Origin of the sequence: Pantoea sp. JZ29 (assembly GCF_035190385.1) — a bacterium.
GTDB classification, from domain to species: Bacteria; Pseudomonadota; Gammaproteobacteria; order Enterobacterales; family Enterobacteriaceae; genus Pantoea; species Pantoea stewartii.
In genome coordinates this window covers 1151978-1209648 of sequence record NZ_CP045241.1, presented here as the reverse complement: position 1 = coordinate 1209648, position 57671 = coordinate 1151978, and the positions used below count along the sequence as shown (strand labels likewise).

At 55.5% G+C, this 57671-nt stretch carries 52 protein-coding genes (2 of these 52 running past the window's edge); 17 read left to right on the top strand and 35 right to left on the bottom strand.

Annotation, left to right across the window (positions count from 1 at the left end):
* Nucleotides 1–90, bottom strand: partial view of a 4-hydroxy-tetrahydrodipicolinate synthase gene (dapA, locus tag GC090_RS05775; RefSeq protein WP_033740842.1) — the start only. 789 nt of this gene lie to the left of the window's left edge; only the first 90 of its 879 coding nucleotides appear in the window; the start codon lies at nt 88–90; its stop codon lies beyond the left edge, outside the window.
* A gap of 110 nt (nt 91–200) precedes the next feature.
* On the opposite strand from dapA, the gene GC090_RS05770 reads away from it, so the two are divergent.
* Both GC090_RS05770 and bcp read left to right on the top strand, forming a co-directional pair.
* Complete coding sequence (locus GC090_RS05770; RefSeq protein ID WP_416381877.1) at nt 201–815, top strand: glycine cleavage system transcriptional repressor; 615 nt, start codon at nt 201–203, stop codon at nt 813–815.
* Between the two features lie 144 nt (nt 816–959).
* On the top strand, nt 960–1427 hold the full coding sequence (bcp, locus tag GC090_RS05765) for a thioredoxin-dependent thiol peroxidase (RefSeq protein ID WP_006120436.1): 468 nt from the start codon (nt 960–962) through the stop codon (nt 1425–1427).
* 37 nt (nt 1428–1464) lie between these two features.
* On the opposite strand, the gene GC090_RS05760 is transcribed toward bcp, so the two are convergent.
* From GC090_RS05760 to GC090_RS05750, 3 genes are all read right to left on the bottom strand, one after another.
* On the bottom strand, nt 1465–2535 hold the full coding sequence (locus GC090_RS05760; protein ID WP_006120437.1) for an AI-2E family transporter: 1071 nt from the start codon (nt 2533–2535) through the stop codon (nt 1465–1467).
* Between the two features lie 197 nt (nt 2536–2732).
* On the bottom strand, nt 2733–4688 hold the full coding sequence (locus tag GC090_RS05755; protein WP_324021523.1) for a glycoside hydrolase family 127 protein: 1956 nt from the start codon (nt 4686–4688) through the stop codon (nt 2733–2735).
* Nucleotides 4689–4698: 10 nt separating this feature from the next.
* Nucleotides 4699–6099 (bottom strand): MFS transporter, encoded by a 1401-nt coding sequence (locus GC090_RS05750; RefSeq protein WP_263757693.1) that lies wholly within the window; start codon nt 6097–6099, stop codon nt 4699–4701.
* Between the two features lie 248 nt (nt 6100–6347).
* On the opposite strand from GC090_RS05750, the gene GC090_RS05745 reads away from it, so the two are divergent.
* Nucleotides 6348–7169 (top strand): helix-turn-helix domain-containing protein, encoded by an 822-nt coding sequence (locus GC090_RS05745; protein ID WP_039339919.1) that lies wholly within the window; start codon nt 6348–6350, stop codon nt 7167–7169.
* A 67-nt stretch (nt 7170–7236) separates the two neighbouring features.
* Here the strand turns inward: GC090_RS05745 and GC090_RS05740 are convergent, their stop codons facing one another.
* From GC090_RS05740 to GC090_RS05705, 8 genes are all read right to left on the bottom strand, one after another.
* The gene (locus tag GC090_RS05740; protein ID WP_033740847.1) at nt 7237–8802 is read right to left on the bottom strand and encodes a sensor domain-containing diguanylate cyclase; all 1566 of its coding nucleotides are present in this window, start codon (nt 8800–8802) and stop codon (nt 7237–7239) included.
* A 154-nt stretch (nt 8803–8956) separates the two neighbouring features.
* Nucleotides 8957–9787 (bottom strand): phosphodiesterase, encoded by an 831-nt coding sequence (locus GC090_RS05735; RefSeq protein WP_054687314.1) that lies wholly within the window; start codon nt 9785–9787, stop codon nt 8957–8959.
* 11 nt (nt 9788–9798) lie between these two features.
* Complete coding sequence (locus GC090_RS05730; protein WP_033740849.1) at nt 9799–10785, bottom strand: ABC transporter ATP-binding protein; 987 nt, start codon at nt 10783–10785, stop codon at nt 9799–9801.
* The gene (locus GC090_RS05725) at nt 10782–11597 is read right to left on the bottom strand and encodes an ABC transporter permease (RefSeq protein ID WP_324021076.1); all 816 of its coding nucleotides are present in this window, start codon (nt 11595–11597) and stop codon (nt 10782–10784) included. The genes GC090_RS05730 and GC090_RS05725 overlap by 4 nt, the downstream gene beginning before the upstream one ends.
* Nucleotides 11594–12475 (bottom strand): ABC transporter permease, encoded by an 882-nt coding sequence (locus tag GC090_RS05720; RefSeq protein WP_033740851.1) that lies wholly within the window; start codon nt 12473–12475, stop codon nt 11594–11596. The genes GC090_RS05725 and GC090_RS05720 overlap by 4 nt, the downstream gene beginning before the upstream one ends.
* Entirely contained in the window at nt 12475–13497 is a 1023-nt protein-coding gene (locus GC090_RS05715; protein WP_039339928.1) for an ABC transporter substrate-binding protein, read from the bottom strand. Before GC090_RS05715 ends, GC090_RS05720 begins: the two co-directional genes overlap by 1 nt.
* Nucleotides 13481–14506 carry a substrate-binding domain-containing protein gene (locus GC090_RS05710; protein WP_324021074.1) on the bottom strand — a complete coding sequence of 342 codons (1026 nt, stop codon included), beginning with the start codon at nt 14504–14506 and terminating at the stop codon, nt 13481–13483. The genes GC090_RS05715 and GC090_RS05710 overlap by 17 nt, the downstream gene beginning before the upstream one ends.
* A gap of 124 nt (nt 14507–14630) precedes the next feature.
* Nucleotides 14631–15236: a DsrE family protein gene (locus tag GC090_RS05705; protein ID WP_006120453.1), complete on the bottom strand. Its 606-nt coding sequence runs from the start codon at nt 15234–15236 to the stop codon at nt 14631–14633.
* Nucleotides 15237–15981: 745 nt separating this feature from the next.
* Here GC090_RS05705 and GC090_RS05700 point away from each other — a divergent pair.
* Complete coding sequence (locus GC090_RS05700; RefSeq protein WP_033740854.1) at nt 15982–17445, top strand: beta-barrel assembly-enhancing protease; 1464 nt, start codon at nt 15982–15984, stop codon at nt 17443–17445.
* A 5-nt stretch (nt 17446–17450) separates the two neighbouring features.
* Nucleotides 17451–17798 carry an arsenate reductase (glutaredoxin) gene (gene arsC / locus GC090_RS05695; RefSeq protein ID WP_006120455.1) on the top strand — a complete coding sequence of 116 codons (348 nt, stop codon included), beginning with the start codon at nt 17451–17453 and terminating at the stop codon, nt 17796–17798.
* Here the strand turns inward: arsC and hda are convergent.
* From hda to upp, 3 genes are all read right to left on the bottom strand, one after another.
* Nucleotides 17795–18502, bottom strand: coding sequence for a DnaA inactivator Hda (gene hda / locus GC090_RS05690; RefSeq protein WP_033740991.1), 708 nt, complete (start codon nt 18500–18502; stop codon nt 17795–17797). The two genes, arsC and hda, sit on opposite strands and share 4 nt — an antisense overlap.
* 94 nt (nt 18503–18596) lie before the next feature.
* Nucleotides 18597–19886, bottom strand: coding sequence for a uracil permease (gene uraA / locus GC090_RS05685; protein ID WP_324021072.1), 1290 nt, complete (start codon nt 19884–19886; stop codon nt 18597–18599).
* Nucleotides 19887–20042: 156 nt separating this feature from the next.
* On the bottom strand, nt 20043–20669 hold the full coding sequence (gene upp / locus GC090_RS05680; RefSeq protein WP_013026702.1) for a uracil phosphoribosyltransferase: 627 nt from the start codon (nt 20667–20669) through the stop codon (nt 20043–20045).
* 219 nt (nt 20670–20888) lie between these two features.
* Between upp and purM the strand changes: the two genes are divergently transcribed.
* Together purM and purN are read left to right on the top strand one after the other, a co-directional pair.
* Nucleotides 20889–21929, top strand: a complete 1041-nt coding sequence (gene purM / locus GC090_RS05675; RefSeq protein ID WP_324021068.1) for a phosphoribosylformylglycinamidine cyclo-ligase — start codon at nt 20889–20891, stop codon at nt 21927–21929.
* Nucleotides 21926–22564: a phosphoribosylglycinamide formyltransferase gene (gene purN / locus GC090_RS05670; protein WP_006120462.1), complete on the top strand. Its 639-nt coding sequence runs from the start codon at nt 21926–21928 to the stop codon at nt 22562–22564. Before purM ends, purN begins: the two co-directional genes overlap by 4 nt.
* A 28-nt stretch (nt 22565–22592) precedes the next feature.
* Here the strand turns inward: purN and pstB are convergent, their stop codons facing one another.
* The 3 genes from pstB to GC090_RS05655 are packed head-to-tail and all read right to left on the bottom strand — an operon-like array spanning nt 22593 to nt 27100.
* Nucleotides 22593–23360 carry a phosphate ABC transporter ATP-binding protein PstB gene (pstB, locus tag GC090_RS05665; RefSeq protein ID WP_033740860.1) on the bottom strand — a complete coding sequence of 256 codons (768 nt, stop codon included), beginning with the start codon at nt 23358–23360 and terminating at the stop codon, nt 22593–22595.
* Nucleotides 23361–23372: 12 nt separating this feature from the next.
* Nucleotides 23373–25007, bottom strand: coding sequence for a phosphate ABC transporter permease PstA (gene pstA, locus GC090_RS05660; RefSeq protein WP_110268126.1), 1635 nt, complete (start codon nt 25005–25007; stop codon nt 23373–23375).
* Entirely contained in the window at nt 25004–27100 is a 2097-nt protein-coding gene (locus tag GC090_RS05655) for an ABC transporter permease subunit (RefSeq protein ID WP_324021065.1), read from the bottom strand. The genes pstA and GC090_RS05655 overlap by 4 nt, the downstream gene beginning before the upstream one ends.
* 154 nt (nt 27101–27254) lie before the next feature.
* Here GC090_RS05655 and ppk1 point away from each other — a divergent pair, with 154 nt between their 5' ends.
* The 5 genes from ppk1 (at nt 27255) to mgtE (ending at nt 33326) form a co-directional block, all read left to right on the top strand.
* The gene (gene ppk1 / locus GC090_RS05650) at nt 27255–29315 is read left to right on the top strand and encodes a polyphosphate kinase 1 (protein WP_006120467.1); all 2061 of its coding nucleotides are present in this window, start codon (nt 27255–27257) and stop codon (nt 29313–29315) included.
* A gap of 5 nt (nt 29316–29320) precedes the next feature.
* The gene (gene ppx, locus GC090_RS05645; RefSeq protein ID WP_033740864.1) at nt 29321–30844 is read left to right on the top strand and encodes an exopolyphosphatase; all 1524 of its coding nucleotides are present in this window, start codon (nt 29321–29323) and stop codon (nt 30842–30844) included.
* 41 nt (nt 30845–30885) lie between these two features.
* On the top strand, nt 30886–31485 hold the full coding sequence (tehB, locus tag GC090_RS05640; RefSeq protein ID WP_039340157.1) for a tellurite resistance methyltransferase TehB: 600 nt from the start codon (nt 30886–30888) through the stop codon (nt 31483–31485).
* 97 nt (nt 31486–31582) lie between these two features.
* Nucleotides 31583–31768 (top strand): YfgG family protein, encoded by a 186-nt coding sequence (locus GC090_RS05635; RefSeq protein ID WP_006120471.1) that lies wholly within the window; start codon nt 31583–31585, stop codon nt 31766–31768.
* 124 nt (nt 31769–31892) lie between these two features.
* The gene (gene mgtE, locus GC090_RS05630; RefSeq protein ID WP_033740865.1) at nt 31893–33326 is read left to right on the top strand and encodes a magnesium transporter; all 1434 of its coding nucleotides are present in this window, start codon (nt 31893–31895) and stop codon (nt 33324–33326) included.
* Here the strand turns inward: mgtE and GC090_RS05625 are convergent.
* Both GC090_RS05625 and GC090_RS05620 read right to left on the bottom strand, forming a co-directional pair.
* Nucleotides 33323–33832, bottom strand: a complete 510-nt coding sequence (locus tag GC090_RS05625) for a helix-turn-helix transcriptional regulator (RefSeq protein WP_058701212.1) — start codon at nt 33830–33832, stop codon at nt 33323–33325. The genes mgtE and GC090_RS05625 overlap by 4 nt on opposite strands.
* A gap of 1 nt (nt 33833) precedes the next feature.
* The gene (locus GC090_RS05620; protein ID WP_133745432.1) at nt 33834–34097 is read right to left on the bottom strand and encodes a hypothetical protein; all 264 of its coding nucleotides are present in this window, start codon (nt 34095–34097) and stop codon (nt 33834–33836) included.
* A 187-nt stretch (nt 34098–34284) separates the two neighbouring features.
* Between GC090_RS05620 and GC090_RS05615 the strand changes: the two genes are divergently transcribed.
* Nucleotides 34285–34464, top strand: coding sequence for a GDFGVC terminal motif YodC-like protein (locus tag GC090_RS05615; protein WP_033740871.1), 180 nt, complete (start codon nt 34285–34287; stop codon nt 34462–34464).
* 98 nt (nt 34465–34562) lie between these two features.
* Here GC090_RS05615 and GC090_RS05610 read toward each other — a convergent pair whose 3' ends face one another.
* On the bottom strand, nt 34563–35336 hold the full coding sequence (locus GC090_RS05610) for a DUF3750 domain-containing protein (RefSeq protein WP_054633337.1): 774 nt from the start codon (nt 35334–35336) through the stop codon (nt 34563–34565).
* Nucleotides 35337–35422: 86 nt separating this feature from the next.
* Nucleotides 35423–35737, bottom strand: a complete 315-nt coding sequence (locus tag GC090_RS05605; RefSeq protein WP_152607481.1) for a hypothetical protein — start codon at nt 35735–35737, stop codon at nt 35423–35425.
* A gap of 491 nt (nt 35738–36228) precedes the next feature.
* On the opposite strand from GC090_RS05605, the gene GC090_RS05600 reads away from it, so the two are divergent.
* Nucleotides 36229–37248 (top strand): alpha/beta hydrolase, encoded by a 1020-nt coding sequence (locus GC090_RS05600; protein WP_324021061.1) that lies wholly within the window; start codon nt 36229–36231, stop codon nt 37246–37248.
* Between the two features lie 264 nt (nt 37249–37512).
* On the opposite strand, the gene guaA is transcribed toward GC090_RS05600, so the two are convergent.
* Together guaA and guaB are read right to left on the bottom strand one after the other, a co-directional pair.
* Entirely contained in the window at nt 37513–39093 is a 1581-nt protein-coding gene (guaA, locus tag GC090_RS05595; protein ID WP_185199105.1) for a glutamine-hydrolyzing GMP synthase, read from the bottom strand.
* Between the two features lie 72 nt (nt 39094–39165).
* The gene (guaB, locus tag GC090_RS05590) at nt 39166–40632 is read right to left on the bottom strand and encodes an IMP dehydrogenase (RefSeq protein WP_033740877.1); all 1467 of its coding nucleotides are present in this window, start codon (nt 40630–40632) and stop codon (nt 39166–39168) included.
* 168 nt (nt 40633–40800) lie between these two features.
* Between guaB and xseA the strand changes: the two genes are divergently transcribed.
* From xseA to GC090_RS05575, 3 genes are read left to right on the top strand one after another with little or no spacing between them, the layout of a single operon-like run.
* Nucleotides 40801–42174, top strand: coding sequence for an exodeoxyribonuclease VII large subunit (xseA, locus tag GC090_RS05585; RefSeq protein WP_033740995.1), 1374 nt, complete (start codon nt 40801–40803; stop codon nt 42172–42174).
* A 40-nt stretch (nt 42175–42214) separates the two neighbouring features.
* Entirely contained in the window at nt 42215–43228 is a 1014-nt protein-coding gene (locus GC090_RS05580; protein WP_033740879.1) for a M4 family metallopeptidase, read from the top strand.
* A complete protein-coding gene (locus GC090_RS05575) occupies nt 43225–43557 on the top strand; it encodes a protealysin inhibitor emfourin (RefSeq protein ID WP_033740881.1) in 333 nt (110 codons plus the stop codon). Before GC090_RS05580 ends, GC090_RS05575 begins: the two co-directional genes overlap by 4 nt.
* A gap of 138 nt (nt 43558–43695) precedes the next feature.
* On the opposite strand, the gene GC090_RS05570 is transcribed toward GC090_RS05575, so the two are convergent.
* From GC090_RS05570 to pbpC, 11 genes are all read right to left on the bottom strand, one after another.
* On the bottom strand, nt 43696–46137 hold the full coding sequence (locus GC090_RS05570; protein WP_282498067.1) for a glucose/quinate/shikimate family membrane-bound PQQ-dependent dehydrogenase: 2442 nt from the start codon (nt 46135–46137) through the stop codon (nt 43696–43698).
* Nucleotides 46138–46731: 594 nt separating this feature from the next.
* Nucleotides 46732–48216: a ribosome biogenesis GTPase Der gene (gene der / locus GC090_RS05565; RefSeq protein ID WP_006120621.1), complete on the bottom strand. Its 1485-nt coding sequence runs from the start codon at nt 48214–48216 to the stop codon at nt 46732–46734.
* 174 nt (nt 48217–48390) lie between these two features.
* Nucleotides 48391–49572 carry an outer membrane protein assembly factor BamB gene (gene bamB, locus GC090_RS05560; protein ID WP_324021058.1) on the bottom strand — a complete coding sequence of 394 codons (1182 nt, stop codon included), beginning with the start codon at nt 49570–49572 and terminating at the stop codon, nt 48391–48393.
* 19 nt (nt 49573–49591) lie between these two features.
* Complete coding sequence (locus tag GC090_RS05555) at nt 49592–50209, bottom strand: YfgM family protein (protein ID WP_324021056.1); 618 nt, start codon at nt 50207–50209, stop codon at nt 49592–49594.
* 38 nt (nt 50210–50247) lie between these two features.
* Nucleotides 50248–51522, bottom strand: a complete 1275-nt coding sequence (gene hisS / locus GC090_RS05550; protein ID WP_006120624.1) for a histidine--tRNA ligase — start codon at nt 51520–51522, stop codon at nt 50248–50250.
* 105 nt (nt 51523–51627) lie between these two features.
* Entirely contained in the window at nt 51628–52749 is a 1122-nt protein-coding gene (gene ispG, locus GC090_RS05545) for a flavodoxin-dependent (E)-4-hydroxy-3-methylbut-2-enyl-diphosphate synthase (protein ID WP_033740886.1), read from the bottom strand.
* A 39-nt stretch (nt 52750–52788) separates the two neighbouring features.
* Nucleotides 52789–53805, bottom strand: a complete 1017-nt coding sequence (rodZ, locus tag GC090_RS05540; RefSeq protein WP_039339986.1) for a cytoskeleton protein RodZ — start codon at nt 53803–53805, stop codon at nt 52789–52791.
* On the bottom strand, nt 53795–54526 hold the full coding sequence (gene pilW / locus GC090_RS05535; protein WP_033740890.1) for a type IV pilus biogenesis/stability protein PilW: 732 nt from the start codon (nt 54524–54526) through the stop codon (nt 53795–53797). Before pilW ends, rodZ begins: the two co-directional genes overlap by 11 nt.
* An 81-nt stretch (nt 54527–54607) precedes the next feature.
* Nucleotides 54608–55777 carry a dual-specificity RNA methyltransferase RlmN gene (locus GC090_RS05530; RefSeq protein WP_033740892.1) on the bottom strand — a complete coding sequence of 390 codons (1170 nt, stop codon included), beginning with the start codon at nt 55775–55777 and terminating at the stop codon, nt 54608–54610.
* Nucleotides 55778–55951: 174 nt separating this feature from the next.
* Complete coding sequence (gene ndk, locus GC090_RS05525) at nt 55952–56383, bottom strand: nucleoside-diphosphate kinase (protein ID WP_003848684.1); 432 nt, start codon at nt 56381–56383, stop codon at nt 55952–55954.
* A 176-nt stretch (nt 56384–56559) separates the two neighbouring features.
* On the bottom strand, nt 56560–57671 hold the 3' end of the coding sequence (pbpC, locus tag GC090_RS05520) for a peptidoglycan glycosyltransferase PbpC (protein WP_324021052.1). It continues 1213 nt past the right edge of the window; 1112 of the gene's 2325 nt are visible here — the last part of the coding sequence; its start codon lies beyond the right edge, outside the window — the gene reads right to left on this strand; it ends in the stop codon at nt 56560–56562.

Sequence of the window (57671 nt, the reverse complement as noted above, 5' to 3'; positions counted from 1 at the left end):
GTAATCAATCAGTTTTTTCAAACTCGCACGGCAGACATTACCTTTGTCATCCATCGGCGTAACGAGTGCAACAATACTTCCCGTAAACATTGGCGATCCCCTCGACAAACAAGTGCTTCATGGTACGGTTTACACTTAGGGAAAAGCAAGCAAGCTCCGCTATTCCCGCGCTTGTCAGCAGTTTTTTTTATGTTTACCTTATGGTTATTAGCAAATGCACAGGGAATCCTATTTTGTCGCAATCTCAACCCCATCACTTGGTGATCACCGCTCTGGGTGTTGACCGTCCGGGTATCGTTAATACGATTACTCGCCACGTCAGCAGTTGCGGTTGCAACATCGAAGACAGTCGCCTTGCCATGCTTGGGGATGAATTCACGTTCATTATGCTGCTGTCCGGCAGCTGGAACGCGATCACGCTGATTGAGTCCACGCTCCCGCTCAAAGGCGCAGAGCTGGAACTGCTGATCGTGATGAAGCGTACGCACGCTACCGCACGCCCACCGATGCCCGACACGGCCTTTATCCAGGTCGAGGTGGCTGACTCACCGCATATCATTGAGCGCTTTACGGATCTCACCGATAAGAACCAGATGAACATTGCGGAACTGGTTTCACGTATTCAGCCTGCTCAACACGGCAAGCCCGCCACACTCTATATTCAGATGACGGCACACAGCCCGACGCGCAGCGACGGCCCGGCATTTGAACTGGCGTTTAATGCGTTATGTCAGGAACTGAATGCACAGGGTTCGTTACGGCTTTACAGTCTGAGCGATGCGGACACCCACGAACTGGTTGTACCCGGCAGGTAAAGACGAGCGCCTCGCAGACTGTTCTGCTACGTTAAAAGTACGGTCAGGTGAGGAAACCGTCTGAAATTGATAATTTTCCATTTGGCTGTTTCTCGCCTCATGGTGTATTAACCACAGCATGAACCGAAAAAATGGAGAGATGTGATGAATCCACTGAAAGCCGGTGATACCGCACCGAAATTTAGCTTGCCCGATCAGGATGGCGAACAAGTGAATTTAGCCGACTTCCAGGGTCAGCGCGTTCTGGTCTACTTTTACCCTAAAGCCATGACGCCAGGCTGTACTGTTCAGGCATGTGGTCTGCGTGACAACATGGATGAGCTAAAAAAGGCGGGCGTTGAAGTCCTGGGAATCAGTACGGATAAACCGGAAAAGCTGTCACGTTTTGCAGAAAAAGAGCTGCTTAACTTCACGCTGCTGTCGGACGAAGATCACCAGGTATGCCAGCAGTTTGGCGTCTGGGGTGAAAAAACCTTTATGGGTAAAACCTACGACGGCATCCACCGCATCAGTTTCCTGGTCGATGCCAACGGCAAGATTGAAAAAGTGTTCGACGATTTCAAAACGTCCAATCACCACGACATCGTGATGGACTATCTTAAGTCTGCATGAGCCTCTCAGGGCGCGGTGAAAACCGCGCCCTGATTGTTTACCGACTCAGCGTTTCGTCAAGCGTGGCATCCGGCCAGGCGTGCACCACCGCCTTCACCAGCGTGGCGAGCGGAATCGCAAAAAATACGCCCCAGAAGCCCCATAACCCACCAAAGATCACCACGGATAATATAATCACCAGCGGATGCAAATTAACCGCTTCGGAGAACAACACCGGAACTAACACATTGCCGTCCAGCGCCTGGATGACCAGATAGACGGTCAGCAATGTCCAGAATTCCGTGCCCAGCCCCCACTGAAACAGGGCGACGCCAATGACCGGTATCGTTACCAGCATGGCCCCAATATAGGGAATCAGGACCGATATGCCCACCAGCACCGCCAGCAGCAGAGAGTAGTTGAGACCGAGATACAGAAACGCCAGCCAGCTGGCGATGCCGACGACGATCATCTCCAGCACCTTGCCACGAATATAGTTGGTGATTTGCTGATTCATTTCCTGCCACACCTCGGCGGCCAGACCACGGTTTCGCGGCAGAACACGTCGCACGGCGTTCAGCATCTGGTCTTTGTCTTTCAGCAGAAAGAACACCATCAGGGGCACCAGCACCAGATAAATCATCAGCGTCATCAACCCGACCAGCGAGGCCAGTGAGTATTTCACCAGTGAGTCACCCACGCCGCTCAGACGACCACGCAGGTTCTCGACAATCACATCAATAATGCCGGCATCGACCAGCGCCGGGAAACGTCGGGGCAAACCGGCCGCGTAGAGATAGAGCTTGTTGAGCATGTTAGGCAGATCCCGCGTCAGGTTAATGCCCTGCTGCCACGCCACAGGCGCGACGATCAGCACTAACACCAGCAGGATGCCGGCAAACAGCACCAACACAATGCTGGTGGCCCAGCTGCGCGTGCAGCCAATACGTTGCAGGCGCACGGTTGGCCACTCAAGCAGATAAGCAAGAACCACGGCCACCAGCAACGGTGCCAGCAGGCCACTCAGGAAGAACAGAATGCAAAATCCCGCCAGCAGAATCACCAGCAGGCCAATCGCCTGTGGGTCGCTAAAACGGCGTTTGTACCATTGAATCAATAAAGCCAGCATGCCGTTGGGTCCATGACGTCATAAGGGGCCACGATTGTACCGGATATTTGGGGGCTGAAAAGGCGCGAAAACCACGCTGACGAAAAATCCTCGCCGCTGGCGGCAGACCGTTGAACACCGCAGACGCTACGAATCAGATCGCGCCTGCGGCAATTCAGACCGGGCACCGGGCCCGGCTGCTGGCAGAGATGACGCCGTTATGCCTCATTCACCCAGATACGCATCTCCCCTTCTCCGCGATTGGCCCAACAGAACCAGGGAATAAAGGTTAAGGTCTGGGGTTGCGCCAGCGCAGGTGCCTGATCGTAATGCCACAGCAGCTGTTGCTCAGGTTCACCCGCCGCTTTTCTGATCCCTTCCGCCTGAATCAGCACCTTGTGCGCAAAGACCCCCTTCCCTGCAAAGGTACGGAATGTCGCCGACGCAGGCAGCCACAGATTATGTAACTGCTCGCCGTTATCCGCCTGTTCCAGGCAATAGATCAAGGGCCCGCGCTGAACGGCCACCTTGCCCGCCACATGGCGCACCAGCGGATTGCCGTAAACCCGGCGCACCGGCATGGGCAGGGTTAACGTTACCGTATCGCCTTCCTGCCAGTGACGGGTCAGATACAGGTAACCTTTGCACGCCGCCTCGTTCACTTCCGTCCCGTTACAGGTTATCTGCGGCGACGTACACCAGTCGGGCAGGCGCAAGGCCAGCGTATGGTTCACAGGCTGGGTGGAATCGATGGTGATCGTGACGGTTTCCTGCCAGGGAAGATTACCGCTGATCCTCAGGCCCAACGTTTCATTGCCAACCGGGATCTCGACCCGGTTACCAATATAGAGATTGATAAACAGCGCATCCTCGCGCGGCGTATAAATATAGTGGCCGAGAGAGGTCAGCAAACGGGCGATATTGGGTGGGCAGCAGGCACAGCCGAACCAGCGCTGACGAACCGGTTTCACATGATCGTAAATATGATTAAAAGGCAGGCTTTTCGGATGGACTTCCAGCGGATTGACGTAAAAGAAATGTTTTCCGTCCAGCGCCATACCACCCAGTACTGTGTTATACAGGGCGCGCTCCATGACATCGGCGTACTGGCTGTCCGCCTCCATTTCCAGCATGCGACGGGCAAACATCATCAGCCCAATCGAGGCACAGCTTTCGGCATAAACCGTATCGTTCGGTAAGTCGTAATCGCTACTGAACGCTTCACCGCTGCTCTGCGAACCGATGCCGCCGGTAATATAGAGCTGTCGCTGCGCCATGTTGTGCCACAGACGCAGACAGTCCTGTCGTTTCGATTCATCCTGGCTCAGCCGTGCGAGGTGCGCGACACCGGTCATCAGATAGACAAAGCGCACGGCGTGCCCCACCGCCTGCTGCTGTTCCGCAAGAGGTTGGTGCGCCTGGCTGTAAGCCTTGTCCTTGATCATCCACGCGGGCCCATAGGTGTGCCAGTACGACGTCTGACCACGCTTCTGGTACTCATCATCATAGAAGTGCGGCTGCGTTCCCCGCTGCGTGACAAAATAGTCGGCCAGCGCCATGTAGCGCGGCTCCTGGGTCACGTCATACAGCCGCATCAGCGCCAGTTCGATCTCCGGGTGACCAGGATAACCGTGCAGCTGCTGCTCGCCGGGGCCAAACACGCTGTCGATGTGATCGGCGAGTTTGCACACCACCGCCAGCAGTCGTCGTTTGCCGGTGGCCTGAAAAAACGCTACGCCCGCCTCAATCATATGTCCGGCGCAGTAGAGCTCATGACACTCGGCCAGATTCGTCCAGCGATCCTGCGGGGCTTTTACCGTAAAGTAGGTGTTGAGATAGCCATCCTCACATTGCGCCGCCGCGACCAGCTCTATGACCTCATCGGCGGTCTTCTCCAGCTCAGCATCCGGCTTCTGGCACAGTGACCAGGCCACGGCTTCCAGCCACTTTGCCACGTCGCTGTCCTGGAACACCATCCCATAGAATTCGCCCGTCTGCTGGCCCGCCGCAATGCGGAAATTAGCTATGGCATGGCTCGGTTCGGCGTCGTCAACACGATCGTTAAGCGCGGCCCATTGATAAGGGATCACCACGTCCCGCACCAGGTGCTGATACTGACCAAGAAACGGATCGTGAATCTGGAGCTTATGCAGATCGACTTCATTTACAGACATCATGCTCTCCTTAAGACTGGACATGGCGAATACGCAGGTCATGCGAAATCTGCGTCATCATCGGGTTAGTCAGCTTGCAGGCACGGACGGCAAAGGCCAGCAGCAGGTGAAAGAGGGCCGGTAACAGCGTTTCCATGGCGGTAATCGCATGCAGCGAAGCCGGGGTTTGATTGCCTGTGCCCGGTTTATAGGCCACCGCAATAAACAGCAGGCTGATGATGACGGCACTGGATGCCCATGCCAGCTTGATAAAGAACAGGTTAAAGGCGAAATTCATCCCCGATGAACGGACGCCGTTTTTCCACTCGCCATAGTCATCGGCAAAGGCCATCAGGGCGAAGTGCAGCGGCAGGGTAAACCCAAGAATGACACCATTACTCAGAATGACCACCAGCCAGAGACTCTGCCACGCCGACCCAACCGGCAGAAACCACATGCACAGCGCCACCGCCGCCAGCACGATATTGGTCCAGAAGTAAAGCCGGACGGTATCAATGCGTCTGGAAAGCGGATTCACGATGAACGAGCCCAAAATAGAGGCTAAGGTCACCATGGTAAAAAACAGGGAGGTATAGGCCGTGCTTCCCTGAAGGACATAGGTAATGAAGTACATGTAGCCGCCGCCGCGGATGTTGAAGACGTTAATCAGCAAAAAAGACATCAGCAGCATCAGTAACAACTGATCGTTTTTGCGTAACCCGGCCAGATGTTCCCGCAGGGTGAACTTGCCCAACGTATCCAGCGGTACGCGCTCCCGCACCCAAAAGAAACAGCACAGAAACATCACCACCGCCAGTCCGCACAGGATCCCGACCCCTGCGCGATAGCCGAGCACCGCGTTTCCTTTTCCCAGTTCAGCGACCAGCCACGGCAGCCCTACTGAGACCAGAAAGCCAGCCACACCACACAATACAAAGCGCCAGGACTGACAGGACAACACTTCCGAGTGGCGCGTCGTCATGGTGTTAATCAGCGCGCAATAGGGCACATTGATGGCGGTATAGCTGAGTGAGAGCAGCAGATAGGTCGCAAAGGCCCAGACCAGTTTCATGTCCATGCTAAGCGCGGGCGCGGTGAAAGTCAGCGTGCCAATAATCCCGACAGGCAGGGCTATCCACAGTTGCCAGGGACGAAAGCGGCCCCATCGGCTGTGCGTGCGGTCCGCTATCACGCCCATCACCGGATCTGATATCGCATCAAAAATGCGCAGCACCATAAACAGCGTACCGACCAGCGCTGGCGTTAAGCCAAACACATCGGTATAGAAAAAGGTTAGAAAATTCGTTATCAGGCAGGTAATGACGGTGCCACCGGCGTCACCCAGTCCGTAGCCGATTTTTTCACGCAGGGACAGTATCTGCTGTGTGTTTGACTGCGCCAGTGTGTTCTGTTCAAGTGTCGTAGACGTCATAAAGTCTTCCTCATGCAGGACAGAGAGGGTTGCCCGCTTTATAACGGGCTTATCGGTGTTTTGGCGCCTTACCCGATGTATTCTGTCAGGAATCGGCTAACCCACAAGAGAACGAAAAAGTATAAAAAAGGGAGGATTCCGACCTGAGCGTTAAACTGTGAGCTTGATCAGACACGGCGGCTATTTTTAGTTAATAATCAGGGAGAAGAGTCTAAAAAACGCTATCAGCAGCGGGAAAAGGCATCATGATGTTCGACTTATCCATCGCGTTTCCGGTTCGGGTGCAAAACGGCGGTCTGTTTATTTCGCGCGGGACAGGGTCACATCCGGCGCGCAGACTGACCTCCTGGGAAATTATTTTCGTTGAGCGTGGGCAACTCACTATCCGTGAGGACGACGTGCTGTTTCGCGTGACGGCGGGAGAAAGTTTACTGCTCAGGCCCGGGCACTGGCATGTGGGAGAAGGCGTATTTCCGCCTGATCTGAAATTTTACTGGCTGCATTTCGACTGGTTGAAACATCCTGTACCGCAGACAACGTTACACCAGAGCCTGCTGCACCTTCCTCAACATACGCGCGTAGGCGATCCGGCTTATGTCATTGCCCTGTTCCGGCAGTTTCTCAGTGAACAGCAGAATATTCACCGTAGCGTGGCGCTGGAGTGTATTTTACTGCTTATCCTGCAGCAGCTCACCGTCCCGGCTATGCAAGAGAACACCGTTGACAGCCCCGGTGCCGATCTGGCCTGGAAGGCGAATCAGCTGATTCGCACGCAGTATCATTTGCCCCTGTCCACCTCGGGTCTGGCGAAAACGCTGCACTGTAATGCAGATTACCTTGGGCGGGTTTACCGGCGCGTTTTCCGCTTAACGCTGACGGAAGCCATTCACCGCCAGCGTATCGTCATGGCAGAAAAATTGCTGACCGGGGATTCCCTCTCGTTAACCGATGTGGCGCGTCAGTGTGGCTTTAATGATGTCGGATACTTTCGCCAGATTTTTCGCAAGCTAACGGGCTTAACGCCCGCCAGCTGGAAGCGACGCTACTGCCGGGAACATATCAATTCCTGAGCGCAGCCCTGCTGCATCGGGCATCGTTTCTGCCTTCAGACGATGAAAAGGGTGCGCCGCTTTCGCGCTATTTCGCGACGACAGTGCAGTTACGTCCTGCGTTTTTGGCCTGATAGAGCGCATCGTCGGCACGCTTCAGACTGGTTTCCAGCGGCACGCGGCGTGCACTCCATTCGGCCACGCCAATCGAGAGCGTGATATTGCCGACATTTTCCACCGCCTCGCCTGCGATGCTCAGACGTATGCGCTCAGCGATGGCCTCGGCGTCGGCCAGACTGGTATCCGGTAACAGCATCAGGAACTCTTCCCCGCCGTTACGGCTGACAATATCCTGCTTTCTGGCGCTTTGCTGGAGCGTTCTGGCCACCTGCTGGATCACCCGGTCGCCGACGTCATGGCCCCAGTTATCGTTAACGTTTTTGAAATGATCGATATCCAGTGCCAGCACGGCAAAAGGCTGTTGCAGTGTCTGGAAATAATCGAGCACGGCATTCAGGCCACGTCGGTTGAGGAGCTGAGTCAGCGGATCGGTTTGTGCCTCAGAACTCAGACGGCCAATCTTATCCTGCACCAGCCCGATACCGGTCAGCAGGGCACGTTTCACCTGCGCCGCCTCAAAATACCAGGCATGAATGCCGCCGATATCGTTGGTGGCGCTCTGACCATCAATCTTGCTGGCTTTGCGGGCCAGTTGCCAGAGCGGCATAGCGATCATCCGGGCCAGAATCACTGCCACCAGCAAGGTCAGAAGCGCGAAGGGAACCGAGTGTTTCAGGACTTTAAGTATCAGACCCGACAGCGGTTGCAGCGTCGCGTCTACCGGTTTTAGCGCCACGACCATCCAGCCCGTGGTCGGAACGATGGCATAGCCCGCCAGCCGGGTGGGTTTGTCGGTTTCTGTTAACACCAGTGAACCGTTATCTTTTTCCTGCCGTTCACGGTCGCTCAACAGCGGCGGTATGGTTTTGCCAACCAGTTGCCGGTTCTGGTGATAGAGCACCTGATTATTGCTGTCGAGCACAAAGACGCTGGTGCCGTCCCGGTAAAACTGTTCACCCAGCAGGGCATTCAGAATGCTTTTCTTTTTCAGGTAAATGGTGCCGCCGACATAACCGAGATAGTGTCCCTGACTGTTCCAGATGGGCCATGAGACAAAGATAAGCAGGTTATTGGCGGCGGAAACCGTGGGCTTGCTGATCATGGGCTGCCGGGTTTGCAGCGCTTCACGTGACGCATCACTGGTCAGATGCATGCCGGTCAGGGTCAGCGACTCCGGCGAGATGGCCCGCACCGTACCGTTTTCATCCACGACGGCCACCGAGTTAAAACTGTCCGTCTGCTCGCGCAGGCGATTCACTTCCGTTTTTAACAGTTCTTCGTTATCGAAATCCTTTCCCAGTACATTGGCACTAAAGTGCAACTGTGACTGCGCCAGACGAAAAAAAACCTCACTGGTCGAGGCCAGCTTAGCCGCGTAGGCGCGGTTGGCTTCCAGCGTACTGTCGATCAGCACCATGCGCTGCACGCGCCATGTGGCATATAAATTATTGGCCAGGGTGATAACGATGCTGATGATGACCAGCAGCGCAATAAGCGTGCGTAAGTCAGCTCTTGGACGGAAATTCATTAACATGGCGTTGACGCCACAGTGCGAAAATTCATTGTGCTGTGCCTGGCTCTGTTGTTTTTATCATATCGCGGTTCTACAGCCTGTAAGTCTACACGCTGTAGGACATTTTGAGCAGGCTTAAGCACAGTACAGTTCAAAAAATCGCCCTGACGCGCATTTAATCGATTAAACCGTTTTCGTCATAGAAGGGCCAGGGGCCGTCGTAGTCGCCGATTGCGCACTGGTGGGTGGTCATGCCCTGCTCCCGTTGCCAGCGATGCAGCAAAAACCCCGCCGGTTCCAGCACAAAATTGGCCGGGCCATCCGGTTGCAGATCCAGCGCAACCTGGTGAGAAACGCCAGGCGCAATACAGGCCAGCGTGCCGGCAAACCGCGTCTGAACAGCCCGATGTACATGCCCACACAGCACCCGTTCAACCTGGGGATGGCGGGCAATAATCGCCGCCAGAGCTTCGGGCTGACGTAATCGCTGGCGGTCCATATGATCAATACCGCAGACAAACGGCGGATGGTGCAGCATCACCAATGTGGGCATGTCTGGTGACGCAGTGAGTGCGTCATCCAGCCAGCGAAGCTGCCGATCATCAAGTTCACCCCATGGCTGGTGCGGCACGCTGGAATCCAGCGCCAGTAGCTGGACGTCCCTGACGATAAGCCGCCAGTTGAGCGTCGGGCCCTGTTGCAGATAAGTGTGATCGGGAAACGCGGCCCGCAGGGCCTGGCGGTCGTCATGATTACCTGCCATCAGGTAAAAGGGCCGTTCCAGCCCCTCCAGCGCCTGGCGCAGCGTCTGGTACTCTGCGGCGGTGCCGAAATCCACCAGGTCACCGGTAATCACGACCACGTCAGGACGCGGTTGCAGTGCATTCAGCGTGGCGATGGCCCGCAGTAACGCCGTGTGCGTATCGACTTTCTTATAAGACAAACGCCCCTGCGCTTTAATATGTAAGTCACTGATCTGTGCGATCAGCGTAGGATTAGCGGACACTCTTTCACTCCTTAAGCGGTAAATTCCAGCGCGGCCTGCCCGGCCAGTGACCAGCTGATACGCTGCCCGGCATGCCAGTTTTCGCGCGCGTGACGCTCGACCTGGATGGGCTTATCCAGGCCAATATCGATCTGCAGGCGTTGAGAGGCACCGAGAAAGGTGCTGGCGACGATACAGCCGTGTCGGGCATAGCGCCCCGCTTCTGCCAGCAGGACATCCTCTGGACGACAGAATCTCACCGGCTGCCCCTGCTCATCGGTTTCAATGCAGTTAATCGCGCCCACGAAGTCCGCCACAAAGCGCGAAGCCGGACGCTGATAAATGGCCTGCGGCGTCGCAATCTGGACCAGGCGGCCCTGCTCCATGACCGCAATGCGGTCGCCCAGTGCCATGGCTTCCTGCTGATCGTGCGTCACATAGACGGCGGTAATCGCCAGCTTTTTCAGCAGATCGCCGATGTCTGCGCGCAGGCGTTCGCGCAGTTTGGCGTCCAGCGCCGCCAGCGGCTCATCAAAGAGCAACACTTTAGGCCGGGCCGCCAGGGCTCTTGCCAGCGCAACGCGCTGCTTCTGACCACCAGAGAGTTTATCGATATGGCGCTGGGCCAGTGCAGTCAGATCGACCAGTTCCAGCATCTCCTGGACTCGTGCCTCGCGTTCGGCACGCGGGATGCCCTGCACTTTCAGGCCGTAGGCCACGTTTTGCGCCACGTTGAGATTGGGAAACAGCGCATAGTTTTGGAACACCATCCCGACGTTACGTTTTTCAATCGGCAAATCGGTCACGTTGCGATCGTCAAACCAGACTTCACCCGGCGCATCGGTACGCTCCAGGCCACTGATAATGCGCAACGTCGTGGTTTTGCCACAGCCCGATGGCCCCAGCAGCACCAGGGTTTCGCCAGCGTGCACGCTGAGATCCAGAGGATGCAGCGCCTGGTGATGCGCAAAACGGCGCGCGCAGCCGCGCAACGTAACGTTAACAGCATCGTTATTCATGCCTTTTCCTCGCTGAGTGGCTGACGTGACTGACGTTCAAGCCAGTGATTACAGGCGTTAAGCATCAGCAGCAGGGGTAAAATCATTAAAATGAAGATTAAGGTGTACGCCGAGCCGACTTCCAGCCGCATGGAGGCATAGCTGTCGGCCAGGCCCACAGGCAGCGTTTTGGTCAGCGGTGTATGTAACATCCAGGTAATATTGAATTCGCCGACCGACAGCGTTGTCACCATAAAAGCCCCGGCAAGAATGCCGTTACGGCAGTTGGGAACCACCACGGTGAAAAAACGCTGCCAGAAGCCTGCCCCCAGGCTGGCGGCTGCCTCTTCCAGTCGGGGCAACTGGATAGCCTGCATCACGGCCAGAACCGGGCGAATCATAAACGGCAGCGTGAACAGCACATGGCCAATCAGGATAAAGACCCAACTGTCGCGCAGGCCGGAAAACTGGCCGTACAGCAGGATAATCCCCAGCGCCGTCGCCAGGCCCGGTAGCGCCACGGGCAGCATCAGGCACTCTTCAATACGTGACGACCAGCGCGACGGCGACTTGAGTAATCCCCAGGCGGCGGGCACGCCGACAACCATCGTGACAAGCAAACAGCTCATCGCGATCATCAGCGACAGCCAAAACGTGTCACTGTACATGTCCCACACCTGTTCAACCCACTTCAACGTCAGCCCGCTACGCAGGCCGACAAAGTCGTTTTGCGTGACGCCCGCCAGCATGGATAACACCACCGGCACAATCATGAACAGGGCGGTCAGCGTCGTGATCGCGATTTGCAGCCAGAACAGTCCACGCCGTTTCATGAGGTCTTCTCCTCCCGGGATTGGGTCAGTACACGTGCCAGCATCAATCCCAGCCAGGCCACCGCGCCCATGACCACCGACAGCGCCGCCGCCGTGGCGAAGTTGGCATAGTTAGTAAACTCGCCGTAAATCGTGAGCGGCAGCACGCTCAGGTCGGTGCCCAGCGTAAAGGCGGTGCCGAATGCGCCCATACTGGTGGCAAAACACAGTGCACCGCTGGAGAGCAGTGCCGGCTTCAGGCCCGGCACAATCACGTCACAAATAATGCGCCACTGGCTGGCGCCCAATGAGCGGGCGGCCTCCTCCAGCGAACGATCCAGTTTTTCACTGGCGGCGACCAGCGTGACAATGGCGCGGGGCAGTGAAAAGTAGAGATAGCCAATAAACAGCCCCGTGAGCGAGTAGGCCAGCGTCCAGCGTTCATGAACCAGTTGCATACTGATCTGCGCCAGCACGCCCTGCCGTCCCGCCAGCATCACCACTAAAAACCCGACCACCACACCCGGGAACGCCAGGGGGAACGTGAGCAACGCCAGTAAGGTGCCGCGCCCGGCGAAGCGCTGGCGAGCCAGAAAACAGCCCACCACGCTGGCAATCGCGAGCGTGACCAGTGTGACCGCCAGCGACAACAGGACGGTGTTAAACAGGCTTTGCAGATACTGGGGCTGGGTAATCACTGTCCAGTAACCACTGTGCCGGGTGCTGCGATCCGGCGTCATGCCCATCTGTAATAAACGGGCAAAAGGCAACAGCCAGAAGGCGGCAAAAAACAGTAAGGCCGGCAGCAGCATCCATGGCCAGTTGGCCCCCTGCTCACGTCGGCGAGACCGGTGGCGCGAGGCCACCGGTAAACCGCTGCGGGCATTCGACAAGGCCATTACCGAATCTCACTCAAATAACGGGCAGAGAAGGCTTTCTGTGCATCAGCCATCTGCTGGTAGTCAACAGTATGGGCGCGCGCGTAATCGCTGTCGGGCAGGAAGCGCTTTTTAGCCTCTGCGGACATCGCAGAAGGCCGCACCGGGCGCAGATAGGCGTTAGCCCAAATCGCCTGCCCTTTATCCGACAGCACGTAGTCCATCACTTTCTTGCCATTGGCAGCATGCGGGGCGTTTTTTACCAGACTGATGACGTAAGGCACCGTCACCGTGCCTTCCTGAGGAATGACAAAGACGACGTTGGCGTGATCTTTATACTTCGCGCGATAGGCATTGAAGTCGTAATCCAGCAAAATCGGGATTTCGCCAGAGATAAGGCGGGCATAGGCGGTTTGTTTAGGCACAATCGGCTTGTTGGCCTGCAGCTTTTTGAACCACGTCAGCGCGGGGGTAAAATCCTGCATCGTGCCCCCTTTCGCCTGGTTCACCGCCACGGCGGCGACATAACCGACAAACGCACTGGCGGGATCCAGATAACCCACCATGCCTTTGTATTCTGGCTTCAGCAGGTCGTCCCAGGACGTCGGCACCGGCGCGCCGCCCAGGGCATCGACGTTAACCATAAACCCCATGGTGCCAGAGTGCAGCGCGACCCACTTACCCTGTGGGTCTTTCATCCCTGCCGGAACCTGATCCCAGTTGGCAGGTTTGTAGTCGGTCACCACGCCCGCCTGTGCCGCCTGAATCCCAAAACTGACACCGTAATACACCACATCGGCGACGGGGTTATTTTTTTCGGCGACGAGCTGCGCCAGGGCCTGGCCGGAGTTTTTATTATCCTGCGGCACGACAATACCGGTGTCTTTTTTGATCGCCTGGAGCTGTGTCGCCCAGTCCGCCCATTCCGGTGGGCAGTTATAGCAAATCGCATTCTCCTCGGCCTGCGCCAGCGGGCTGGATAATGCACAGGCGGTAAGCAACGCCGCGCTGGCAAACAGCGCAATTTTATTGTGTGTAGACATGATGTTTTCCTGATGTTGAAGAATGAAAAATTGCTGCGATGCTCTCGCCTGAACGCAGGTGGTGGTCCAGTAAGCGCGAAGCCTCAGCAGACGAGTCGAGAAGCATATCGATGGCGCAGGCACCCAACCGCTCGCTGGGCTGCACCACGCTGGCCAGTGAAGGCGAAAGCTGTTCACCGATGGCAATACCATCGAAGCCCATAACAGACAGCTGTTGCGGTACGTTAATGCCTGCACGCGCGGCCGCCCCCATCAGGCTGATGGCCAGGAGGTCGTTACTGCAAATTACGGCGGTCAGCGGATCGCTGCCCGTCATCAACGGTAAAAAGGGATCGAACAGGGCGTGAATGTGGCTGGGCATATCAACCAGCGCGCTGGGCGTAAAGCCTGCCTGCTGCATCGCATCGCAATAGCCGAGGTAGCGCTGACGTGCACGGTCAGACTGCAACATCGGCCCTGCCGCCATGACAATATGCCGATGGCCCAGCGCGATCAGGTGCGCAGTGGCTTCTGCCATTGCCCGGCGGTTATCCACACAGACGCTGCGCCAGGCGGTGTTCTGCGGCATGTTATGCGCCAGAACGAAAGGCATGCGGGCTTCAGCCAGGGTGGGTAATACGGCGCTGCTGTCAGCATCTGACACGGTCAGGACCATCCCTGCAACGCGCTGACGCAGCATGTGTTCAACGATCGCCGCCTCACGTTCTGGCTGATAATCCGTTGTCGCGACCAGCAGGCCATAACCCGCCAGCCGGGCCTGGTGCTCCATCGCCTGAAGCTGTAACGCAAACACCGGGTTACTGAGTGATGGCAGCAGTACGCCCAGAGTGGTCGAACTCTGCATACGGAGCTGGCGCGCAATATGGTTGGGGCGAAAACCCAGTGCTTCCGAGGCATCCAGCACCTTTTTCAGCGTGCCAGGTTTAAGCAGATGGGGATCGGAAAAGGCACGTGCGGCGGTGGCGCGCGAAACCCCAGCCCGTTCAGCCACACGAATTAAGTCACTCATTTCACCCTCGTCAGTCGCCAATGAGATCGATCTCATTGGCGCTTACACTAAAGGCGTTTTATGACATGCACATCGCGGAAAGATGACGTTAAGGTGACAGCGGCGCGCGCCGCCATCGCGAGACTTACAGCATCAAAAAGGCATAACCCTGGTTTTGCAGCGTGGCAACGGTGGTGCCGCTGGAGATCGTGTGGGTGACGCGCGTATCAATCCAGTCACGCTCGAAATGGTGAAACGCCACTGACTGATCGCAAATGGACACTTTCACGCCCGCCTTTTCCAGTGCGCTAATTAACTGGAGGTTAGGATTATCCACCCCGTATGCTTTATGAAACTGTTCATTATTCAGTGCGGCGGGAACGGCATCACTGTTAATTGACACGACGAAATTCAGTTTATCTAACGGTACACCTGCGGCGTAATAGAGATTCGTGACGCGTGCCACGCGCTCCAGCCCCAGATTAGGCCGACGAATATCGCCTTCACTGCGATTAATTTGAAAAACAATTTTATTACTGAGATCCGCTACCGTGCCGGGTTTATACGCGGGTGTATCCACATAATGTATTTTTCCATAGCCCTGAATGGCCGGAGTGCTCCAGTAATCACTGGGTTCTGTTTTACTGGCAAATTTACCGCTGACCTTGTCGACTAATACTGGCAACTGCATAACATTCCCGCCAATAAATCCCGCTACCGCCGCTACCACAATAAAGGCTGCTGGTCGCATCACTCACTCTCCTGCTGTTTAAATCTGATGTATACCGTGCTACCGCAACGTCGGCGGCTCCTGAAGATGACGGCGGCTTATCTATATCACAGTGGTACAACGCGGAGAGCAGCTGAAATTCTTAATAGCATTTTGTCGGGACGGCCATAAAATAAAAACGGAGCGTGATAAAAAGTATTTTTTATCGACCGTGTTTTTTCTTTCTTATTTAAGATGGTTCATAAAGCGTGTCACGGTTCGTGATTGGATAACGCGATTTCCTGGCGCTTCCTTGCCAGCCATAAATAGCCTGTCGGCAATAAAGGCATTTTCACCATCAATATTTTTAATTTACCTTTCTGATAATCGTTACGGTACAGGGCCTTTTTTTCAGAGAATACCTGGAAAAATGGCCAGTATGTTCAGTTTTTTTGTTGCTTTTCAGCGCGTCCGCCGTGTGGCTACCCGGCCCGCATGTCAGTCCGCGTGTATCTTTGTATTCGGCCCTTGCGTTTATGCCAACGTTGTCGGCCATTTTCATCCGGACAGGCTGTTATTCAGGCGCTTTTCAGATCATTGTACCGTCAAATTTTTTCGTCAGGTTTGAAGCATTATCACAATCCTGCCGCGCAGTGGGCGCGATAACGTCATTTCATTCTTCATGCCCTGTGGTTAAGATACGCAGAACGCCTCGCTATTCGTGGGTAAAACAGAACATATTAGCGGCTTACCTGTCCCATTCAGGGATTCATTACAGGATTCAGGCATGTTGAACCGGTTAAAAAAAACGCTGATTGCTGCGCTACTCCCTGCACTCACGTTATCCTGTCCGCTGACCTCGCAGGCGGATATCAGCGACTCCCTGCCGGATATGGGCACGACCGCAGGCTCTACGCTGTCGATTAATCAGGAGTTGCAGATGGGGGATTTCTATGTGCGGCAACTACGTGCCAGCGCCCCGCTGATTAACGATCCCCTGCTAAATCAGTACATCAATCAGCTCGGTCAACGGCTGGTTTCTCACGCGGACGCGGTTAAAACGCCTTTCCACTTTTTCCTGATTCAAAATGATGAACTTAACGCCTTTGCGTTTTTTGGTGGCAATGTGGTGTTGCACGCCGCGCTATTCCGCTTCACCGATACTGAAAGCCAGCTGGCCTCGGTGATGGCGCACGAGATCTCCCACGTGACGCAGCGCCATCTGGCGCGGGCGATGGAAGATCAAAAGCGCAATGCCCCGCTGACCTGGGTAGGGGCTTTGGGATCGATCCTGCTGGCGATGGCCAGCCCACAGGCGGGCATGGCCGCCTTAACCGGTACACTGGCGGGTACCCAGCAGGGCATCATCAGTTTTACGCAGAATAACGAACAGGAAGCCGACCGCATTGGTATTCAGGTTTTGCAGCGCGCGGGCTTTAACCCGCAGGCCATGCCGGACTTTCTGCAAAAACTGGCCGATCAGAGCCGGTTTTCTTCCAAACCGCCGGAAATCCTGCTGACTCACCCCTTACCAGACAGCCGTCTCGCCGATGCGCGCAACCGGGCAAACCAGATGCGCGCGGTGGTAGTCCAGTCTTCTCAGGACTTTTATCTGGCAAAGGTGCGCACGTTGGGCATGTATCCGACCGGCCGTAATCAACTGACCGATGAGTTACTGAACCAGTATGCCAACGGTAATGCACGCGAGCAGCTGGCTTCCCGGTACGGCAAGGCGGTGCAGTTTTTGCAGGCCAAAAACTATGGCGAAGCCAAAAGGATTGTGACGCCACTTTTGGCTAAGCAGCCTGAAAACGTCTGGCTGCTTGACCTGATGACGGATATTGATATCGGCCTGAATCAGCCACAGCAGGCCATTGCACTGTTGACCGCGACGCAGGCGGCTAAAACCAGCCCGGTCGTTCAGCTCAACCTGGCGAACGCTTATGTTGAAGCGAAGCAACCCGCCAATGCCAGCCGCATTCTGAACCGCTATACATGGACACACAAAGATGACACCAACGGATGGGATTTGCTGGCTCAGGCTTCAGCACAGCAGGGCCATACCGACGAAGAGCTGTTTGCCCGTGCCGAAAGTCTGGCCTTAAATGGTCAGATCGCTCAGGCCATCAGTGCCCTGAGCCAGGCCAGTGCCCAGGTGCCGCTGGGGAGCCTGAAACAGGCGCGTTATGATGCGCGCATCGATCAGTTGCGCCAGTTGCAGCAACGCTTTAAGCAATATCAGAAAGGATAAGCAGTATGGTGACGCTTTATCATAATCCCCGTTGCAGTAAGAGTCGGGAAACCCTGGCACTGCTGGAGCAGCGTGGCATCCAGCCGGTGATTGTGCGCTATCTGGAGACGCCGCCCGACAAAGCGACGTTGCAGATTCTGCTGCAGAAACTGGGCATGGAGAGCGCGCGTCAGTTGATGCGCCGCAACGAACCGACCTATACCGCCCTGGCGCTGGATCAGGCAGCGTTAAGCGAAAGCGCTTTGCTGGACGCGATGGTGGAAAATCCCATTCTGATTGAGCGGCCCATTGTGATCAATGGCGATCGGGCCCGCTTAGGCCGTCCGCCCGAGGCGGTACTGGCGATTCTTTAAAGTCCAAGCGTTTCTTTAACAAACGGGATCGTCAGTTTGCGTTGCGCACTGATAGAGGCGCTATCCAGACGATCCAGCGTATCAAACAGCGTGCGCATCTCCCGATCCAGCCGCTTCAGTAAAAACCGGCCGACGTCTTCAGGCAGTTCGAACCCACGCAGTCCGGCGCGAAGCTGTAAAGCCTGTAACTTATCTTCATCGGAGAGCGGCTGCAGACGGTAGATTTGCCCCCAGTCGAGCCGTGATGCCAGATCGGGTAAGTGCAGGTTCAACTGACGCGGTGGGCGATCGCCGGTAATAAAGAGCCGGGTATTGCCGGTTTCCAGGATGCGGTTATAGAGATTAAAAATCGCCATTTCCCAGGCTTCTTCTCCCGCGATGCATTCGATATTGTCGATGCAAACCAGCGGCAGTTGTTCCATGCCGTCCAGCACCTCTGGAACAAACCAGGTGCGCTTATCCAGCGGTACATAGCCCACGGCTTCACCACGCGCGGACATTTCAGCGCAGGCAGCATGCAGCAGATGGCTGCGCCCTCCTCCTTCGCGCGACCAGAAGTAGAGATAGCTGCCATGTTGTTGGCTTAGCGCCCCCTTGATCGCAGCGATCAGCGAGGGGTTTTCCCCCGGCCAGAAGCTGGCAAAGGTTTCGTTGTCAGGTAGATAGAGTGGCAATGACAATTGTGCCGGCGTGTTCAGAAGCACCTCAGCAAGCGAACAGGCAAAAATCGGGGGCAGTCTATCATAGTTTTTGCGAAGAGATGAATCGGGCGTCCCTGCCCGCGTCTTCAGGCCTTCATCATGACGATGTGTCGCGTGTCTCTTCTGCATCAAGCACCACTTCTTCCGGGCGCAGCAGGTAAATGACGCGGAAAATCAACGCCAGCGCAACGCCAACCAGCGTCGCCAGCGCCATCCCTTTCAGCTCGGCGGCACCGATATGCACTTTCGCGCCGCTGACGCCAATGATCAGGATCACGGAGGTCAGAATCAGGTTTTGCGCTTTGTTGTAGTCCACTTTGGATTCGATCAGGACACGAATACCGGAGGCACCGATGACGCCGTAGAGCAGCAAGGAGACGCCGCCCATGACCGGCACCGGGATCGCTTGTATAGCCGCTGCCAGTTTGCCCACGCAGGAGAGCAAAATCGCGAAAATGGCCGCGCCGCCAATCACCCAGGTGCTGTAAACGCGGGTAATGGCCATTACGCCAATGTTTTCACCATAGGTGGTGTTTGGCGTGGATCCAAAGAAACCCGAAATGACGGTCGATAAACCGTTGGCGAACATGGAACGATGCAGGCCGGGATCACGGACCAGATCACGCTTAACAATATTGGCCGTGACCACCAGGTGGCCCACGTGTTCGGCGATCACCACCAGCGCGGCGGGCAGGATCGTTAACATCGCCACCCATTCAAAACGCGGCGTATAAAACGTCGGTAATGCAAACCACGGCGCATTTTCCACGCCGCGCCAGTCCACAATGCCCATAAAAGCGGAAAGCGCGTAGCCCACCAGCACGCCGATCAAAATCGGGATAATGGCCATAAAGCCACGAAATAACACCGAGCCAAAAACGGTGACGGCCAGGGTGACCAGCGAAATCAGCACGGTTGTCCCGTCAGGCGCATGACCTTCAGCAGGGAGCAGGCCCGCCATGTTTGCTGCGACGCCCGCCAGCTCCAGACCAATGACCGCCACGATAGCGCCCATTGCAGCAGGCGGAAACATCACATCCAGCCAGCCGGTACCGGCTTTTTTGACGATCAACGCGACCAGACAGAACAGCACGCCGCAGAGAATAAATCCCCCCAGCGCCACTTCGTAACCCAGCGGCAGCAGGAGTAAAACAGGTGAAATAAAGGCAAAACTGGATCCCAGATAAGCGGGGATCTTGCCTTTACAGATAAACAGATACAGCAGCGTCCCGACACCGTTAAACAGCAGTACCGTAGCCGGGTTGATATGAAAGAGGATGGGTACCAGCACCGTTGCGCCGAACATGGCGAACAGATGTTGCAGGCTGAGCGGAATCGTTTGCAGTAATGGCGGCCGTTCGCTAACGCCGATAGCGCGACGAGTCATTAAAAGTCCCCTTGAGTTGATAGTCTGTTTTTGGTCAAAAAAAAGCCGACTCTCTGGTCGGCTGATGAAGGTTATTGGCTGTTGCGAAAAAAAGCGGCTCGGCCTGCGCCTGCAGGCTGACAGCAAGGTGCTGCATGAAGCCGCCTGAACAGGTCACTATTTGGTGCCGAAAATCTTATCGCCCGCGTCACCCAGGCCCGGAATGATGTAACCCTTGTCGTTCAGGCCCTGGTCCACGGAGGCGGTGTACAGCTCCACGTCCGGGTGCGCTTTCTCCAGTGCGGCAATGCCTTCTGGCGCAGCGACCAGCACCAGCACTTTAATGCTGCTGCAGCCGGCTTTTTTCAGGAGATCGATAGTGGCGATCATGGAGCCGCCCGTCGCCAGCATCGGATCGACCACCAGCGCCAGGCGCTCTTCAATGTTGGACACCAGCTTCTGGAAATAAGGTACAGGCTCCAGCGTTTCTTCGTCACGGTACACGCCTACCACGCTGATGCGCGCGCTGGGCACGTGCTCCAGTACGCCTTCCATCATGCCCAGGCCGGCACGCAGGATGGGCACAACGGTGATTTTTTTGCCTTTAATTTGATCAACCTGAACCGGGCCATTCCAGCCCTCAATGGTGACCTTTTCGGTTTCCAGATCGGCCGTGGCTTCATAGGTCAGCAGACTGCCCACTTCAGAGGCCAGCTCACGGAAACGCTTCGTACTGATATCATGCTCACGCATCAGGCCCAGTTTATGTTTGACCAGCGGGTGTTTAACTTCCACGATCTTCATTGTTGTTCTCCCGGAGTGAGTTGAGCTAAAAAAAAATCGCGGGATTATACCGCCTTTTTAACATCGCGCCACATGTGCTTGCGCAATCCACCGCATAAAATAAGGATTGATGAAAATTGTCGGGGACGCAATCTGAGACTCGCAAACGTTTGCCTGCGCTGATAGAATTGCCGCGCTTTATATTAAACCACCAACCGCAACTCGCGTGGGGACCTCGCAGTGACCGATAAGACCTCTCTCAGCTACAAAGACGCCGGTGTTGATATTGATGCTGGTAACGCTCTGGTTGACCGTATTAAAGGCGTAGTGAAAAAGACGCGTCGCCCGGAAGTCATGGGTGGACTAGGCGGCTTCGGTGCGCTTTGTGCGCTGCCGCAAAAATACCGTGAGCCTGTGCTGGTCTCCGGCACCGATGGCGTGGGCACCAAGCTGCGTCTGGCGATGGATCTCAAACGTCACGATGCCATTGGTATCGATCTGGTTGCTATGTGTGTTAACGACCTGGTGGTACAGGGCGCGGAGCCTCTCTTCTTCCTGGATTACTACGCGACCGGCAAGCTGGATGTGGAAACCGCATCGGCGGTCATCACCGGTATCGCCGAAGGTTGTCTGCAGTCAGGCTGTGCGCTGGTGGGCGGCGAAACCGCTGAAATGCCGGGCATGTATCATGGCGAAGATTACGATGTCGCGGGCTTTTGCGTCGGTGTGGTTGAAAAGTCAGAAATCATTGACGGTAGCAAGGTTCAGGACGGTGATGTGCTGATCGCCCTGGGCTCAAGCGGCCCGCACTCGAATGGCTATTCCCTGGTGCGTAAGATTCTGGAAGTCAGCGGCACCGATCCGTTGGTTGAGCACCTGGAAGGCAAACCGCTGGCCGATCACTTACTGGCGCCGACGCGCATTTACGTCAAAAACATCCTCAGCCTGATTGAGCAGGTGGATGTGCACGCGATTGCTCACCTCACCGGTGGCGGTTTCTGGGAAAACATTCCGCGTGTCCTGCCCGACAATACTCAGGCGGTGATTGACGAGAAAAGCTGGCAGTGGCCTGCCGTGTTCGGCTGGATGCAGCAGGCGGGCAATGTCAGTCGTCATGAGATGTATCGCACCTTCAACTGCGGCGTGGGCATGATCATCGCGCTGAGCCCGGCTGACGCGGATAAGGCCGTTGACCTGATGCGTGCTGCCGGGGAAAACGCATGGAAAATTGGTGTGATTAACGCCTCAGACTCGGAAGAGCGTGTGGTTATTCATTCATGAAAAAGCTGGTTGTACTGATTTCGGGTAACGGAAGTAACCTTCAGTCCATCCTCGACGCCTGTGCAAACGGGCGTATTCACGGCAGCGTCGCTGCCGTGTTCAGTAACAAAGCCTCCGCCTATGGTTTAGTTCGCGCGCAGGAGGCCGGGATCCCGGCAAAAGCGCTGGATGCACGTGACTTTAACGATCGCGACAGTTTTGATCGGCAGCTGATGCGTGAGATCGATGCGTATGCACCGGATCTGGTGGTGCTGGCGGGTTATATGCGCATTCTGAGTCCGGGCTTCGTGGCGCATTACTCTGACCGTCTGCTGAACATTCATCCGTCGCTGCTGCCGAAATATCCCGGTCTGCATACGCACCGCCAGGCGCTGGAAAACGGCGATAAGGAGCACGGTACGTCCGTGCACTTCGTGACCGATGAACTGGATGGTGGCCCGGTCATTTTGCAGGCCAGGGTGCCGGTGTTTGCTGAAGACAGCGAGGCCGAGATTACCGAACGCGTGCAGCATCAGGAACATGCCATCTACCCACTGGTAATTAACTGGTTTACCGAAGGTCGACTGACCATGCGTGAGGGAAAAGCCTGGCTGGATGGTCATCCCTTACCCGCTCAGGGCTACGCCCACGATTAATGCTCAGGGAGCCAGGCTCCCTGCCCTTTCAACCGTAACGCCCGGTGATGTAATCTTCCGTCCGGCGCACCTGTGGTGTGGTGAAAATCCTGTCTGTGGTATCAAACTCCACCAGCGATCCCTGATGCATAAAGGCTGTGTAATCCGACACGCGTGAAGCCTGCTGCATGTTGTGGGTGACCAGCACCAGCGTGAAATGCTGCCTGAGCGTACTCATCAGTTCTTCGATCACCAGGGTAGAAATCGGGTCCAGCGCGGATGTTGGCTCATCAAGTAACAGGACGTCCGGCTCAATCGCAATAGCGCGGGCGATAACCAGCCTTTGTTGTTGCCCCGTGGAAAGCGTCAGCGCATTCTGTGCCAGCTGATCTTTCACCTCGCCCCACAGCGCCGCCGCCCGGAGTGCCCGTTCACAGGCTTCATTCAGTACGCGCTTATCGCGCACCCCTTGCAGCCGCAGTCCGTACACCACATTTTCGTAAACCGATTTGGGAAACGGATTGGGCCGCTGAAACACCATCCCGACCCGGCGACGCAGCGCAGAGACATCCTGAGCAGGTCGCATAATCGACTGCTGATCCAGCAGAATGTCCCCTTCAATGCGGCAGCGATCAATCACGTCGTTCATACGATTAAAGCAGCGCAGCAGCGTTGATTTGCCGCAGCCGGACGGGCCAATCAATGCGGTGATGCGATTTTTGGGCAGTTGCAGCGAGACATCCTGAAGCACCTGGCGCTCACCGTACCAGAGCGACAGATGATCAACGGTTAGCGCAATATCAGTTTCGGGCATCATAGTCATCGTCAGTTATTGAGTCATCAGGCGATAGCGTTCACGCAGGCGGTGACGCAGGCCCATAGCTAACAGGTTCAGCAACAGAATAATGAGCACCAGAAGCAGCGCCGTGGCGAAAACCAGCGGCCGGTCGGCTTCGGTATTAGGGCTCTGAAAGGCGAGATCATAGATCTGAAAGCCCAGATGCATAAATTTTCTGTCGAGGTGCAGGTAGGGGAACACCGCATCTACCGGCAGTTCCGGCACCATTTTAACCACGCCCACCAGCATCAGAGGCGCGGTCTCGCCTGCGGCACGTGCCACGGCCAGAATCAGTCCGGTTAACATGGCCGGAACGGCCATAGGCAATACCACGTTCCAGAGCGTTTCGGCCTGGGTCGCCCCCAGCGCCAGCGAGCCCTGCCGAAGACTGTCGGGAATACGGGAAAGCCCTTCTTCCGTCGCGACAATCACCACCGGCAAGGTCAGCAGGGCCAGTGTCAGCGACGCCCACAGCAAACCGGGCGTACCAAATGTCGGGGCGGGCAAGGTGCTGCTGTAAAACAGCTGGTCCACCGTGCCGCCCACCAGCCAGACAAAAAAGCCCAGCCCAAATACGCCATAAACAATCGAGGGCACGCCCGCCAGGTTGACCACGGCGATGCGTACCAGACGGGTCAACGCGTTGCGTTCCGCATATTCATGTAGCCACAGCGCCGCGATAACGCCCAGCGGCATCACAACTACAGACATCAGCAGCACCATGAGCACCGTGCCAAATATCGCCGGAAACACGCCAAACTCGCTTTCCCCTTCGGCAGGCGAATCGCTAATAAAGCGCCACACCTGCTGGCAGAAATGCCCCATTTTTTGCGTCAGGCTCATCGCATTGGGTTGCCAGGCTTCCACAATCTGCGACAGAGGGATGCGGTGATCAGTGCCGTTCACATCGCGCAGAATCAGCGCATCACGCTGGCTTTCCGCTTGCAGACTGTTCAGCCTGTCATTGAGCTGAAGAAGGCGGCGTTGCAGCGCCGCCTGGTTGGCCTCGTATTCTGACTGCGCCTGCAAATCGAACTGCTTTGCCGCGCGCTGATGCTCAGCCTGATCGTCCAACTGGTCCAGTTGTTCATTCAACCGGGCAATATCGACCCGACGCATCTCGCTGGCCTGCTGCTCAATAAGCTTTACCTGTTCAAGGCGCTGTTGCAGAAGCGCCATAATGTCTTTTGCCGTAAGAACATCATTCTCTTCCCGCAGGCCGACAAACCAGCCATAGGCATTCCCCTGACTGCGGCGCTGCAGCACCATCACGTCGTCCGGCTGGCTGACAATCGGTGCCTGCTGACTCAGCACCGCCCGAAAGTCAGGCGCGGCCCAGTCCCGGTTGCCGGTCTTAATCAGATAGCGATGTACGTCGCCCGGTTTGCCGTCTGACGCGGCGGCAGGCGCCGGATAATGCGATTGCCGCTCAAGCGTTTCGCCCAGTACACGGGTTTTGCTGCCATCAGGCAGTGTGAACTGATAGAGATCGACGGGATGGGGCCAGAACGCGCGCAGCCCCTGCCATCCCAGCAGCGCGATCAACAGGGTAAAGGCCAGTAAACAGACCGTCACGGCACCCGCCGTAAGCCAACGCCAGCGATCGTTTTGTCGTATCGCTTTCATGCCTGCTCCTTATACTGGCTAAAACGCAGGCGCAGACGCTGGCGGATAAGCTCGGCAACCGTATTGATCATCAACGTGAAGACCAGCAGCACCAGCGCACTTAAAAACAGAATCCGGTAATGTGCGCTGCCAACGGCCGCCTCAGGCATTTCAATCGCGATATTGGCTGACAGCGTGCGCAGGCCACTGAACAGGCCGCCTTCAGTTTGCGGCGTGTTCCCGGTGGCCATTAAGAGAATCATGGTTTCGCCTACGGCCCGTCCGAAACCAATCATCAGCGCGGCAAAAATGCCGGCCGACGCTCCCGGCAGCACGACCCGCGTCAGGGTTTGCCACGGCGTGGCGCCCAGCGCCAGTGAGCCCTGCCCCAGCGACGCCGGAACGCTGAACAGCGCATCTTCCGCCAGCGTAAAAATCATCGGCACCAGCGCAAACCCCATCGCCAGCGCCGCTATCAGCAGATTACGCTGCGCGTAATGCGGCAGCCAGTCACCGGCATCCGGCACGATAAGCGTGGGTAGCCAGAGCGTTAACGCCGCGACAATAAGCAGCACGGGCAGCAGCAGGATAACCTCATGGCCCGGCTGCCGCCAGCGGGCCGGTAAGCGGCGGGCCAGAATACCGCAGCCAAGCAGACTGCCCGCCAGCGTGACCGGCAGCAACAGAATTCCTGTTAATGCCTGACCGACATGGGGCGCTAACCATAATCCGGCAATCAGCCCAATCACCACACTGGGCAGCGCCCCCATCATCTCTATCGCAGGCTTCACCCAACGACGTAAACCCGGTGCCATAAACCAGGCGGTGTACATCGCAGCAGCCAGGGCAAGCGGCGTGGCAAAAAGCAGCGCCATACTGGCCGCTTTCAGCGTGCCCACCACCATCGGAATTAAACTGAACTTCGCCTGATAGCTGTCTCCGGCATTGGTGGACTGCCAGACCCAGTCGGCTTTGGGATAGTTTTCATACCAGATTTTTTGCCAGAAGTTACGCCAGGTCACATCCGGCCAGGGATTGGTCAGTTTAAGGGTTTCCCAACCTGACGATCGCTCCAGCAACAGGCTGTCACCCTGCGGCGAAAACTGCGCCTGCAGGATGCCGGGTGCTAACTGGTGTTGCAGAATGGGCCCATCCTGTTTGCTGGCAAAGACCTTAAGCAGGCCGGTTTGATCAAAGGTAGCGAAAACCCGGCGCTGCGCCTCACTGACGATCAGACCCTGTCCGGGGCTGTGTGCAAACGTGCGGATGGCGTGCAGGCGCAGGCCGTTATCGCCAGCAATGGAAAACCACTGCGTAATACCGTGACTGTCCTGAATTAACAGCGTTTGGCCTCCGGCCAGTAACTGCATATGTTGGGGCGCTTCCGGCAGCATCTGCGTTTCCCGCAGCCAGGCCCGCCCGTCATCGATTTGCCAGACCCGCAGCAGGCGGCCTTCGGTGGTGTACAGCAGGTCGCCTTTAGGCGAAAGCACCAGATGCGCAGGCTGCAGACCCGGCAGTTGGATGAGCGCAGCCTGGCGGTTAGTTTCCAGCGTTAACAGACTGACGCCCGCGTCAGTGAGCGCTGCAATCCGCCATTGATCGGGACGAAGTGTGGCGACAGCCATTTCTTTTACGTCGCCCTGGGGCAGACGAAAGCCGCTATCGCCCAACGGAAAATGCCACTCGCCTTCGCCTTTGCTTATCACCGGCTGCAACAGGGTTAAACTGCCCTGTGCGTTGAGCAGCACCGTATTGCCATCGGCGCTCGTTACCACCTGTTGCGGCGCGGGCGTCAGCATCAGCGCGGGCTCAGGCGGTTGGCCATTCAGCGGTATAAATCGTGCCTTGCCATCACGACTGATACGCCAGCCAACGCTGCCTTTATTACCAATGGCCAGTGCGGGCGATGCATCCCAGAGCCGCTGATGACTGAGACTGTGCACACCCGGTGCGCTAAACAACGGCAGGACCACCCAGAGCAACCAAAAGAACAGCAGCATCATCAGTAACAGAATAGCGCCCCCGCAGCACGTGACGAGGCGCCGCGTGTAACGGTCAATAGCACGACGTCGGCGATCGCTAAACTGGACGGGAATATGGTTTACGCTCATGCGGCCCTGATTATGCGGCGAAAATGAGTCGCTATGTTGCCCGTAGCGGCTTGATAAGACAACTTTTGCTGTTGGACAAGCCTGCCATACTCTCGCCATAATGCTGATGGATACTGTAGCGTCGTCAGTCCTGCAACCGTCATACGGAGTGAGAATGGGTCAGGTAAAGCTTTATATTGAAAAAGAAATGAGCTGGTTGTGCTTTAACGAACGTGTTTTGCAGGAAGCGGCAGACAAAAGTAATCCGCTGATTGAACGTATGCGTTTCTTAGGTATTTACTCAAATAACCTCGACGAATTTTACAAGGTCCGGTTTGCCGACCTGAAACGACGCATCCTGATTGGCGAAGAGCAAGGCTCCGCCAGTACACCGCGCCACCTGTTGAAGAAGATTCAGCAGCGCGTACTGAAATCGGATCAGGAATTTGATGCGCTCTACAACGACCTGTTGCTGGAAATGGCGCGCAATCAAATCTTTCTGATTAACGAACGTCAGCTTTCACCTAATCAGCAAAGCTGGCTGCGTCACTACTTTAAGCATGAACTGCGTCAGCACATCACGCCGATCCTGATTACCCATGAAACCGACCTGACGGAGTTTCTGAAAGACGATTACACCTATCTGGCGGTCGAGATCATTCGCGGCAGCGATATTCAGTACGCGTTGCTGGAAATCCCGTCAGACAAGGTCCCGCGTTTTATTAACCTGCCTGCGGAGCCGCCGCGCCGCCGCAAGCCGATGATCCTGTTAGATAATATCCTGCGCTACTGCCTGGATGATATTTTCAAAGGTTTCTACGATTACGACACGCTGAACGCCTATTCAATGAAAATGACGCGTGATGCGGAGTACGATCTGGTCACCGAAATGGAGTCCAGCCTGCTGGAACTGATGTCCTCCAGCCTGAAACAGCGTCTGACGGCAGAACCTGTGCGTTTTGTCTATCAGCGCGATATGCCAGATTCTATGGTGGCGCTGCTGTGCGACAAGCTGTCGATTTCCAACTACGACTCCGTGCTGGCAGGCGGACGCTATCACAACTTCAAAGACTTTATCGGGTTTCCTAACGTCGGGAAAAACAACCTGATTAACCGTCCGATGCCGCAGATTCGCCACATTGGTTTTGACGGCTTCCGCAACGGTTTTGACGCCATTCGTAATCGCGACGTCCTGCTTTATTATCCGTATCACACATTCGAGCATGTGCTGGAACTGCTACGCCAGGCATCATTCGACCCCAGCGTGCTGGCGATTAAAATTAATATTTACCGCGTCGCCAAGCATTCCCGCATCATGGATGCGATGATTCACGCCGCCTATAACGGTAAGAAAGTGACGGTGGTCGTCGAACTTCAGGCGCGTTTCGATGAAGAAGCCAATATTTACTGGGCTAAGCGCCTGACAGAAGCCGGTGTTCACGTTATTTTCTCGGCGCCTGGCCTGAAAATTCACGCCAAACTGTTTCTGATTTCCCGCCGCGAAGGCGAAGAAATCGTGCGCTATGCCCACATCGGCACCGGTAACTTTAATGAGAAAACCGCGCGTCTGTACACGGACTACTCGCTGCTGACCGCTGATGCGCGGATCACCAATGAAGTGCGCCGGGTCTTTAACTTTATCGAAAACCCGTACCGCCCGGTGACGTTTGATCACCTGATGGTTTCTCCGCAAAACTCACGTCGGATGCTGTATGATTTGATCGATAACGAGATTGCGAATGCCCAACAAAAGCGCCCCAGTGGCATAACTCTTAAAATTAACAACCTGGTGGACAAAGGGCTGGTAGACAGGCTTTATACGGCCTCCAGCGTTGGCGTAAATGTTAATTTACTGGTTCGTGGGATGTGCTCATTGATTCCGGACTTGCCTGGGATCAGTGAAAATATTCGTGTGATCAGTATCGTTGATCGCTTCCTGGAACATGACCGCGTTTATATCTTTGAAAACGGTGGAGACAAGAAAGTGTTTCTCTCCTCGGCTGACTGGATGACGCGTAACATTGATTACCGTATCGAAGTGGCCGTGGCTATCCTGGATCCACAAATAAAGCAGCGCATTCTGGACATCATTGCCATTCAGCTCAGCGACACGGTTAAAGCGCGCGTCGTGGATAAAGAGCTGAGTAACCAATACGTTCAGCGCGGCAATCGTCGTAAGGTGCGGTCGCAAATGGCGATTTACGAATACATTAAGAAGCTGGAACAACCTGAATAACGCCTATGCCAATATCCCAAAAAAGTACGCCGAAACCTCAAGAGTTTGCGGCCATCGATCTCGGTTCAAACAGTTTCCACATGGTCATTGCCCGTGTGGTGGATGGGGCTTTGCAGGTATTGGGGCGACTGAAGCAGCGCGTGCATCTTGCTGATGGCCTGGATGCCAAAAATTACCTGAGCGAAGACGCCATGGAGCGCGGTCTGAACTGCCTTGCACTGTTTGCCGAACGCCTGCAGGGCTTTAATGCCAGCAACGTGACGATTGTCGGCACACATACGCTGCGTCAGGCGGTTAACGCTGAGACGTTTTTACAGCGCGCGGCAGAGGTCATTCCTTATCCAATAGAGGTGATTTCCGGTCACGAAGAAGCGCGCCTGATCTTTATGGGCGTCGAACATACGCAACCGGAAAAAGGACGCAAGCTGGTGATTGATATCGGTGGCGGCTCGACAGAGCTCGTCATCGGTGAAGATTTTGAGCCTCAGTTGGTCGAAAGCCGCCGCATGGGCTGCGTCAGCTTTGCCCAGCTTTACTTCCCTGGCGGCGAAATCAGCGTTGAAAACTTCCGTCGCGCCCGGCTGGCCGCCACGCAGAAGCTGGAAACCCTGGCGTGGCAATATCGTCTGCACGGCTGGCAATATGCCCTTGGTGCTTCCGGCACCATCAAAGCGGCCTGCGAAGTGCTGCTGGCGATGGGCGAGAAAGAGAAGCTGATTACGCCAGAGCGACTGACAAAGCTTTATGATGAAGTGATCAAGCATAAATCGTTCGCTGCGCTGAGTCTGCCAGGCCTGTCTGAAGAGCGCAAAAGCGTATTTGTTCCGGGGCTGGCGATTCTTTGCGGCGTGTTTGATGCGCTGGCGATTCGTGAACTGACCCTGAGCGATGGCGCGCTGCGTGAAGGCGTACTTTATGAGATGGAAGGCCGTTTCCGCCATCGGGATATTCGCAGCCGCACCGCTCAGAGCCTGGCGAATCACTATGCCATCGACAGCGACCAGGCGCGTCGAGTGCTGGAAACCACCGAGCAGCTCTATCTGCAATGGCGCGACCAGAATCCCAAACTCGCGAATCCTCAGCTGGCGGCGCTGTTGAAATGGGCGGCGATGCTGCACGAAGTCGGCTTGACGATCAACCACAGCGGTATGCAACGCCACTCAGCCTATATTTTGCAGAACACCAACCTGCCGGGGTTCAACCAGGATCAGCAGATGCTGCTGGCAGCACTGGTCAGATTCCACCGTAAAGCCGTCAAAGTGGATGAACTGCCTCGCGTCACGCTGTTTAAGAAAAAACAGTTTCTGCCGCTGATATTCCTGCTGCGCCTTGGCACCTTACTGAACAACCAGCGCCAGGCGACTACACGTCCTGACGCGTTAACGCTGACCTGTGATGAGGGCCACTGGACGCTTACCTTCCCGGCGGGCTATTTCAGTCAAAATAACCTGGTCCAGCTCGATCTGGAGCGTGAGCAAAACTACTGGAATGAGGTCACCGGCTGGAAGCTGATTCTGGCAGAAGCCTGATTGTGCGGGCATTTGCTGCCCGCATTACCGAACGGATAATCATGACATTGCGAACCGATAACTATTTTGCAGAAACCTATGGCTTAACCCCTGTGCACTCGGAGGTGGCCGAGGCGCTGCCTAAACTGACACCCGGAAAAGCGCTTGATCTGGGGTGCGGAAGTGGACGTAATACGCTGTTCCTTAACCAACATGGTTTTGACGTGACGGCCTGGGATCACAATCCCGCCAGTCTGGAACGGCTCAATCAGATCATCGCCGCCGAAGGGCTGACCGGCATTCATACGGCGCTGCAGGATTTAAATCAGGTGCGTTTTAACGGGGCCTGGCAGGTGGTCATCTCGACGGTGGTCATGATGTTTTTGCAACCGGCCACCATTCCCCAGCTCATCGCGGATATGCAAGCCTGTACCGTGAAAAACGGCTTTAACCTGATTGTGGCCGCGATGAATACCGAGGATGCGCCCTGTCCGTCTGACTTCCCTTTCGCGTTTAAGTCCGGTGAGTTAAGCCATTACTACCGCAACTGGCACATTGTGAAATACAACGAAAACTGGGGACAGCTACATCGCAAAGATGAAAACGGCAACCGCATTAACTGCCGTTTTGCGACCCTGCTGGCCCAGAAAGCCAGCTATTGACCCGTTGTATTTTTTTTAAACAGCGGTTGATTTACCCGGGCGACTGTGACTAAATATTGCTGTCGCCCGGTCTGGGTTATTACAGGAATTTCTTTGCGTGAACAGCGCCCTTTCTCCCCGAAGACGTAAAAAAAGCGTCAGTATGACGCGGGTTGTTTTACTCATCAGTTTTATCATTCTGTTTAGCCGTCTCGTCTTTATCCTACCCGCGGCCTTCGAGCATCATCAGCAAAAGCAAACTGAATCCGCGCCTGCTATCCCGACGCTTTCCAGCAGTCGTTAATCCCTTACAGGCTTTTCGCTGACACATCCGCGCGCATTCCCGCCTGCGGGACGATTTTTTGCCTCCCTTTTTCAGTCAAAACGCTACACTTCGTGCAGGTGCTTTCAGACTAAAGGGATGCAATGTGTCTGCCTCACACACTCAACGTTTAAATGAAATTCGTCATCGTATTCTGACGCTGCTGCTCAATGAGCAGGGTCTCAGCGAGACACTACGGAATAAAGCCGGTCATCTCTCGCCTGAGCAGCAACGTGAAAATGTGATACATCGGGAAATTCTGCAACAAGACATCGACCAGCTCCATGCGGCTGACCTGGCCGACATCCTTGAAGCGTTGCCTGAAGAAGCCCGCCTGGCGCTCTGGAGCCTGGTGCCGCCGGAAAAACGCGGCCATGTGCTGGTTGAAGCGTCAGAAACCGTCTGGGACAGCCTGACCGACGAGATGAGCGACCGCGATATTCTCCAGGCTATCGCGCCGCTGGATATTGACGACCAGGCCTGGCTGGTGCGCTATCTGCCGCGCGGCCTCACCGGGCGCTTACTGACCTCTCTGGAGCCCAAACTACGGGCGCGTATTCTGAGCGTGATGAAGTTTGACCGCGATCGCGTGGGTCGGGTGATGGACTTCAATATCCTCACTGTACGCGAGGACGTCACGCTGGCGACCGTGCAACGGTTTTTGCGCAAAGGCAAAAGCATGCCCGACGGCACGGACAAAATCTTCATTACCAATGAACAGAATCAGCTGCTCGGCGAACTGCTGTTGACGGATATCCTGCTGAATAAACCCAAAACCCTCGTGAGCGAGGTGATGAATCCCCATCCCACCACCTTTCAGCTGGACGATAAAGCCGAAGACGCCGCCAGTGCCTTTGAACGCTATAACCTGATTTCCGCAGCGGTGACGGACGCCCAGGGCAAGCTCATTGGCCGTATCACGATTGAAGATGTGGTCGACCTGGTAAACAAAGAAAATGAAAGCAACATCCGCAAAATGGGCGGGATCAGCCAGGAAGAGGATGTCTTTGCTCCGGTCCGTAAGTCGGTGCGAAATCGCTGGGCCTGGCTGGCCATCAACCTCTGCACAGCCTTTATCGCTTCCCGCGTGATTGGGCTGTTTGAGGGCACTATCTCACAGATTGTCGCGCTTGCGACTTTAATGCCGATTATCGCCGGCATCGGCGGCAATACCGGTAACCAGACCATTACCATGATTGTCCGCGCCCTGGCGCTGCATCAGGTTGAACCGGGCAACTTCTCGTTTCTGTTTAAGCGAGAAATTGGCGTCGCCCTGATTAACGGCCTGTTCTGGGGCGGGATTATGGGTGCCATCACCTGGCTCATGTACAGCAATATGGCACTGGGCGGCGTGATGATGCTGGCGATGGTGCTGAATCTTTTGCTGGCGGCTATCATGGGCGTGATGGTGCCGCTGGTAATGACCAAAATGAAACGCGATCCCGCCGTGGGCTCCAGCGTTCTGATTACGGCCATTACCGATACCGGTGGCTTTTTTATTTTCCTGGGCCTGGCGACGCTTTTCCTGTTGCCGCACTAGGGCTTAGTTTTTTGGTAACCGTAGCGCTGCACGGAACCCAACACGTTAAGCCGACGGGTTACCTGCGCCAGTTCGCAGGTGACCGCGGGTAGCTGGTAGTGATTGCGCTGCCCCAGCCACTCCAGCACGTCGGCTAAATGCCAGATAGCAGTTTTGCCATCATGCACCGGCAGTGGAAACTGTTTGCTGTGCGTCAGCATCAGTTTGCGCATATTTTGACGCGACACGCCAATAAGGTCAGCCACATCGGTTAAGCCGACAAAGTCCGGTGCCGCTTCGATCATGACCGCGCCAGGAATGGCAACCTGAACATCCCGGATCGCACTGTCGACCGCATCGCTGGCCGACATCGCCGGGCGGGTAAACTCCAGCGCCAGCTTGCCAGCGGTTCCCGCGCCCACCAGCGCATCATCGCACCCTGCCTCGGCCAGTTTTTCCAGTAGTGTATCAATGGGTGCTGGCGTTTCAGGCAGTGCAAACCGCAAGGTGAAACAGTATTCCGTCATGTTAATGCCCTCGCTTGCGTTTTTTTATCTCACTACAGTTATCTACGACGCGCCGCAATGCTTTTGCATGGTTCGTCGCGCTTTTTGGTGTGTGCCAGATACAGGTCAGACAAAATTCCCCACACCGGCATGTCTCAAGATTTGAGGGGCAATACAGCTTTCCCCATGCATGATGACCGGAGGCAATAACCCGCCATCCGTAAGATTCTGCGTAACGTAATGCTGCCTCAATCTCTTTATTCGGGTGCCGCTTTCTGTCCACCATGGCGCGTAGCATTCCTTATATTTTCACGGTTGTCAACTGACAACCTTACGGTATTTTTGTGATGTGTGGACAGGATTCGAGCAGTCGGACGGCAGGTAAAACGGGTTGTGTCTAAAATGGAAAAGGCCGCGCAAAAAATGCGAGGCTGCGATGCCAGACATAACCATCAGAAAACAACGGAGGAAATATGTTTAACCCTGATGACCTGGTTCAGTCGAAAACGGGCGGTCCTAAAATGGTCGTGCTGCGTGCCGAAGGCGACACGCTTTGGTGCGCGCGCGTAGATGATGCCAGCAAAAAGGAAATTGAAATTAAAGCAGACAGCGTGAACCTTTATCACGAAGATGGCGATTTCGGCGTCTGCTGACCGTTTCTGCCGGGACGCGCTAACCTGTGGGCCGTTAGCGCGTCAGGGTAGACGAGGGCAGGACGTCAATGCGCCCGACGCCTCACCCTGGCCGGCAATCAGGGGTGATCATGTTGCAGGTTGTTATGCCCTACACCGCCGATAAAAGGCAGGCGCAGCTGAAACGGCGCAAATCCGACGCCAGCACTCAGTCCTAACAGATTAAACTCAACGCCCTCTTGCACGCCGATCGTTACGCCCGCCACGCCAAGCAGGGACAGTTGAACCCCGCGCCCTGAAGGCGGTAAGCCAACCGGACGCCATAATGGCCGATAGTCTTTCCCCAGAGCGTTAGCAGGCAGATTCAGTTTCAGCGCGGGCACATTGCGCCCAATGTGCGCCATAAAAGTATTACTGTTCGGTCCGGGCCAGGCATGATAGGTCGTGGGCCAGGGATAGGTTTTGATGGCGGCTTCAATCTGCGGAATCAGGTTCTGCGCTTCAGGGCCACGGTGCTCCACCAGCAAACGCGGTTTTGCACCGTACCAGTAACCATCTGGCAAAGAGGCATTGCGCCTTACCTTATCGCCACTGCCCCAACTGATGACTTCATAACGCGTATAGCGGGTTTCACCTGCGCGTTTAAAAATAATCCACGGATGCACCGCAACGGCACCCTTCCAGCCATAGGTCGGCGCGGCATAAACCTGAATGATGGCCTGACTGGCGTTAACATGCGGATCGGGAGCGAGCCCTGCCGAATCCCGCCGGGCAGTCGCCCAGCCGCCCTGATTCAGGGCATCAGCGCCGCGCGTCGCCTGCGCCAGACTGGCCGCGAGCGACAGCACAATGACGGTAAGAAAGCAGAGACAAAAAATTTTCAGGGTCAGCATGAGGGTTCCCGGGGATCAGAGACAGGCTGTTATAGTGCAATAAAGCACCGGCTTTGACTTCACTTCGCCTGCGGCGGCATGACACGTTAGCTGCCCCTGGCACGGTAATGTGAATACAGTTGCCCAAAGAAGGCTGCGGTGCGTAGCATCATGAGCATCGCCCCCAGCGGCAGGCTATACAGACTGAACCAGCCTGAAACGCCCATCCTGTAAAGGAGCTGGCCGGTATCGTATCCCAGAATAAAGCAGGGATACGCGCGGCTCTCATTCAGCGGACAACCGGCCACACTGGCAACCTGCCCTGCCGTAAGCGCGATGATCAGCGGCGAGCATCCCATTAACGCATAAATCAGCATTTCTGCGCTGAAACGCATGGCAAGGTGACGCAAAGGTTTTTGCACGGTTTTCCTCCCCCGGTTATGCCAGTGCGCTAAGGGGACTGACCGCTAGCCTGATCCGCAATGCGATGCAACCAGTCCCGGTAGCGCGGTTGTGCTTCTGGCAAAAGCTGTTTACCGAGCGCGTCAGTCTCCCCCTCGACACCGAACATTTTCCATATCAGCGGCGCAAGCGCGGCTGTTGCACTGCCCTGATTTAATTAGGTTCGATCAAGACGTACCAATAATCGATAGCCTGTTCGCGAGCGTAGCGGCTTCAACATGAGTGTAGCGCGCAAAAAAACAGCAGGCGTTAAATTATCACCCACCGTTTTAAGCCACTAATAAACAGAGTTATTTTTTATTCCGCCCTCGCTATTTGGCGTGTTCATCCCACCGTGAGATAGTAAAAATTTAGATCGTTCACTATTTAGTTGTTTACAAGGTGATAATTCGCTGGCATTGTAGCCAAACTAAATAGCACACTACTTAATAGCAAACACAAGGAAACCCCAATGAAAGTGAAACTCATCGCAGGTGCTTTACTGTTAGCCAGCCAGATGACATCAGCATGGGCCAGCCCGGCCGAAAACGCACCGGAGCCCACCGTTGGCGTGGCGGCATTTCTTCACGCGCTTAACAGTAGCGGCGGAAAACCGATTGAAACCTTATCCCCTAAAGAAGCCCGCGCGGTGCTTACAGGGGCGCAGAAAGGCGCCACGCTGCCGCCTGCACAGATTTCTGAAAAGACCATTACGGCACTGGGTAAACCGCTGACGCTGACAATAGTCAAACCAGCCCATGCCGCTGGCGTACTGCCTGTGTTTATGTTTTTCCACGGCGGTGGCTGGGTGCTGGGTGATTTTCCGACACATGAACGTCTGGTACGCGATCTCGTGAATGAATCCGGTGCTGCGGCCGTGTTTGTAAACTACACGCCTTCGCCGGAAGCGCACTATCCGGTCGCCATTACCCAGGCTTACGAGGCAACAAAATGGGTAGCCGAACACGGCGCTGAAATTGGGGTGGACGGTAAGCGCCTGGCTCTGGTGGGGAACAGCGTAGGCGGAAATATGGTTGCCGCCGTTGCGTTGCAGGCTAAGCAGAATAAAACCCCGGCTATTCGCTACGATGTAATGCTGTGGCCTGTCACCGATGCAAACTTTGACGATGCTTCTTATAAGCAGTTTGCCAATGGCTACTTCCTGACCCGTAACATGATGAAGTGGTTCTGGGACAACTACACCACCTCAGAAAAAGATCGGAACAGCATTCTGGCCTCGCCGCTGCGCGCAACCAAAGAAGAGCTGGCGGGTTTACCGCCGACGCTGATTCAGACCGCCGAACTGGATGTCCTGCGCGACGAAGGGGAAGCGTTTGGCCGTAAACTGGACGCGGCCGGCGTGCCGGTAACCGTTACCCGCTACAACGGCATGATCCACGACTTTGGTTTGCTGAATGCCCTGAGTAAAGAGCCAACGGTACGCACAGCGATAAGCCAGGCGTCCGTGGAGCTGAAGGAACATCTTAAGTAAGCATTGCCCGACCGGGGAGATGCGTCTTCTTCTCCCCGGCAGAAATACTGTCAATAAAATCAGCCGGATAAAGCCGGCTGATTTTATTGCCTTATATGTCGACCTGGTGCCCCGCGTTACCCTTTTCCGCATCAGCAGAGGCTGTGCCTTATGGGTTTCGACAGGGTCTCGCAAGACACGCGAAGGACGGAGAATAAAAAAGCCCGCAATCATGCGGGCTTCGTGCTTGATATAACCGACTGTCGGGCTATGCCGGAAGCGGGATTACTCCCACTCAATCGTCGCCGGTGGCTTACCGGAAATGTCATAGACCACGCGGGAAATGCCGTTCACTTCGTTAATGATACGATTGGACACGCGGCCCAGGAAATCATACGGCAGGTGCGCCCAGTGGGCAGTCATGAAGTCGATGGTTTCGACCGCACGCAGTGAAACGACCCAGTCGTATTTACGGCCATCGCCCATTACGCCCACGGAACGGACGGGCAGGAACACCGTAAAGGCCTGGCTGACTTTATTGTAGAGATCGGCTTTATGCAGCTCTTCAATAAAGATGGCATCCGCACGGCGCAGCAGGTCACAGTACTCTTTCTTCACCTCACCCAGTACGCGTACGCCCAGACCCGGGCCCGGGAACGGATGGCGATAGAGCATATCGTACGGCAGGCCCAGTTCCAGACCGATCTTACGCACTTCGTCTTTAAACAGCTCACGTAATGGCTCGACCAGGCCCATCTTCATCTCTTTTGGCAGGCCGCCGACGTTGTGGTGCGATTTGATGACGTGGGCTTTACCGGTGGCAGAGGCAGCGGATTCAATCACATCCGGATAGATGGTGCCCTGTGCAAGCCACTTCACGTCTTCCAGGCGCAGCGCCTGCTCGTCAAAGACTTCGACGAAAACGCGGCCAATGATTTTACGCTTCGCTTCAGGGTCACTTTCTCCGGCCAGCGCATCCAGGAAGCGCGCTTCACCATCGACGTGAATAATGTTCAGACCAAAGTGATCGCCAAACATATCCAGCACCTGCTGCGCTTCGTTCAGACGCAACAGACCGTTATCCACGAAAACGCAGGTCAGATTTTTACCAATCGCACGGTGCAGCAGCATCGCGGTCACAGAGGAATCGACACCACCGGACAAGCCCAGAATGACTTTGTCGTCGCCCACCTGTGCACGCAGGCGCTCAACGGCATCCTCAATGATTTTGGCCGGTGTCCAGAGCGCTTCACACTGGCAGATATCGATAACGAAACGCTCCAGCATGCGCAGGCCCTGGCGCGTATGGGTGACTTCCGGGTGGAACTGCACGCCATAGAAGCGCTTCTCTTCGTTCGCCATAATCGCAAACGGACAGGTTTCCGTGCTGGCAACGGTGACGAAGTCAGCCGGAATCGCGGTCACCTTGTCACCGTGACTCATCCAGACATCCAGCAACGGTTTGCCTGATGCGCTGATAGCATCCTCGATATCGCGAATCAGTGCGCTGGCGGTGTTCACCTCTACCTGCGCATAGCCAAATTCACGCTCGTTAGAGCCTTCGACCTTACCACCCAGCTGCATAGCCATGGTTTGCATGCCATAACAGACGCCCAGCACGGGCACGCCAGCCGTGAAAACGTAGTCAGGTGCGCGCGGACTGTCGTGTTCGGTGGTGCTTTCCGGGCCACCCGACAGGATGATACCGCTGGGATTGAACTCGCGAATCTGCGCTTCGGTAACGTCCCAGGCCCAGAGTTCACAGTACACGCCAAGCTCACGGACGCGACGCGCCACCAGTTGCGTGTATTGAGAACCAAAATCGAGAATCAGAATGCGGTGCTTATGGATATTTTCCGTCGTCATTGAGGGTTTTCCAAAACGGTGACTTGATAAAGTAAAGCGCCCGGCTGTCGCCGGGCGGGAAATCTTGCGGGGTTATGAACCCATGCGGTAGTTCGGCGACTCTTTGGTGATGGTCACATCGTGCACGTGGCTCTCATTGATGCCCGCACCGCTGATACGGACGAATTCTGCTTTAGTGCGCAGATCGTCAATGGTCGGGCAACCGGTCAGACCCATACATGAACGCAGACCGCCCATTTGCTGATGCACGATCTCTTTCAGGCGGCCTTTATAGGCTACACGGCCTTCGATGCCTTCCGGCACCAGCTTGTCAGCGGCGTTGTCGGTCTGGAAATAACGGTCTGATGAACCTTTAGACATCGCACCCAGTGACCCCATCCCACGATAGGATTTAAAGGCACGGCCCTGGTAAAGTTCGATTTCACCCGGCGATTCTTCTGTACCTGCCAGCATAGAACCTACCATGACACAGGAAGCACCTGCCGCGATGGCTTTGGCGATATCACCTGAGAAACGGATACCGCCGTCAGCGATAACAGGGATGCCCGTGCCTTCCAGCGCCGCAACAGCGTCAGAAACGGCGGTGATCTGCGGAACACCGACACCGGTAACGATACGGGTCGTACAGATGGATCCCGGACCGATGCCCACTTTAACGGCGCTTACGCCCGCTTCAACCAGCGCCAGCGCACCCGCGCCAGTCGCCACGTTGCCGCCGACGATTTCGAGATCAGGGTATTTCGCGCGGGTTTCCCGGATGCGCTGCAGTACACCTTCAGAGTGGCCATGAGAAGAGTCGATCAGTAAGACGTCAACACCGGCAGCCACCAGTGCATCCACGCGCTCTTCGTTGCCCGCACCGGCACCGACAGCAGCACCCACACGCAGACGGCCCTGCGCATCTTTACAGGCATTAGGCTTACGTTCGGCTTTCTGGAAATCTTTTACGGTGATCATGCCCAGCAAATGGAAGCTGTCGTCCACGACCAGGGCTTTCTCGACGCGTTTTTCGTGCATTCTTTGCAGAACGACGTCGCGGGCTTCGCCTTCTTTCACCGTCACCAGACGCTCTTTCGGCGTCATCACGGCAGTGACAGGCTGGTTCAGATCGGTCACAAAGCGCACATCGCGACCGGTGATGATGCCCACCAGTTCGTTTTTCGCGTTCACCACAGGGTAACCGGCAAAACCGTTGCGCTCGGTCAGCGCTTTAACTTCGGCCAGTGTGGTGGTGGGCAGTACGGTCTGTGGTTCGGTAACCACGCCGCTTTCATGTTTTTTGACTTTACGGACTTCGTCTGCCTGGCGTTCAATTGACATGTTTTTATGAATGAAGCCCAGACCGCCTTCCTGTGCCAGCGCAATCGCCAGGCCCGCTTCGGTCACGGTATCCATCGCAGCAGAAAGCATGGGAATGTTCAGGCGAATATTTTTGGTCAGTTGCGTGCTGAGGTCGGCCGTATTAGGCAGGACGGTGGAGTGAGCAGGAACGAGCAGGACGTCGTCGAAAGTGAGTGCTTCTTTAGCGATTCTTAACATGGCAATACTCCACCTCGGGTGCGTGAGAATAGATAAAATATTGCCGCGGCATTATACAGGGCGTAATCGATTGCCTCCACTAGTTTTTTAGAAAAAGTCTTGATCCGCGCAACAGGGCCTGTAGTATCGACTAATTAACCTACTGATTTGGAATTTGATCTTCGTCACATGTCGCTGCCACCGAACGCCAATATTTTTACCGTAAGTCGTCTCAATACCACAGTGCGTCAGCTGCTGGAAAATGAGATGGGCCTGGTGTGGCTGAGTGCCGAAATCTCTAATTTTACCCAGCCGGCTTCTGGCCACTGGTACTTCACGCTGAAAGATGATGGTGCACAGGTGCGCTGCGCGATGTTTCGCAACAGCAACCGTCGTGTGACCTTTCGCCCGCAACATGGTCAGCAGATCTTAGTTCGCGCCAATATTACGCTGTATGAACCGCGCGGCGATTATCAGCTGATTATTGAAAGCATGCATCCCGCCGGTGAAGGCCTGCTCCAGCAGCAGTTCGAACAGTTGAAAGCAAAGCTGGCGCAGGAAGGCCTGTTCGCACCAGAACATAAGAAGCCCTTGCCGCAACCGGCAAAGCAGGTCGGCGTCATAACGTCTGCTACCGGCGCGGCGCTGCACGATGTACTGCGCGTGCTTCACCGTCGCGATCCTTCACTACCGGTCGTGATTTATCCCACCGCCGTACAGGGCGTAGATGCGCCTGCCGCGATCGTACGTGCGATTGAAATCGCTAACCTGCGGGCAGAGTGCGACGTGTTAATCGTGGGACGCGGCGGCGGTTCGCTGGAAGATCTGTGGAGCTTTAATGACGAGCGCGTGGCGCGCGCTATCTTTGCCAGCCACATTCCCGTGGTCAGTGCTGTCGGGCATGAAACTGACGTCACGATTGCTGATTTTGTCGCTGACCTGCGCGCCCCAACGCCATCGGCTGCGGCCGAAATTGTCAGCCGTAATCAGCTTGAGCTGTTGCGTCAACTTCAGTCACAACAGCAGCGGCTGGAAATGGCAATGGATTACTATCTGGCGCGTCAGCAGCGTCTGTTCAGCCGTTTAGACCATCGCCTGCAGCAGCAACATCCGCAGTTGCGCCTCGCGCGCCAGCAGACCCTGCTGTTCCGGCTACAACAGCGCCTGGGCGATGCGATGGAAACACGGCTTCGCCACGCCAGCCGTCAGCAGGATCGCCTGGCACAGCGGCTGGCCCAACAGCAGCCACAAGAACGCCTGTATCAGGCACAAAAAAGTCTGCAGAACTGGCACTATCGTCTGCAGCAGGCCATGGAAAAAATGCTTAACCGCGATAAACAACGTTTTGGTCAGCTTGCCGCGCAACTGGAAGGCGTCAGCCCGCTCGCCACGCTGGCGCGGGGTTTCAGCGTTACGACGGATACCCATGGACAGGTCGTGAAAAAAACTGGTCAGTTGAATAAGGGCGATCGGTTACGCACCCGCCTTGATGATGGCTGGGTTGAAAGCCAGGTCACGCAACTTATTCCTGAAAAACCGAGACGAAAGAAAAGCATTTCTTAACTATACTTCCTGGTACATCCCTCATGCCAAGGAGTCTCAAATGGCTTTCAGCGTTATTCCTCCCTATATTCTTCGCAAGATTATCGATCACGGCACCGGCCACCAGCAGGAGCAGGCACGTCGTACACTGACCCATGTTCAGCACCTGATGGCTGAACACTGGAAAAAGACGGCAGCGCCAAAAACCACGCAGGCCGGGAAGATTGAGCGTGAAATCTATGATGCCAAAAACCAGGAAACATTACCTGGCACGCTGGTGCGTAAAGAAGGCCAGTCTTCAAATGGTGACGTTGCTGCCGACGAAGCCTGGAACTATCTTGGTGTCACACACGACTTTTTCTGGCAAATCTATAAACGAAATTCTCTGGATAATCACGGTCTGAAACTAGCTGGGACGGTTCACTACGGTGAGAAGTACCAAAACGCGTTCTGGAACGGTCAGCAAATGGTGTTTGGCGACGGTGATGGCGAAATCTTTAACCGCTTCACGATTGCGATTGATGTGGTGGCGCATGAGTTGTCGCACGGCGTCACAGAAACCGAAGCCGGTTTGATCTATTTTGAACAGGCCGGTGCGTTGAACGAGTCCATGTCTGATGTGTTTGGTTCGCTGGTGAAACAGTTTAGTCTGAAACAGACAGCCGATAAGGCCGACTGGATCATCGGTGAAGGGCTGCTGGCAAAAGGCATCAATGGTAAGGGTCTGCGGTCAATGTCACATCCCGGCACCGCTTACGATGACCCGATGCTGGGGAAAGATCCTCAGCCAGGCCACATGAAGGACTATATTAAAACACGTGAGGATAACGGCGGTGTGCACCTGAACTCCGGAATTCCTAATCGTGCCTTTTATCTGGCCGCAAAAGCCCTGGGCGGATATGCCTGGGAGCGAGCGGGTCAGGCATGGTACGACACGCTGTGCGATAAAGATTTACATCAGGATGCGGACTTCAAAGCCTTTGCACAACTCACCGTGCAGCATGGTAAAAAGCGCTTCGACACCACGGTGGCGAGCGCAATTGAACAAGCGTGGAAAGAGGTAGGCGTGTTATGAGTCAACTCCCCGAGCTCACCGATGACGCAACGATTGTGGTAACGCAAGAAGGCGGCTTTGCTTTTATTCCTGGCTTACGGAATGAGCGTCGATTTCCGTTGGGCGAACTTCCGCCTCCCGAAAAAGCGCACGTCTGTCAGGTACTGGAACGGGCGATGCCTTTGGGCGAACCCGAGGAAAAAGCAGCAGAGGTGGGACGCGGGGATCAACGTTACTTCCGCATCCAGATTCAATATGCCACGCGCCAGCAGTCCGGCACGGTCGTCATACTGGTTCCCGAGCAACAGGCACCGCCAGAACTCAAGTCGCTGTTGCGCGACGGTAAGTAACAAAGCCGCCTTCTCAGAAGGCGGCTTCGGGTTTGCCCTACGACACGTCTTATGAACCCGCAGCTTATCCTGTCGGGAAAACGGGTTTTCCGTTACGCAAAAAAAAGGGCCACGATGGCCCTTTTGTTTTATCGTCGCTTATTTGCTGTCTGGCAGCGCATAAGCAATCACATAGTCACCACGATCCGGCGACTGGCGTGCGCCGCCGGCGGAAATCACGATGTACTGTTTACCGGTTTTCGGTGAGACATAACTCATCGGTCCACCCTGACTGCCGACAGGCAAACGGGCTTTCCAGACTTCTTTACCGGTGGCGCTATCGAACGCGCGCAGGTAGTAGTCCTGAGTACCGGCAATAAACACCAGTCCACCCTGCGTCGCCAGCGTACCGCCCAGCGTCGGCATGCCAATAGGCATTTTCGCGCGCATTTTGATGCCAAACGGACCGGTATCTTCTACCGTACCTACCGGCACCTGCCAGACGATTTTCTGGGTTTTCATGTCAATCGCAGACAGGGTACCAAACGGTGGCGCCTGGCAAGGAATACCCAACGGTGACATAAAGCGGTTTTTGTTCACGGCATAAGGCGTGCCTTTCAACGGAACCGCGCCCATACCGGTATTGATGGCTTCCCCCCCGTTGCTGCCGCGTGAAATTTTGCTGGTATCAACCGGGATCATCTGTACCCACAATCCTAAACGCATGTCGTTAACAAACAACAGGTTGTTATTCGGATCGGTGGACATACTGCCCCAGTTCATCCCGCCCAGTGAACCCGGGAAACTCAGCGACTTATCAGTGCCAGGTACGGTAAACAGGCCGTTGTAGCGCATTGACTTAAACGCGATACGGCAGGCCAGCTGATCGAACGGGGTTGCGCCCCACATATCCGACTCTTTCAGCGTCTGATTACCAATCATCGGCATACCGGTCGAATGCGGCTGGGTTTTTGTATATTGCTCGTTCGGGATGTCACCCTGCGGCATCGGCAGCTCTTCAACCTTGGTGAGCGGCTTACCGGTCAGACGATCCAGCACAAAAATCATGCCGGTTTTACCGCCGATGACGACCGCAGGTTTGGTGGTGCCATCCTTCATCGGGAAGTCGATCAGGCTGGGCTGCATCGGCAGGTCGAAGTCCCACAGATCGTTATGAACGGTCTGATAAACCCACTTCTCTTTACCGGTTGTCGCGTCCAGCGCGAGTACCGAGGCTCCATATTTATGGTCCAGCGCGGTACGATTGGCTCCCCACAGGTCAACGGAGGAGCTGCCCATAGGAATGAACACGGTGTTCATGGCCGCATCGTACGACATCGGCGCCCAGGAGTTCGGCGTACTGCGCGTATAGTCCTTGCCAGGCATCAGGATGGCATTAGGATCGACATTGCCCGGGTCAAACGCCCAGCGCATTTTACCGGTGATCACATCAAAACCACGCAACACGCCGCCAGGCATGTCGGTTTTCACGTTATCCGCCACGCGGCCGCCCACGACCACCGTGGTTCCGGCAAGCGTTGGGGCTGAAGTCAGCTGATAAAGCGGATCCGGCGCATCACCTAAGCCCGCTTTCAGATCGACGATGCCATGGTTACCGAAGTCTTCACAGAATTCACCGTTGTCGGCGTTGATCGCAATCAGGCGCGCATCGATAGTATTCATCAGAATACGGCGCTGACAGCTGTCTCCTGCCGCCAGCGTTACGGCCGGTACTGGCGTTGAGCCGGGCTGCGTTGGCTGGTTCAGCGGTTTCGTCGCGTCGAAATAGGCCAGACCACGGCAGCGCGGCCAGACTTCAGCCTGTGCGTTGATTTCACGCTTCCAGATCTGCTTTCCACTGTCAGCTTCGACGGCGATGACATTATTGTGCGGCGTGCACAGGTAAAGTGTATTACCGACCTGCAACGGCGTTTCCTGATCTTCCGCACCGTTACCGGTTGGGCTTTCGGGAATGTCGCCCGTACGGTAAGTCCAGGCAACCTGCAGATCCTTCACGTTGTCACGGGTAATCTGATCGAGCGCGACAAAACGGCTGCCGCCAGCGGTATTACCGTAGTTATCCCAGTTTTGCTGTTGCTTCGATTTCTCTACCGGAATCAGCGGCAGTTCAGGACCCGTTGCCGCCACGGTTGGATGCGGCTGGAACATCTGGACTAATGTAGCCACCATACCCACGGCGATGACGGCAGACAGCGCATAAGAGAGTTTTGCCAGCGAAGGTTTATTCTCGCGCTTGCGTAAGGCGGGCCAGGTAAGGAAGGCCAGAATCATTAAACCGGCGGGCACCATCAGGCGAGAAACCAGTGGCCAGAAGACCAGGCCAGCGTCCATCACCGCCCAGACTAAAGTCCCTACAAATACCAGCAGGAAAAGCACAACCGCTGAGGATTTTGCCCGGAAAAACTGAATGGCTGACAGCACGATAACGATGCCCGCAACCAGGAAATACCAACTGCCGCCAAGCGTTGCGAGTTGTCCCCCGCCAACAGCAAAGAACAGGCCGGTTGCCAGTAGCACCAGCCCGAGCAGCACAGACCATATTCTCAATCCTTTACCGGATCGAGAGGATGTTTCAGCCATAACACTTACTCTCCTGATAAACAAAGTCCGCTCTTTCGCCCGCCGCTTTTCGCGCGTATCGCGGTTAACGTTGCAGGTTAATGAGACAGCGTTGTTTTAATTCCAATTAAATCAGACCTGCGTCCATGAAATGAATGATATGTTTCCGGAGGAAGCCAGAGCAGGCGATACTCCGTCATGACGCGGCGAAATTGTACCACCTGGTACGTTATGCAGTGAAGTTTTAAACCTGTTTGTTACTAAGCAATAGCATTTTCGCTACAAATTTTTACGCTGGATAAGGCCACGCCGATCCAGAGAGTAGCCCAGCGGACAACTAAAGTGATGTTTTGAGCTTTTAAGGGGGCAAGGATATATATCGGGAAAGTAAACCCGCATGCTGGCAGACGTCATCGGTCACCTCGCCTCAGTCACGTAAGGGTTGATGACAATCGGGACAGACAGGCGCCCTGTGACAGCGGATATCCCATCCTGTGCAGTGGACCACCGCTGTCGGGGACGAAATGTCCGCAGTTCTGGCGCAGCGTTTTTCACCATTGTGTAAATAAGCACAATGCCAGGGCAAAAAAAGAGGGCCATCTGGCCCTCGATTAGTTAACGCTTATTTTTCTTCATGTGCGCCATCAGACGCTTACGCTTACGCTGTTGCGTTGGCGTTAACAGGTTACGCTTGCCTTCATACGGGTTTTCACCCTCTTTAAACTGAATGCGGATTGGCGTGCCCATTACGTTCAGAGAACGACGGAAATAGTTCATCAGGTAACGCTTGTAGGAGTCCGGTAAATCTTTCACCTGGTTGCCGTGAATCACCACAATCGGTGGGTTATAGCCACCCGCGTGGGCGTACTTCAGCTTAACGCGGCGACCACGCACCAGCGGTGGCTGATGGTCTTCTGCCGCCATGTTCATGATACGCGTCAGCAGCGAGGTGTTTACACGCTTCGTTGAGCAGTCGTACGCTTCCGTTACCGATTCAAACAGGTTGCCTACACCGCTGCCATGCAGCGCAGAAATAAAGTGCACGCGCGCAAAGTCGATGAAGCCCAGACGGAAGTCCAGCGTCTCTTTGACTTCATCACGCACTTCCTGCGACAGACCATCCCACTTGTTCACCACGATCACCAGTGAGCGGCCGCTGTTCAGGATAAAGCCGAGCAGTGACAAATCCTGATCGGAAATACCGGCGCGCGCATCGATCACCAGCATCACCACGTTAGCGTCTTCAATCGCCTGCAGGGTTTTGATGACCGAGAATTTCTCAACCGTATCGGTGATTTTGCCGCGCTTACGCACCCCGGCGGTATCGATCAGCACATATTCACGATCGTCACGTTCCATCGGGATGTAGATACTGTCGCGCGTGGTGCCTGGCATGTCATAAACGACCACGCGATCTTCACCCAGAATGCGGTTAGTCAGCGTAGACTTACCGACGTTTGGACGTCCGACAATCGCCAGCTTGATCGGCAGTGTGGTCGGGTCGAAATCGTCCTCTTCTTCCTCTTCCTCACCGTTCTCTTCTGCGGCTAACGCGGCCCAGTAGGCTTCGTTTTCATCTTCTTCGGTGACTTCTACGGGATCAACCTTTTCCATCCACGGCAGCAGCGCCGTCTCCAGCAGGCTGGTCACACCACGGCCATGGGACGCGGCGATAGCGTAGATCTCCCCCAGACCCAGTGAATAGAAATCCACAATGGCCTGATCCGGATCGAGCCCGTCCGTTTTATTCGCGACCAGGAATGTCGCTTTTTGACGCGCGCGCAGATGTTTTGCAATTTGCTGATCGGCGGGCATCATGCCTGCACGGGCATCCACCATAAACAGCACCACGTCGGCTTCTTCAATCGCCAGCAGCGACTGTTCCGCCATACGCGTTTCAACACCGTCTTCGGTGCCATCAATACCGCCGGTATCGATAACAATGAATTCGCGCCCTTCCACTTCGGCGCGACCATATTTGCGATCGCGAGTCAGTCCAGGAAAATCCGCTACCAGCGCATCTCGTGTGCGAGTTAAACGGTTAAACAGCGTAGATTTTCCCACATTGGGACGCCCAACCAGCGCGACCACAGGTACCATAACAATGCCTCAATAATGTATTAATTCGCCCGAATGGCGTGATTATAACGGCTTTAGCCGTTCAGTTCAGGCTTACGGCGCAAAGGATACCATGCCTGACTAAAAACGAAACGGCCCCTGATGAAATCAGGAGCCGCTGTGCCGGAAGGATAACCCTGCCTGACAACTTACCCGTTAGCGGGTAATGGCATAAACTTCACCATCTTTCGACTGAATCAGCAGCTTGTCGCTGGCGACAACAGGCTCAGTCTGGAAGCCCGAGCTGTCCAGTTTTTGCTGGGCAACAAAGCGGCCATCCGTGGTGTTCAGCCAGTGCAGGTAGCCTTCGCCGTCACCGACGACGATGTAGCCATTATACAGCACCGGTGAGGTCAGATTACGATGCAGCAGCTCGCTTTGACGCCAGATAGCGACACCGCCATCCGCATTCAGGGCAATCACACGATCGTCCTGATCCACCAGGTAGATACGCCCGGTATCGACAATCAGATCTTTCACGCCGCCAATTTCACGTTTCCACAAAATCTGCCCTGAACGCAGATCCAGTGCGGAAAGGTTGCCATTGTACGCCAGCGCGTAAACCACACCATTTACAATGATCGGCGTGGTATCCACGTCGCTCAGGCGGTCGATTTCCGTCGCCCCGCTCGGCTGTGAAATACGCTGCTGCCAAATCAACTGGCCCTGATTCATGATCACGGCGCTGACGCGTCCGTTGTCGCCGCCCACAATCGCGCCACCAAAGGCAACTGACGGGGCTGATTCACCGCGCAGCGACAGCGCAGGCATGTCCAGGTTCACGGTCCACTTCACCGCCCCGGTCGCCTGATCCAGACCCTGCAACATACCGTTACTGGTATGAATCAGCACCAGGCCATCGCTGACCACAGGACGCGACAGCGCTTCGCCAGCCGCTTTGGCTTGCCATACAATCGAACCATCACTGGTGTTCAGGGCATAAACCTGACCGCGCTCACTGCCGATATACAGGCGATCGCCGCTGACGGTAATACCACCGGACAGCATGGCAGACAGGTTTTTAGAGAAGAAGCCGGTTTTCTCAGAGAGGTCGACTTTCCATTTTTCTTTGCCATCCGCTGCATCGAGCGCTTTTACGATACCAAAGCGGTCAGCCGCATAAACGGTGCCGTCTTGCCAGGTCGGATGCAGGTTGGAATAGAAATCGCCAATCCCGTCGCCCACGCCTGTACTCCATACTGTCTTCGGCGTGAACTGGTTTTCCACTTTCGGCAATGGGGCCATTTTCACTACATCTTCTTCGCCGCTGAACAGCGAGCAACCGCTGAGCAGGGTGACTGAAATCAGCCCCGGCAGCAGGTATTTACGTAATTCCATGCGCTCTCTCTTGACTGGCTTAGCTTAAGTTATTCATCTTCATCTGCATCATTTGCTTCAGCGCCGGAGACGCGTCAGATTCGACGCCTTTACTCCATGCATCGCGCGCGCCCTGCTTATCGCCTTTGCTCAGCAGCGCTTCGCCGCGGATGTCAGCCACAATGGCTGTCCAGCCATCACCCTTCACACCGTCAAGGGTTTTAAGTGCCGCATCAGCCTGTTTCTGTTGCAGTTGAATGCGTGCCAGGCGCAGGTTAATTACCGCCTGCAGATTGGCATCTTTGGTGTCTTTTAATCCGTTTTGCAGCAGGCTCTCGGCCTTGTCCAGCTGATTGCTGTCGACATACTGCTTCGCCAGATCCAGCGCCGCCAGGGCACCATAGGTGTTGCTGTTTTCGCGGGCAAACGTGTTAACGGCTTCCAGCGTTTCAGGCTTGCTGACCTGCATGGCACTGGTGAGTTTCTGGTACTCAGCCGACACGGTTTTAGCAGAATCCTGCTCATGGCTCGACCAGTAACGCCAGCCACCTAATGCAGCAATACCGATAACCACACCAATGGCTAATGCTTTACCGTTGTTGGCGAAAAAGCGACGCAGCGCATCAACCTGTTCGTTCTCATTGCTATACACTTCCACGCAATCCCTCTCCTTTCAATGGTTGTGCCATAACGCGCTTACTGTAACAGCGTGCGCAGTGCAGCCGCAGCATCCGCCTGCGCCAGCGTTTGCTGTTCGCCATTGCGCAGATCTTTAATCACGACCTGGCCGGCTTTCTGTTCATCTTCACCCAGCACCAGCGCCACGCGAGCGCCCCACTTATCTGCGCGTGCAAATTGCTTCTTGAAGTTCCCGCCGCCGAAGTTAGTCATCAGCTTCATGTCGGGCAGCTGATCACGCAATTTTTCGGCCAGTTGCATTGCCGCTGACTGAACGCCCTGACCTGAGGCGATAACATAGACATCGACATTACGCGCGGGTTCAAATTCTGGGTTCACCGCCTGCACTAACAACACCAGACGCTCCATGCCCATGGCAAAACCGACACCTGGCGTCGCACGTCCGCCCAGTTGTTCGACCAGGCCATCGTAACGTCCGCCGCCGCACACGGTGCCCTGCGAGCCGAGGCTGTCGGTGACCCATTCAATCACCGTGCGGTTGTAGTAATCGAGCCCACGTACCAGGCGCTGATTCACCGTGTAAGCGATACCGGCATCATCTAACAGCGCACGCAGGCCATCGAAGTGGGCACGTGATTCTTCATCGAGGAAGTCACCAAGCTGAGGCGCATCGTTCAGCAGCGTCTGAATATCCGGGTTTTTACTGTCAAGCACGCGCATTGGGTTGCTGTACATGCGGCGTTTGCAGTCCTCGTCCAGCGCCTCTTTATGCTGTTCCAGAAAGGCAACCAGCGCCTCGCGGTAACTGGCGCGCGCGTCAAGTGAACCGATAGAGTTCAGTTCAAGGCGCACATGGTCGGCGATACCTAACGCTTTCCACCAGCGGGCGTTCAGCATAATCAGCTCGGCATCAATATCCGGCCCCTGCAGGCCAAAGACTTCCACACCAATCTGGTGGAACTGGCGATAGCGCCCTTTTTGCGGACGCTCGTAGCGAAACATAGGGCCCATGTACCACAGGCGCTGTTCCTGATTGTAAAGCAAGCCGTGTTCGATACCGGCACGCACGCAGCCTGCCGTCCCTTCCGGACGAAGCGTCAGGCTTTCGCCATTACGATCGTCAAAGGTGTACATCTCTTTTTCAACCACATCGGTGACTTCACCGATTGCACGTTTGAACAGGGGAGTTTGCTCTACAATAGGTAAGCGAATTTCGCTGTAACCATAACTCGCCAGCACGGACTTCAGGACATCTTCAACTCGTTGCCAGATGGCCGTATCCGCAGGCAGAAAATCGTTCATCCCGCGAATCGCTTGAATATTCTTCGCCACGTTAAAATCTCTTAATGCAAAAAAACCTGTCCGGCATCATACCTCATGAGGATGAAACCGCACAGGCTCAGCTAAAAAAGTCGTGCATGCCGTACGCGCAAAGGATTATTTTTCCAGTTGCTGTACGTCGATACGACGGGTTTCATCCAGCATCGCCGCTTTGGCGCGAATGCGTGCTTCCAGTTGATCGATCATATTGTCATTGTCGAGACGATCGCGCTGACGGACACCGTCTTCGTAGAAACCGCTTTTCTTGTTGCTGCCGGTCACGCCCAGCGTAGACACTGTCGCTTCGCCCGGGCCATTCACCACACAGCCAATGATAGAGACATCCATCGGCGTGATAATGTCTTCCAGTCGCTGCTCCAGCGCGTTTACCGTGCCAATCACGTCAAACTCCTGACGAGAACAGGTCGGGCAGGCAATGAAGTTAATGCCGCGTGAACGGATACGCAGCGACTTCAGGATATCAAAGCCCACTTTGACTTCTTCTACCGGGTCAGCGGCCAGCGAGATACGCAGTGTGTCGCCGATGCCTTCTGAAAGCAGTAATCCCAGACCAATAGCGGATTTTACTGCCCCCGCGCGTGCGCCGCCCGCTTCGGTGATCCCCAGGTGCAGCGGCTGCTCAATTTGTTTGGCCAGCAGACGATAGGACTCAACGGCCAGGAACACATCCGAGGCTTTTACGCTGACTTTAAACTGATCGAAGTTGAGGCGATCCAGATGATCGACATGACGCATGGCCGATTCCAGCAGGGCCTGCGGCGTAGGTTCGCCGTATTTTTCCTGCAGATCTTTTTCCAGCGATCCGGCGTTAACCCCGATGCGAATGGGAATATTTTTATCGCGGGCACAGTCAACAACAGAGCGGATACGCTCGTTGTTACCAATGTTGCCGGGGTTGATGCGCAGGCAATCCACACCGTACTCCGCCACTTTCAGCGCGATACGGTAGTCAAAATGGATATCGGCGACCAGCGGGACATTGACCTGCTGCTTAATCAGTTTAAACGCTTCGGCGGCATCCATCGTGGGCACCGACACGCGAACGATATCCACCCCCACGCGCTCAAGGGCTTTGATCTGACTGACCGTCGCGGCCACATCGGTGGTGCGGGTGTTCGTCATTGACTGAACGGCGATGGGCGCACCATCGCCAATCGGCACCTGGCCGACGTAAATACGTTTGGACTTACGGCGGATAATGGGTGCTTGGTTATGCATATTTCTTCTCCACAATTGCCCGGAACACGCGTTACGCTGTTATTGCGCACCCAACGTCAGGCGAGCAACCTGGTTATTACGGATAAAGCGACTTAAATCAACGGGTTTATTCTGATATTCGACATGAACAGCTGCCGGCGCACCAATTTTCAGACGATACGGGGCCGTTCCTGACAGGCTCAGTTTACCGCCACTGCGCTGAATACCGCTAAACAGTTTTTTGCCCGTCGCATCGCTGACTTCCAGCCAGCAATCAGCCGTGAAAGTCATCACCACCGCATTCGGATCGGCGGCAGGTTCGCTGACGGCCGCTGCGCCAACAGGCATGGGCTGCGTAGCGTTCGACGACGTCGGTGCGGTAGTGTTCTCTACGGGTGCCTGACTGGGTGAAACCACGGCATTGTTCTCTGCCGAAGAGGAGGTGGCTGCATTTGCGTTGTCGTTTTCAGCGGGCGTGCTGGCCGCTGTGCCGCTGTTAGCAGGAGCAGGGTTCGCCGCGCTGTTTCCACTGGTTAACGGCACGCTGGTACTGTTATCCGCTGGCGCGGAGGACGAACCACTGTTTTGCCCTAAGGGAATCGACTGGCTGTTGTCACCGCTGCTGCCGTTTTGGTCGGCCATCGACACCAGTTCATCCTGAGAGGCTTTATGGTTTTGCCACCACCAGGCCCCCGTCAGACCAACGACAACAAAGACCACCAGCCAGGTGAAGATCATTAACCAGCCGTCCCGCTTCTTGCGGCGTTTACCCAATGAGAAGCTTTGCATCGGTTCGATTTTGGCTGCCCGCACTGGCGTCTGTTTTGCCATCATCGGCAGCAGTTCCTCTTCAGGAATATGCACCAGACGCGCATAGGAACGAATATAACCGCGCAGGAAGGTAGAGGCTAAATCCGCAGGTGACTTGTCTTCTTCAATATCACGCACGGTAGAAAGTTTAAGGCACAGGCGTTCAGCGACATTTTGCTGCGTAAGTCCCATTTGCTCACGGGCGATACGCAGGCGGGCACCTGTGGAATGAACTGCAGAATTTTCTTGAGTGGCTTCAGTATTCATTAGCTAAATAACGCTGGTACTGTATCGATTGCGGAAAACGTCGCGCTAACTGGTCGCCATAACGTGAAACGTCTGCGTGATTTCCCTGTTGCGCGGCGAAACGTATGTGTAACGCCAGGCTGCGTGCCGTCTCCGGCAGCGGCTGGTAAAGCTCTAACAATAGCGCCAGGTTAGCCCATTGGTCATGTTCGACCGCTCTTTCAGCTTCAGCCAGCAGCGATTCTCCCTTACTTCTGTCCGCATCACGCGCATAAGACAGTGCTGCTCGCGCTGACTGTCTGTCCCCTGCCCGCAGATAACAATATCCCGACAGTTCGTACGCATCGATGCGGGCGTCTCCTTCCTGCGCATCTTTTGCCCGGATAAACTGTTGATGCGCTTCATCATACTGCCCTAAAGTGCAAAGAAACGCACCGTAATTGTTAGCGATGTAACCATTATATGGGGCAATTTGCTGCGCCTGTAAAAAATGAAGATGCGCAGCAGAAGTTTGCCCTTGACGCTGAGCGAGCCTGGCAAAGGCCAGCTGCACCCGATAATCCTTTGGCGCTGCCGCCTGCGCGCGAAGGAAATTACGGCGCGCCGCACTGTAATCGTTTACGGCAAGGTAATGCATACCCAGCTGTAAACGCAATTCTGCGGCCCCGGGTTGCGACGGTGAACTGACACAACCGCTTACAACAAAAACGGCCAGTAGCCGCGCGCCTGCTCCTTTGCGCATAAGGTTTCCTCCCTGTCATCCGTGTGGTGAGCAGCAGCCTGCCACGCCGGTAACCGATCAGAAACCCTGTTCGTCCGCCTTTCAGATCGCCTTCACAGATATGGCTTCACCGGCCATCTTCTTACGCAGGGTACGTTTGGTGCGGTCGATGACTTCACCCGCCAGCTGACCACAGGCGGCATCAATATCGTCCCCGCGGGTTTTACGCACAATGGTGGTAAAGCCATAGTCCATTAGCACCTTAGCGAAGCGGTCAATGCGGCTGTTTGAGCTGCGACCATAAGGTGCGCCCGGGAAGGGGTTCCAGGGGATCAGGTTAATTTTGCACGGTGTTTCTTTGAGCAATGCCGCCAGCTCATGCGCATCATCGGTGCTGTCGTTCACGTGGTCCAGCAGCACATACTCAATCGTGACACGTCCCTGGTTGGCGTTGGATTTACCAATATAGCGTTTGACTGCCGCCAGGAAGGTTTCGATGTTGTACTTCTTGTTAATCGGCACGATGTCATCGCGCAGTTTATCATTGGGCGCATGCAGCGAGATAGCCAGCGCCACGTCAATCATGTCACCCAGCTTGTCGAGAGCCGGAACCACGCCCGAGGTCGACAGCGTCACACGACGTTTTGATAAACCGAAACCGAAATCATCCAGCATGATTTCCATTGCCGGGACGACGTTATTCAGGTTGAGCAGAGGTTCGCCCATGCCCATCATCACGACGTTAGTGATAGGACGCTGGCCGGTCAGTTTGGCTGCACCGACAATTTTTGCCGCACGCCAGACCTGGCCGATAATTTCGGAGACGCGCAGATTGCGGTTAAAGCCCTGTTGCGCCGTTGAGCAGAATTTACATTCCAGTGCACAGCCCACCTGGGAGGACACGCACAACGTGGCACGGTCGCCTTCCGGGATATATACCGTTTCCACCAGTTGATCGCCCACGCGAATAGCCCACTTAATGGTGCCGTCCGTTGAACGCATCTCTTCGGCCACTTCCGGCGCGCGAATTTCGGTGAGTTCCATTAAGCGGTTACGCAGCTTCTTATTGATGTCGGTCATCTGCTCGAAATCGTCGCAGCAGTAGTGGTAAATCCACTTCATCACCTGATCGGCACGGAACGGTTTTTCACCCAGGGACACAAAGAATTCGCGCATCTGCTGACGGTTAAGATCCAGCAGGTTAATTTTTTGGCTTTTGGGCGAAACGGAAAGCGGTGAGGTGGACGCGGGCGTCACAATCTGTTCGGACATAGTGTTCTCTGGCCTCGTTGTTACACGTTATGGCGCGGTTGGGAAAAGAAAAAATTACGCCTTCACTAAGCTGGCTCAATGAAGGCGCAATATTGTACAACATCTGCTGCCCGATAACAGGTGCGAGTGACCGCGGGTCAGCAGATTTTTGTAAAGCCGTGTACGCGTCAGTAATTAACGGGTACGTGGGCAGATTTCGTTTTCGCCGAAGAAGTACGCGATTTCACGGGCTGCAGACTCTGCAGAGTCAGAACCGTGAGTAGCGTTTTCGGTGAAGCTGTCAGCATAGTCAGCACGCAGTGTACCGGCCAGTGCGTTGGCTGGGTTAGTTGCACCCATCAGGTCACGGTGACGCTGAACGGCATTTTCGCCTTCCAGTACAGAAACCACAACCGGGCCAGAGGTCATGAATTCAACCAGACCGTCGAAGAACGGCTTGCCCTGGTGCTCTGCGTAGAAACCTTCAGCCTGCTCTTTGCTCAGCTGCAGCATTTTTGCGCCAACGATTTTGAAGCCTGCGCTTTCAAAACGGTTGTAGATAGCACCGATCACGTTTTTCGCGACGGCGTTTGGCTTGATGATAGAAAAAGTACGTTCGATTGCCATGATGACCTCTGTCTTGACGTTCTGAAGAAACCGAGGGCGCACGCCCCGGCTAAGAAACGGCGCCGATTATAGGGGCTGAGTGTGACGTTGCCTATCACAGAACCCATAATTTCTTGAAAAATCTTGATCTGTGTCGATGCGGAAGGCTTTCAAATCTGATTTAGCGCAAAAAACCATCATCCCCGTGTGAAGTTAACGGTCGCAAGCTGCCCGGCTTCATCCATCACCACCAGTTGATAGTCACCTGAGCGATCAAGACGCAGCGACAGCGTGCCGTTCTGGTTTTCCGCCGTCACGGGTTCACCGTTCAAAAACCACCAGCGCTGATTACCCTGCCCGCCCTGTGCCGCAACCGGCATGACCAGGGTGGAATTACCCGGCAACGGCTGCACCCGTTGCCCGTCAATGACGCCTGTGACAATCAGCGGCGCACTGCTGCCCTGCGTGAGTGGCGGGCACTGACTGTCGATAGCCGGTAACCGCTGACGCCGTCGCTCCTGCAACGGTAGCCAGGCTTCCAGCGGTAAGGGCCACAGTAAACGATCGTGGCTGACAGCGTGCGGACAGTCAGCCGCCACGCGGCGGCCCTGGTCATTTAGCCAGTAGCGCAACCGTAAACCGCTGAGGCTTTCCTGGCCCGATGCCAGCAAAGTGGGCGGCAATGTGTCATTCAACACCCAGCTCTGGCGGCGCTGGCGGCAGTTTTCATCGCCCACAGGCAGCGGTTGTCCGCCCGGCCAGCAGATGCTGGCCACCGTAACCGATGCGGGACGAGGATCAACGGGCACCTCCTGTCCGGCTAAACGGTTCATCAGTACGCTGTTTACCTGATTCATCACGGGAACGGCAGACGCAAAACCAAACTGCCCTGCGACGGGCGTTGCATCGGGACGGCCAACCCAGACGCCGATCAGATAGCGGGGATTCATGCCCACCGCCCAGGCATCGCGATAGCCATAGCTGGTGCCGGTTTTCCACGCCAGCGGTACAACCGCAGGCAGGTTCCCTTTGCCCGCAGGCTGCGCTTCACCCGCCAGGACACGGCGGATAATCCACGCCGCGCCGGGCGAAAGCAGAGGCCGCTGCTGCAACGGTTGATCGGGCATCCAGCGCAGTTGCGCGGCGTTGCCCCGATGCACGAAAGCGCTGTACGCCGCAACGATCTCGTCCATGCGCGCGCCGGTGCCCCCCAGGATCAATGACAAATTCGGCTCGGCGCCGGGCGGAAAGCGCAGGTTAAGCCCGACATTGCGCAGGCGGGCCGCGACATTTTTGGGACCCAGCGCTT

Bases quoted from the DNA above. Each gene is read 5' to 3' on its own strand.
- GC090_RS05770 (WP_416381877.1), top strand. From the start codon at position 201: ATGGTTATTAGCAAATGCACAGGGAATCCTATTTTGTCGCAATCTCAA.
- bcp (WP_006120436.1), top strand. From the start codon at position 960: ATGAATCCACTGAAAGCCGGTGATACCGCACCGAAATTTAGCTTGCCC.
- GC090_RS05760 (WP_006120437.1), bottom strand. From the start codon at position 2,535: ATGCTGGCTTTATTGATTCAATGGTACAAACGCCGTTTTAGCGACCCA.
- GC090_RS05755 (WP_324021523.1), bottom strand. From the start codon at position 4,688: ATGTCTGTAAATGAAGTCGATCTGCATAAGCTCCAGATTCACGATCCG.
- GC090_RS05750 (WP_263757693.1), bottom strand. From the start codon at position 6,099: ATGACGTCTACGACACTTGAACAGAACACACTGGCGCAGTCAAACACA.
- GC090_RS05745 (WP_039339919.1), top strand. From the start codon at position 6,348: ATGTTCGACTTATCCATCGCGTTTCCGGTTCGGGTGCAAAACGGCGGT.
- GC090_RS05740 (WP_033740847.1), bottom strand. From the start codon at position 8,802: ATGTTAATGAATTTCCGTCCAAGAGCTGACTTACGCACGCTTATTGCG.
- GC090_RS05730 (WP_033740849.1), bottom strand. From the start codon at position 10,785: ATGAATAACGATGCTGTTAACGTTACGTTGCGCGGCTGCGCGCGCCGT.
- GC090_RS05725 (WP_324021076.1), bottom strand. From the start codon at position 11,597: ATGAAACGGCGTGGACTGTTCTGGCTGCAAATCGCGATCACGACGCTG.
- GC090_RS05720 (WP_033740851.1), bottom strand. From the start codon at position 12,475: ATGGCCTTGTCGAATGCCCGCAGCGGTTTACCGGTGGCCTCGCGCCAC.
- GC090_RS05715 (WP_039339928.1), bottom strand. From the start codon at position 13,497: ATGTCTACACACAATAAAATTGCGCTGTTTGCCAGCGCGGCGTTGCTT.
- GC090_RS05710 (WP_324021074.1), bottom strand. From the start codon at position 14,506: ATGAGTGACTTAATTCGTGTGGCTGAACGGGCTGGGGTTTCGCGCGCC.
- GC090_RS05705 (WP_006120453.1), bottom strand. From the start codon at position 15,236: ATGCGACCAGCAGCCTTTATTGTGGTAGCGGCGGTAGCGGGATTTATT.
- GC090_RS05700 (WP_033740854.1), top strand. From the start codon at position 15,982: ATGTTGAACCGGTTAAAAAAAACGCTGATTGCTGCGCTACTCCCTGCA.
- arsC (WP_006120455.1), top strand. From the start codon at position 17,451: ATGGTGACGCTTTATCATAATCCCCGTTGCAGTAAGAGTCGGGAAACC.
- uraA (WP_324021072.1), bottom strand. From the start codon at position 19,886: ATGACTCGTCGCGCTATCGGCGTTAGCGAACGGCCGCCATTACTGCAA.
- upp (WP_013026702.1), bottom strand. From the start codon at position 20,669: ATGAAGATCGTGGAAGTTAAACACCCGCTGGTCAAACATAAACTGGGC.
- purN (WP_006120462.1), top strand. From the start codon at position 21,926: ATGAAAAAGCTGGTTGTACTGATTTCGGGTAACGGAAGTAACCTTCAG.
- pstB (WP_033740860.1), bottom strand. From the start codon at position 23,360: ATGATGCCCGAAACTGATATTGCGCTAACCGTTGATCATCTGTCGCTC.
- pstA (WP_110268126.1), bottom strand. From the start codon at position 25,007: ATGAAAGCGATACGACAAAACGATCGCTGGCGTTGGCTTACGGCGGGT.
- GC090_RS05655 (WP_324021065.1), bottom strand. From the start codon at position 27,100: ATGAGCGTAAACCATATTCCCGTCCAGTTTAGCGATCGCCGACGTCGT.
- ppk1 (WP_006120467.1), top strand. From the start codon at position 27,255: ATGGGTCAGGTAAAGCTTTATATTGAAAAAGAAATGAGCTGGTTGTGC.
- ppx (WP_033740864.1), top strand. From the start codon at position 29,321: ATGCCAATATCCCAAAAAAGTACGCCGAAACCTCAAGAGTTTGCGGCC.
- tehB (WP_039340157.1), top strand. From the start codon at position 30,886: ATGACATTGCGAACCGATAACTATTTTGCAGAAACCTATGGCTTAACC.
- GC090_RS05625 (WP_058701212.1), bottom strand. From the start codon at position 33,832: ATGACGGAATACTGTTTCACCTTGCGGTTTGCACTGCCTGAAACGCCA.
- GC090_RS05620 (WP_133745432.1), bottom strand. From the start codon at position 34,097: ATGGTGGACAGAAAGCGGCACCCGAATAAAGAGATTGAGGCAGCATTA.
- GC090_RS05615 (WP_033740871.1), top strand. From the start codon at position 34,285: ATGTTTAACCCTGATGACCTGGTTCAGTCGAAAACGGGCGGTCCTAAA.
- GC090_RS05610 (WP_054633337.1), bottom strand. From the start codon at position 35,336: ATGCTGACCCTGAAAATTTTTTGTCTCTGCTTTCTTACCGTCATTGTG.
- GC090_RS05600 (WP_324021061.1), top strand. From the start codon at position 36,229: ATGAAAGTGAAACTCATCGCAGGTGCTTTACTGTTAGCCAGCCAGATG.
- guaA (WP_185199105.1), bottom strand. From the start codon at position 39,093: ATGACGACGGAAAATATCCATAAGCACCGCATTCTGATTCTCGATTTT.
- guaB (WP_033740877.1), bottom strand. From the start codon at position 40,632: ATGTTAAGAATCGCTAAAGAAGCACTCACTTTCGACGACGTCCTGCTC.
- xseA (WP_033740995.1), top strand. From the start codon at position 40,801: ATGTCGCTGCCACCGAACGCCAATATTTTTACCGTAAGTCGTCTCAAT.
- GC090_RS05580 (WP_033740879.1), top strand. From the start codon at position 42,215: ATGGCTTTCAGCGTTATTCCTCCCTATATTCTTCGCAAGATTATCGAT.
- GC090_RS05575 (WP_033740881.1), top strand. From the start codon at position 43,225: ATGAGTCAACTCCCCGAGCTCACCGATGACGCAACGATTGTGGTAACG.
- GC090_RS05570 (WP_282498067.1), bottom strand. From the start codon at position 46,137: ATGGCTGAAACATCCTCTCGATCCGGTAAAGGATTGAGAATATGGTCT.
- der (WP_006120621.1), bottom strand. From the start codon at position 48,216: ATGGTACCTGTGGTCGCGCTGGTTGGGCGTCCCAATGTGGGAAAATCT.
- bamB (WP_324021058.1), bottom strand. From the start codon at position 49,572: ATGGAATTACGTAAATACCTGCTGCCGGGGCTGATTTCAGTCACCCTG.
- ispG (WP_033740886.1), bottom strand. From the start codon at position 52,749: ATGCATAACCAAGCACCCATTATCCGCCGTAAGTCCAAACGTATTTAC.
- rodZ (WP_039339986.1), bottom strand. From the start codon at position 53,805: ATGAATACTGAAGCCACTCAAGAAAATTCTGCAGTTCATTCCACAGGT.
- pilW (WP_033740890.1), bottom strand. From the start codon at position 54,526: ATGCGCAAAGGAGCAGGCGCGCGGCTACTGGCCGTTTTTGTTGTAAGC.
- GC090_RS05530 (WP_033740892.1), bottom strand. From the start codon at position 55,777: ATGTCCGAACAGATTGTGACGCCCGCGTCCACCTCACCGCTTTCCGTT.
- ndk (WP_003848684.1), bottom strand. From the start codon at position 56,383: ATGGCAATCGAACGTACTTTTTCTATCATCAAGCCAAACGCCGTCGCG.